The following is a 57,323-nucleotide window of genomic DNA, read 5'->3' as shown; positions in this document are numbered from 1 at the left end:
GCCCGAACGGCAGGTGCGCGAGCAGCGCGAAGACCACCCCCAGCCCGCCTAGGGCGACCAACCCGACGCCCCAACTCCGCACCAGGCGCGGAAAAGCGACCAACGCGACAGCCACGACAGCGACCGTCAACACCGGCACCAGCGGCAGCCCGCGACTGGCCGGCACCACGTCGGCGTTCCAATACCCGCCCAACCCCAGCACGGAAACGACAACCCCGGCCCAGTTCTCACCCTTGGCGGCGAACAACTCCACCGCCTGGGGCGCGGACAGCACAGCGCCGGACCGGAGCACGGAAGGAACCAGCCAAGGCAGGTTCACGCCCACGGCGGCGGCGACCACCCACCCAGCCCGGCGCCGCCCACAAGCAGCCAACGCGGTCCCCGCCGCGAGCAACCCGCCCGTGGGCGTGAGCACGGCCGGAGCCATCCACAACACCAGCCGGGCCAAGGACTTCGGCTCACCAGCCCGCACCGCCAACCCGGCCGCCGCGATCCACGGCAGACACGCGTAAGCCAGCAAATACGGCCAGTGCCCCATGAACAACCGCTCGGCAACGTACGGAGTCCACCCGTAAGCGGTAGCCGCGACCAACCGCGTCCCAAGGGACTCCGTGGGCACCAAACGCCCAGAACCCCACGGCCCGAGGAACAAAGCCGCCGCCAACAACACCTTCTGCACCACATCGCCGGGCAACAGACCGGTGACGAGAGCAACCACGGCATCAGCGGGCACAGAACGCGCAGGCGTGCTCCCCGCGCCCACGCTCTCCGGCAACAACGACTGCGAAGGCGCGAACACCATGTCGTAGGACAGCACAAACCCGCGACCCAGCAAGGGAAACAGCACGACCAGCGCCAGCAGGCCGCACCAAGCGGGAAGAACCACCTTTCGTGTCAAGGGTTCTCACCACACCCGCGCCCGGCTACAGTGCGAACCACACCGTTCGCTGACCCCGGAGGTCCGCCGTGGCCGTCAGCTCGAAGAGTCCCACCCGGCAACCCGGCCAAGCGCTCGCGGTCACCGCCGGCGTGATGCTCGCCAACGTCTCCGGTTACGTGCTGACGGTGGTCGCGGCACGGCTGTTGGCCCCGGCCGCGTTCGGCGAACTCGGTGCGTTGCTGGCGGTGCTCCTCGTCGGCGCGGTCCCGGCGATGGCCCTGCAAACGCACGTGGCGCTCAAGGTGGCCGCGGATCCCGACAAGTCGCGCCGCCCGGTGGTGGGCCTCGGGCTCGCGGTGGCCGCCACGATCACGGCGTTGGCCGCCCTCGCCGTCCCCGTCGCGGTCCCGTTGCTGCGCGTGGCCGACGTCGGCGCGGTCGTCTGGCTCGCGGTGTGCGTGGGTCCGCTCACCCTCAACGGGCTCTGGCACGGCCTGCTCCAAGGCGACCGCCGCTACGCGTTGTTCGGCGCGCTGGTCGCGCTGGAAGGCGGGGCGCGCGTGGGCGGCGCGCTGGTCGGCCTCGTCTGGACCGGGACCACCACGGGCACGCTCGCCGGCGCGGCCCTCGGCACCGCGGCCTCCACCGCGGTCGGCTGGCTCTCCTGTCGAAGGCCGCGCCCGGGGAGGTTCCGGCCGGCCGACGTGCGGGAGGTGCTGCACGCCGGTCAGGCCCTGCTCGCCGTGGTCGTCCTGGTCAACCTGGACCTGCTGCTGGCCCGCCACGTCCTCCCGGCCGCCGCGTCCGGCGAGTACGCCGTGGGCGCGGTCCTGACCAAGATCGCCTACTGGCTCCCGCACGCGATCGCCGTGATCCTGCTGCCCCGCCTGGCCCGTCCGGAGGGCAGCGGCCGGGCGCTGGCCTCGGCGCTCGCCGTCTGCGCGGCCCTGGACGGCGTGGTGGTGCTCGGCGCGGCGCTGTTCGGCCCCACCGCCACCAGGCTCATCGGCGGACCGTCCTACGCCGACACCGCGCTCCCGTTGTGGGCGTTCGCGCTCGTCGGCACGCTGCTCGCGCTCGCCCAGCTCCTGCTCTACGCCCGGATCGCCGGCCGCGACCGCAAGGCGACCCTGCTGGTGTGGCTGGCCGTCGCGGGCGAGACGGCGCTGGTCATGCTGTGGCTCAACGACTCCCCGGCGCAGACCGTCTCGGCCGCCGTCGTCGCCACCGGTCTCCTGGTGGCGTCCGGCGCGGTCGTGGAGGCACGCGCTAGGCGGCACGGTCGAACCACCTGATCCGCGCCGACACCACGGCCGCCAGCGCCACCAGCACCGCCGCCTGCGCGACCGTCCCGTACGCCCACTCCTGGCCGTGCCCGAGCACGCGCCCGGTCACGCTGACGGCCGTCGCCACCAGCATCCCGCCGAACGCCAACGCCATCGACACCGCGCGCCGGTAGTCCGGCACGAGGCTGCGCAGGAACAGGCACGACAGCAACGCCACCACGCCCGCCATGCCGCCCAGCAACGCCAGCAGCGCCACCAACGCCCACGGCACCCACCGGTCCCCGCCGGACGCCACGGTGGTCCTCGACCGCCGTCCCGGCAGGAAAGCCAGGAGCGCCAACAGGACCACGGCCACCGCGCCCACCAGCAACCGCGACCGGTAGGAGTTGTCCGGCACGAACTCCATCGTCACCGTGACCGGGCCACCGGCCGCGGGCAGCCGCCACGCTTGCTGCCACCCGTCCACCCGGGTCCGCTCCAACGGCGTGCCGTCCACCGCGGCCACCCAGCCGTCGTTGGCGTTCTCCGGCACGGCGAGCACGGCGGCGGGCCCGGCCTCGACCCGCACCTCGCGGTCGGCGGCCTCCCACGTCACCACCTCCACCGCGCGGTGCCGCGGCGCGGCGGCCGGGGTGGTCGGCTTGAGCCACACGTCCTGCACCACGAAGTCCGCCGACCGACCGCCGCGCAGCTCGTGGTCGCCGGCGCCCAACGCCAGCCCTTCGGCCAGGTCCGGGCACGTGGTCAGCCGCAGCGGCCGGTGCTCCACCAGGTCCGCCACCGTCCCGGACACGGACGTGTCGTACTCGACCCCGTCGACCCGCAACGGCGGGCCCTGCCCGCACGGCGCGACGACCGGCGCGTCCGGCGGCGAGGCGGGCAGCTCGACCCCGTCCAGCGTCAGCTCGGTGATCCCGGGCGGCCCGTCGAAGCTGTCCCGGCGCACCACGGCGACCTCCAGCCGGTCGGTCGTGGCGGAGAACTCGACCGATCCGCCGTCGGTCACCGGCCGCCGCACGGTCCCCGCCGGCGTGGTGACGTCCACCTCGATCGGGGCGCTCGCGCCGGAGGCGGAGTCCACGGAGATCTTCAGCCCGCGCACCTCGCGCGGCTCGTCGAAGGAGAACCGCAGCGTCGGCCGCTCGTCCGTGTGGTCGGCGATCCACGTGGTCGTCGGGTCGCCGTCGACCGCCGCCGAGGGCGCGGCGGCCGGGTCACCGGCGAGCTGCGTGGACCCCGACACCGCCACCCCGGGCAACCGCACCGGCGGCGTCGCGCCACCGGCGGGCAGCACGGTCCCGTCGACGGTGTAGGTGGCCTTGGCGTCGGTGCGGAACAACCGGTGGACGCCCGAGGGCTCCTCGCCGAACCGGGTCAGGCCCGCGTCGCACCGCACCACGCCGGCCACCCGCAGGCACGCGAACCTCGGCTGCGCGCCGCGGCTGAACGCGAACCCGGTCCGCCGCCCCTCCGCCGGCGGCACGTCGGAGGGCACCCGCAACGCCCGCTCGGGCTCGACCCCGGGCACCGACAGCTCCGCGATGCCCGCGTTGCCGGTCGTGCGCCCCGCCGCCAGGGCCAGCACCGTCACCCGCACCCGCCCGGTCAACCCCGCCGCGACGGCGAACCGCTGCTCACCGGACCCGCGCTCCACCTCGTGCTCGACCTCGCCCGCGTCGGTGGTGATCCGGATGCGGGTCACCGGCCAGCCCACGCGCCGGTCGTCCACCACGCGCAGCCCGACCTCGGTCAGCACCCGCGGCGTGTCCAGCGCGACCTCCAGCCACTGCCCGATCGCGCCGTCCACCGTGGAGGACTGCCAGGCCGTGTAGGGGTCGCCGTCCACGGCCGCGAACGGCATCGAGGACTGGTCCGAACCGCGCACCGAGTCGGCGAACCCGGCCGACGTCGAGGCCGTGATCCCGCGGATGCCCCGGTGCACGGCCACCGTCCGGTGCTCCAGCCCGTCGAACGGCAGCACGTCCAGCGCGGGCCGCACCTGCCGGGGCTCCTCCTCGACGGTCAGCGTCTGACCGAGGTTGTCCCGCATCCGGCCGACGTTGCGCTCGCGGTTGCGCAGACCGTCGGTGACCAGCCGGTCCGCGCCCTCCGGCGCGCCGCCGTCCCCGGCCAGCACGGTCGGCTGGTCGGGGGCGAGCAAGCCCGAGTCCAGCAGCGGCAGCAGCGATTCCGGGCCGCCGCTGACCGTGGCCACGTCCCGCGCCGCCACCGCGACCGCGCGCCGCACGTCCCGTTCGACCTCGTAGACCTCCAGCGCCGGCACGGCGGGCAGCGTCGCGTCCACCTTCACCGGTGACGGCGCGGCCTCGCCGAACCCGGCCACCCGCTTGATCCCCGGCGACCGCTCCAACGCCGTGCGCAGCACCGCGATCGGCGGCACGTCGGTCTCCGCGCGGGAGACGTCGTTGCGCAGCACCAGGAACCGGTGCCCGGACCGGGCCAGGAAGTCGGCCAGGCCGGGCGCGCCGCGACCGTCGGCCAGCGCGTCCTCCACGGCGTCCATCACCCGCGTGTTGCCCTCGGAGCCGAGCGGGATCTGGCTGCGCAGCGCCCACGGCGACCGCGCCAGCGCCTGCACCGGCTCGTCGATCGGCCGGCCCCAGGTGTACTCGGCGAACCCCGTGCCGGGCACGACCAGCGCCCGCGCGTCGGGGTCGGCCCGCTCCAGCCACGCGGTGGCGTCCTCCCAGTGGCCGGGGATCTCGTCCCAGCCGGGGCCGGGCCGCAGGGTGAGCAGCCACGCGGGCGCGGCGGCGACGACCACCACCAGCGCGCCCGCGACGACCCGCGCCCGCCGCGCCGGGACCGGGGACACCACCCGCCGCAGCAGCGGCAACCGGCCGGTCAGCGCGTGCGCCAGGGCCAGCGCCAGCGGCAGCCGCAGGCCGGGTTCGAGCTTGTGCACGTTGCGCAGCGGCGCGAGCGGGCCGTCCAGCAGGACCCGCACGGTCTCCGACAGCGGGCTGTCCAGCGCGCCGACGTACCCGATGGTGAGCAGGGTGGCCCCGGTGACCACGCCCAACGTCAGGAACAGGCGCTCGGGCAGGCTCGTGCGGGCCAGGCCGGCCAGCGCGAGGGCCGCGAGGACGCCGGTGGCGGCCATCAGGAACGGGTTGTCCACCAGCAGGAACCCGGCCGGCCACCACGGCGTGCCCTGCACGACGTAGGCCACCCACTGGTTCGTGCCGCGCAGCACCTGGAACAGCGAGGTCGGCGAGGTGGTGTTGGTCGCCGACTCGACGTAGTCCACGAACGGCAGGCTGTACTGGCCCAGCAGCACCAGCGGCAGGAACCACCACAGCACCGCCGCCGCCACCGAGCCGACCCACCACAGGACGAGCCGCACGTGCGGCCACGACCACTTCCGGGTCAGCAGCCACAACCCGGGCAGCACCAGCGCCATCACCACGACCGCGCCGTTGACCCCGCCCATGCCCAGCACGGCCAACCCGGACAGCCCCGCCGCCCGGCGGGGCCCCAGCCGGTCCGCCTTCACCAGCGGCAGCAGCACCCACGGCAGCATCACCGCCGCGAGCATCTCCGCGGTCAGCGGACCGATCTCGGTCAACATGCGCGGGGCCAGCGCGTACGCCAGCGCGCCGACGTGGCGGGCGGGTTCGCTGCCGATGCCCAACGCCCGCGCCAGCAGCAGCGCGCCCGCGTACGCCAGGCACAGCAGCAGCGCGCACCACAGGCGTTGCGTGATCCACGGCGGCAGCCCGGCGAGGTCGCCCAGCAGGAAGAACGGCCCCATCGGGAACAGGTAGCCGTACGCCTGGTTCTGCAGTTCGCCGCCGCTGGCCATGGGGTTCCACAGGTGCAGCGCGCGGCCGAGGAACGCGGCCGGGTCCACGACCAGGTCGAGCTTGGTGTCGAAGGTGGTGCGCCCCGGGAGTTGGAGGAACGACAGGAGCGTCAGTCCCGCCGGCACCCAGGGGGTTGCTCTCGTGCGGATGTCAGCGCCCCCCGCCGAGCTTGCGGATCACGTACCGGGTGGACACCCAGTGCGTCGCGGGTTCCGGCGTGGTCGCGGTGTCCACGACCTCGCCGCCGTGCGCGGCCACCACGGCCCGCACCCTCGCCTCGGGCAGCGCCGTCATGCGCATCGGCGCCGGGTAGCCGAGCACCGCCCGCTGCGCGAACCGGACCACCGGGTTGGGCGCGATCCGCCAGCCGATGCCCTTGAGCGTCCACAGTGGACGGGTCGTGCACTGGACCAGGGCCACCGCGCCCGGCCGCAGCACGCGCACGAACTCGGCGAGGTACTCGGTGATGACCCGCTTGGGCAGGTGTTGCAGCACCAGTTCGGAGAACACCAGGTCGAAGCTGCCGCTGGGGAACACGTGCAGGTCGGGCGACTCGTTGAGCACGAACCGGCAGCGCCCGCCGCTGCGGTCCAACGCCCGCGCGGTCTCCAGCATCGGCACCGACACGTCGACGCCGACGACCTCCTCGGCGTGCTCGGCCAGCGCCTGCGACAGCCGGCCCGCGCCGCAGCCGAAGTCGAGCACCCGGTTCCACCGCGCGGGCAGGCCCAGCCGGGTGAGCCACGCGCGGGCGCGGGCCACGTCCTCCCGGCCCTGGGCGAGGAACTCGTCGACGTCCCACCGGCCGCCGCGCTTGTCCGGCGCCACGCTCACCGCCCACAGCGGGTCCTGCGCGCCGAGCGTGGTCCAGTCCTGACGAACCTGGTCGAAGTCCACCCGATCTCTCCCGGGGAGCCGTGGGCTGGTGTCCGGAAGATAGCCATCGGGGCGTTGGTCCCGGCGACAGAGCATGTTGTGCGCAGGGACAACCGGTAACGGGAAGGGGTGGGTTAACGTGCGATGACGTCTGGTCGACGGGAGTGGACATGCGTGGCGCTCGGCGTGCTCCCGCCGTGGTGTTCGGGGTGCTGCTCCTGCTCGCGGTGGCCGCGTGGGTCGGCGTGCCGCACCTGCGCTTCGGGTCCGGCGACTGCGCCGGCGTGAGCGCGCTGTCGGTCAGCGTCGCGCCCGAGCTGGCGCCCGCCGTCGAGCGGGCCGCCGCGACGCTGACGTGCGCCGAGGTCTCGGTGTCCGCCCGTGACTCCGCGCTGGTGGCGGAGAACCCGTCGGGCGTGGACGTGTGGATCCCGTCCTCCACCACCTGGTTGCGCCGCGCGCAGGCCGGGAAGTCGTGGGACCTGCCGGTGCGCGGGACGTCCGTGGCGATGTCGCCGGTCGTCCTCGGCGTGACCGAGGAGGGCGCGGCCACCCTGGGCCTGCCGACGTCGTGGAACCGCGTGCTGGCCGACCTGGCCGTGGGCCTGCCGGACCCGGCGCGCGACCCCGTGGGGCTGGCCGCCGTGTGGGGTGCTCGGCAGCTCGCGGTCGACTCGGCGGAGCTGACCGCGTCGTTGCGCAGGCTGTCCGCCGGGGTGGGCGCGTCCGACGGCGCGGCGGTGGCGTTGTCGGAGCAGGCGTTGCTCAAGCACAACCGCGACGGGGCCGGGAAGCGGCTGGTGGCCGTGTACCCGGACGTCCCCGTGCCCGCGCTGGACTACCCGTTCGCGGTGCTGCCGCAGGCCCGCGACCGCGACGCCGCCCGGCGGTTGCTGTCGGCGTTGCTGGAGACCCCGTTGCCCGGCGACCTGCGTGCCCCGGACGGGCGCGCGTCGTGGGCGCCCGAGCGGGTCGAGCCGGTCCCGGTGCCCGAGGCCGACGCCGTGGACGAGGCGCTCAACCAGTGGGCGGTCATCAACCTCAGCGGGCGGCTGCACATCCTGCTCGACGTGTCCGGCTCGATGGCGCAGGCCGTGCCGGGGACGGGCAGGAACCGGATGGCGGTGACGGTCGCGGCCACCGAAGCCGGGTTCGGCATCGTCAAGTCGACCACGAAGGTCGGCGTGTGGCTGTTCTCGACCAACCTCGACGGCGAGCGCGACCACCGCGAGCTGCTGCCCGTCAAGACCGTGGCCGAGCACCTGGCGGCCGGGTCGCCCGAGCGGCTGCGCTCGGTGCGGGCCATCGAGGGCGGCGCGACCGGCCTCTACGACAGCGTCCTGGCCAGCTACCGGTCCGCGCGCGAGAACTGGGAGTCCGGGCGGCTCAACGTGGTCGTGGTGATGACCGACGGGCGCAACGAGGACCCGGCCGGGATCAGCCGGGAGGCGCTGCTGGCGGAGCTGGCCGCCCTCCAGGACCCGCGCCGGCCGCTGCCCGTGGTGGCCCTGGGCATCGGCGGCGACGCGGACCTGGAGGAGCTGACCCAGATCGCCGCGGCGACCGGCGGTCGGGCGTTCACCACGCCCGACCCGGCCGCGATCTCCGGCATCTTCCACACCGCGTTGAGCGGGATGCTGTGCCAGCCGCCGCAGTGCAAGCCCTAGACGTGCCGGGGCAGGCGCGGCCCGACCCTGGTGGCGTGGTCGCCGAACACGAACGCCGTCGGCTCGGCCTGGGCGATGAAGTCGCCCGGGAAGCCGTTCTTGAACCCGGACGCGGCATCCAGCCGTGCGACGGCCTCCGGCGGCAGCGCCAGGTCCAGCGCGCCGACGTTGTCCGCGAGTTGGGCGGCCTTGCTGACGCCGACCAACGGCAGCACCACCGGCGACTTGGCCCGGGTCCACGCCAGCGCCACCTGCGCGGGCGTGACCCCCAGCTCGTCGGCGACCGCGCGCACCGCCTCGACCACCGGCAGCTCGTGCGCCTCGGGCGTCACCCGCGACCCGCCGACCAGCTTGCCGGCGGCCAACGGCGCCCACGCGGCGACGCTGAGCCCGAACGCCTCCGCCAGGGGCAGCAACTCGCGCTCGACGTCCCGGTTGAGCAGGTTGTAGGGCACCTGGATGCCGGCGAACGGCGACCAGCCGCGGAACTGGGCGAGCGTGTTGGCGTGCGCGACCACCCAGGCGGGAGCGTCGGAGATGCCCACGTAGAGCACCTTGCCCGCGCGGACGGCGTCGTCCAGAGCGCGCATGGTCTCCTCGACGGGCGTGTGCCGGTCCCAGATGTGCACCCAGTAGACGTCCACGTGGTCGGTCCGCAGCCGCCGGAGGCTGCGCTCCAGGGACAGCCGGAGGTTCTTGCGGTGGTTGCCGGCGCCGTTGGGGTCGGCGGTGTCGCGGGCCAGCGTGTACTTGGTGGCCAGGACGAAGCGGTCGCGGTCGGTGAGGACCTCGCCGAGGATGCTCTCGCTGTCACCGTAGGCGGAGGCGGTGTCGATGACGTTGCCGCCGGCGTCGGCGTACGCGGCGACGATCCGGCGTGCTTCGTCGCGGTCCTGGAACACCATCGCGCCGAGCAGCAACTCGGAGACGCGCAAGCCGGTCTGGCCGAACAGTCGGTACTTCATGCCCCCGACCCTGCCTCCTGCCGGCGGCCGGAGGGAGGCCGTGTCAGGGACCCCCTGGGCGTCGCCCGCCTAGGATCGGGTCATGACCGACTCCGCGTTGGGCAGGTTCCTGCGTGCTCGGCGGGAGGCGACCGGTCCCGAGCGGGTGGGCCTGCCCGTGGGGGCGCGGCGGCGCACGCCGGGGCTCCGGCGCGGCGAGGTGGCGGAGCTGGCCGGGATCAGCGTCGAGTACCTCATCCGGCTGGAGCGGGGCAGCGACCGGCAGCCGTCGGCCGCGGTGCTGGGGGCGTTGGCCGACGTGTTCGGGCTGCTGCCCGAGGAACGGGCGCACCTGCACCGGCTGGTGAAGGTCGGGAGCAACTGCCCGCACGTGCCGGTGCCGAAGCCGGTTCGGCCCACCCTGTTGGCGTTGCTCGACCGGTTGGACTTCGCGTTCGTGGTGGACCCCGCCCTCGACGTGCTGGCGTGGTCCTCGGGGTTCCCGGCGCTCGCCGGGCCCCTGCTCGACGGTGACCCGCCCAACCTGGCGCGGTTCGTGTTCACCGATCCCCGGGCGAGAGCGATGTTCCCCGACTGGGAGTCGGTCGCCGACGACCGGGCCGCCGCGGTGCGGGCGGCGGCGGACCTGCTCGACCACGCCGCGGCCTCGTTGGTCGAGGAATTGACGATCGTGGCCGGGCGCGGGTTCACCGGGCGGGTCGGTGGGGCGCTGCCGCGGTGGACCGGGGTCGAGCGGTGGGTGCACCCCGAGGCGGGGGAGCTGCGGTTGGCGGTCGAGGGGCTGGTGGTGGCCGGTGGGGACGAGCACCGGCTGGTCGTGCTGCTGCCCGACGACGACGTGACGGCGAAGGCGCTTCTCACTCTTGAGAGGGAGGTCGAAGACCGCTCTCGCGGGTGATCAGCCGGACGCCCCGCGTCCGCAGGATGTGCTGCATGAACGCATACATCGCCGCACCGCTGCTGGTCCTCTTCTACGGCGTCGCCCGCGTCATCGACGGGTTCGACGGGGAGCGCGGGCCAGGACCCGCCTGGACGTGGGGACACATCGCTTTTCTGGCCGCCCTGCTGTTGTTCATCCGGATCTTCTGGGACATGGCCGCGCGGATCGGGCCGCGCGCCCGGGTGGTGGCCGCCGTCGCGACGGTCGGGGCGGTCGGGTTCATCGGGCAGTTCGGGGTGGACGTCGTGGTGGGGTTGCTGGCCGACGACCACGCGGGCATGGCGGCGATGTCCCGACAGGTCAAGGAAGTGCCGGGGGTGTCGCTGTTCTGCTACGACCTCGCGCCCTACGTGTTCTCGGTGGGGCAGCTCGCGCTCGTGGTGATGTTGGCCCTGCGCGGGGAAGTCCGGGTGTGGACGCCGGTGCTGGTGTTCGCCGACCTGGTGATGCCGATCGTGTCCAAGGACCTGATCCCCGTCGGGGCCGTGCTGCTGCTGGTGTCGTTCCTGCCGCTGGCACGGCGGCGTGCGCCGGCGCTTGTGTGAGGATGACCGGCGTGCTGATCCGCTGGGGGCTTCCCGTGCTGGTCGCCGCGGCCCAGCTGTGGCCGTTCGCGATCGGGGACGAGTCGTACGGGTGGCCGGGCTACGCCGTCGTGCTGGCCTCGGCGGTGCCGTTGTTCTGGCGGCGGCAGGCGCCCGTGGTGGTGCTGCTGGCGGTGCTGCTCGTCGCCGCGTCCTACGACCACGTCGGCGAGGTCCCCGGGCAGCCGGTCTGGTACGGCGCGATCGTGGCGATGCACGCGGTGGCCGCCCACTCGGCCCCGCCGGCCCGGATCGCCGCCCTGGTGCTGTCGATCGGGGGCACGGTGGTCGCGGTCGGGCCGGTGACGGCGTTGCGGACGATCGCGTTGCTGGTCGCCGCCTACGCCGTCGGGCGGGTGAACGCGGCGGCCGTGGAGCGGGCCGAGCGGTCGGAGCGGGAACGCGTGGTGGAGGCGGAGCGCGCGGCGGAGCGGGAACGGGCCCGAATCGCCCGGGACATGCACGACATCCTGTCCCACGCGGTCAGCGTGATGGTCGTGCAGGCCGAGGCGGGACCGGTGGTGCTGCGCGCGGACCCGGCGCGGGCGGAGGCGGCGTTCGACGCGATCGCGTCGGCGGGGCGGGACGCGATGGCCCAGTTGCGGCGGATCCTGGCGGTGCTGGACGACGACGGCGGCCCGCGCGCGCCGCAGCCGACGCTGGACGACGTGCCGGGGCTGGCCGAGCGGGTGCGGCGGGCGGGGGTCGAGGTGGACTACGCGGTGACCGGGGTGCCGGTGCCGCTGCGGCCGGACGTGGAGGTCGCCGCGTACCGGATCACGCAGGAGGCGTTGACCAACGTGGTGCGGCACGCGGGGGCGGCGCGGGCGGACGTGCGACTGGAGTGGAAGGCCGGTGAGCTGGTGATCAGCGTGGTGGACGACGGGCGCGGCGCGGTCGCGACCGGCGGTGGCCGGGGGTTGATCGGCATCCGGGAGCGGGCCGCGGCGTGCGGCGGGTCGGCGGAGGCCGGTCCGCGCGGCGACGGGGCCGGGTTCCGCGTGTCGGCGCGGTTGCCGGCATGAGCATCCGGGTGGTGGTGGCCGACGACCAGGAGCTGGTGCGCGCCGGGTTCGCGATGATCCTCGACGCCCAGCCGGACGTCGAGGTCGTCGCCGAGGTGGGGGACGGTGCGGCGGCGGTCGCGGCGGTGCGGGAGCTGCGGCCGGACGTGGTGCTGCTGGACGTCCGGATGCCCGGCGTGGACGGCATCGAGGCGGCGCGGGCGGTCAGCGGGGCGGCGAAGGTGCTCATGCTGACGACGTTCGACGTGGACGAGTACGTGTTCGAGGCGTTGAAGGCGGGGGCGAGCGGGTTCCTGCTCAAGGACGTGCGGCGGGACGACCTGGTGCACGCGGTGCGCGTGGTGGCCGCCGGGGAGGCGCTGCTCGCGCCTTCGGTGACGCGCAAGCTGATCGCCCGCTTCACCGCGCCGTCGCCGACCGTGCGGCTGCCCGCGCTGACCGCGCGGGAGCAGGAGACGCTGGCGCTGATCGCGAAGGGGTTGACCAACGCGGAGATCGCGGCGGCGATGGTGGTCACCGAGCACACGGTCAAGACGCACGTGAGCAACGTGCTGGCGAAGCTCGGGCTGCGCGACCGGGTGCAGGCGGTGATCGCGGCCTACGAGTCGGGGCTGGCGGTGCCCGGGGTCAGCTCTTCGCCTTGACGGCCTCGGTGATGCGGCGTTCGGCGTCGTCGAGGTAGCGCAGGAGTTCGGCGCGGGCGGCGTCCGCGTCACCCGCGACGATCAGCTCGGCGAGGGTCCGGTTCCAGGCGAGGTAGGGCTCGTGCAGCGGCTGGGGGTCGCCGGTGAGCAGGAACGCCAGGCGCAGTTCGGCGAACAGCTGGGTGAACAGCCGGTCCAGGCGCTGGCTGCGGCACGGTTCGACCAGCGCCCGGTGCAGGTCGAGGTTCGCGGTGCCGACGCCGCGCCAGTCCCCGGCGCGGGCGGCGGCCTCGGCGGTGTCGGCGATCCGGAGGAGGCGGGCGGCGGCGGCCCGGTCCGCGACGAGGGCGTCGAGGCCGAGCGGTTCGAGGAGCTTGCGGGTGCGGAAGATGTCGGCGACGTCCTCGGCGGTGACGACGCGGACGAACACCCCGCGGTAGGGCTCGCGGACGATCAGCTCGTCCTGGATGAGGACGCGGAAGGCTTCGCGGATGGTGTTGCGGGAGATGCCGAGCGCGGCGGACAACTGCTCCTCGCGCAGCTGGCGACCGGGTTCGAGCAGCCCGTCGGTGATCCGCTTGCGCAGGACGGCGGCCACCTGGTCGGCGGTGTTCAGGCGGTGCGGCGGCACCTGGTCCGCGGGTTCGCCACCCGACACCGACATCGGCTCTCCGTTCTCGCGGCTCGAAACCCGCCCACTATAGCCGTCGGTGGGGTCTTGATCGGGCCGACGCGCACTGGCACCAACCGCGGCCTCCGGCCCCCGACACCATTCTCCCACCGAGGTACGACAAACCCGCCGCAGCCCGCCGCACTGCCGCCGCCCCGACGCCGCGCCGCGCCGGACCGCGCCGGACCGCCGCCGTCCCGACGCCGCGCCGTGCCGGACCGCCGCCGCCCCGACGCCGCGCCGTGCCGCTCGCCGCCACAACACCGTGCCGCCGCGCCGCCGCCTGTCCACCCGCGCGAGTCCGGGCCGCCTCCAACCCTCCGCCCTCCCCCCAGCCGATCCCTCAGGCGGCGGTGCGGAGGGACCTGAGTGCGGTCGTGTAGCGCGCCAGGGAGGTGATCAGGGCCGTGGCGGTGGTGTTCATGGTGTCGTCCGGAACCAGGCGTCCGTCGTCGTCCACGCGTTGGCGGAGCGGGATCGCGACGGTTTCCGCCACCGGCACCATGCCCAGCGCGCGAACGACCGGCGTCAGCATCTGGGTCGCGCGCAGGCCCGCCGAACTCATCCCGTACCCCACCAACCCGGCCGGCTTGTGCCGCCACTCCCGCGACAGGTAGTCCAGTGCGTTCTTCAAGGTGGCCGGGAAGCTGTGGTTGTACTCGGGCGTCACGAAGGCGTAGGCGTCCATCGAGTCGACCAGCGCGCTCCACCGCCGCGTGTGCTCGTGCGCGTAGACGCCCGACGACGGGTGCTCGGGTTCGTCCAGCAACGGCAGGTCCACCTCGGCCAAGTCCACCGGCACCACCTCGAACGCCGCCTCGGCCAACGCCCCGAACCACTGCCCGACCTGCGGACCGATGCGCCCCGGACGGGTGCTGGCGACGACGACCGCGAGGCGAGGTTTGTTTGACATGTCATCAACCTAGGCCGCATTCCGATGACATGTCAACAACCTCTGTTAGCCTCCCTCCCGTGGACGAACCGAGGTGGCTGACCCCGGCCGAAGACCGGGCGTGGCGCGGGTACCGCCGCATGCGCACCCTGCTGGACCTGGCCCTCGCCCGGGACCTCGCCGAGCGGACCGGTCTGTCCGAACCGGACTACGACGTGCTGTCCACGCTGTCCGAGTCCCCCGGCGGCCGGCTGCGCCTGCGCGACCTGGCCGGTCACCTGCTCTGGTCGCCCAGCCGCCTGTCCCACCACGTCACCCGGATGCAGGCCAGGGACCTGGTGCGCCGGGAGGACGTGGCCGACGACGGCCGCGGCTCCGAGGTCGTCCTCACCGACGGCGGCTGGGCGGCGATCCGGTCCGCCGCGCCCCACCACGTGGCCTCCGTGCGCGCGCACCTGGTCGACCTGCTCACCGACGAGGAGGTCGAGGTCCTGGCCGCCCTGTCCCGCCGGGTCGTGGACCACCTGGCCGAAACCGGCGCGGCGACCTCCCCGCCCCGCTAGGCCCGGACCGTTGGACCCGCGCGGCTAGGCCCGGACCGCGTAGTCGCCCAGCGTCGGTTCGAGCATGCCGAACGCGGTGTCCACGTGCTCGGCCAGCGCCGCCGCGATCCGGTCGTTCGGCTCGCCCGCCACCGTGCGGCGCAGGGTCTCGTCGAACAGCAACCGGTGCACGCCGCCCAGCAACGCGGCGGCCACGCGCGGGCGCAGGTCGTCCGGGCGCGCCGCGGTCTCCTCGGCCAACGCCTCCGCGAGGGCCGTCTCCCGGTCGTCGTGGAACTCGCGCAGGCGGGACACCAGCGCCGGGCTGTCGGCGATCATCCGGGCGAACTCCGGGCCGGAGAACCCGATGACCGGGTCGTGCCGGGCGACCGCGTCCGCGTAGGCGCGGTGCAGGGCGGCCAGGGCGGACTCGCCGGGGGCGCGCTCGCGGACGGTCCGGGCGAGCATGTCGACGAACACCCCGCCCAGGTCGAGGGCCAGGTCCTCCTTGCGTGGGAAGTAGTTGGTGACGGTCATCTTCGCGACGTCGGCGGCCTCGGCCACGTCGGCGATCGTCACCTTGTCGAACCCGCGTTCCAGGAACAGGCGGGTGGCCTGGTTGGAGATGTTCTCCCTGGTCTGCTGCTTCTTGCGGGCGCGCAGGCCCGTGGGCGGCGTGGTCATGCTCCGACTATACATATGTCGGTCACAAAAATCTTCTTGACATCTGTTTGGGTTCGACCTAAGTTTGTGTCGCGCAGGCACACCGACCGGAAGGAGCCGCGTGAGGGACTTCCTCAACCAGATCGGCCGCACTCCGCTTCTGACCGCGGAGCAGGAGGTCGCGCTCGGTGAACGCATCGAGGCGGGCGTCCTGGCGCGGGAACGGCTCGACAGCGCCGAAGGCCTGACCGCGGGCGAGCGGGCGGACCTGGAACGGCTGGTCGAGGACGGTCGCAGGGCCAAGGACCACATGGTCCGGGCGAACCTGCGGCTGGTCGTGTCGATCGCCAAGCGGTACGCCACGAGCGAAGGCATGCCGCTGGCCGACCTGGTGCAGGAGGGGACGATCGGCATGATGCACGCTGTGGACAAATTCGACCACCGACGCGGCCTCAAGTTCTCCACGTACGCGACGTGGTGGATCAAGCAGGCCGTCGGCCGCGCGCACGCGGACCAGAGCCGCACCATCCGCCTGCCCTCGCACATGGCGGACGTGCTGTACCGGGTCACGAAGGCTCAACGGGCGTTGGCGGACAGTGGTCGCCGGCCCACGCCCGAGGAGCTGGCCGTCGAGGCGGACGTGACCGTGGACAAGGTCGTGCTGGTGTTGCGGTACGCCCGGGAGCCGGTTTCCCTGCACGCCCGGCTCGGCGACGACGCCGAGTTCGGCGACCTGCTCCCGGACGACGCGCCCGACCCGGGCGCGGTGGTGGCGGAGGCGTCCGTGCGGCCGGCGCTGGACAAGGTGCTCAAGACGTTGACCGAACGCGAGGCGGAGGTGATCTCACTGCGGTACGGCTTGTCCGACGACACCCCGATGAGCCTGGAAGAGATCGGTCGCCGGTACGGCCTGACCCGCGAGCGGATCCGCCAGATCGAGGCCAAGGGCATGGGCAAGCTGCGCCAGGGCACCCGTACCCGCGTCCTCGCCGAACTCATCGCTTGACCGACTGGCTTTGACCGACGACGGGGAGCACCCTGCATGACTCACCTGACGATCGAAGAGCACGCCGTGCCCGGTGGCGGTCCCTACGCCATCACCGCCGGGCCCGACGGTGCGTTGTGGTACACGTTGGTCCACAGTGGACACATCGGTAGGTTGGAACCCGGTGGCGTGCCGGTGAACCACGCCCTGGAACCGGACTGCGGGCCGACCGTGATCACGGCCGGTCCGGACGGCGCGCTGTGGTTCACCGAGTACCGGGCGCACCGGATCGGGCGGATCACGGTGGAGGGGGCGGTGACGGAGTTCCCCCTGTCGGAGTGCGGGCCGTTCGGGATCGTGGCGGGTCCGGACGGGGCGCTGTGGTTCACCGAGACGACGGCGGACCGGATCGGGCGGATCTCGGTGGCGGGGGAGGTGACGGAGTTCGCGCTGCCGATCACGGGCGGGCTGCCGTCGGCGATCGCGGCCGGGAGCGACGGGGCGCTGTGGTTCACGCTCAACCAGGCGGACGCGATCGGGCGGATCACCGTGGCGGGCGAGGTGTCGGTGCACACGCTGCCGACCGACGCGGCCGGACCGGTGGGCTTGGCGGCCGGTCCGGACGGGCGGCTGTGGTTCGTCGAGATCACGGCCGGAAGGGTTGGGCGGATCGACGTGGACGGGGTGGTGGAGGAGTTCCCGCTACCGGACCCGTTGGGCAGACCGCACGCGATCACGGCCGGCCCGGACGGCGCGCTGTGGTTCACGGAGTGGGGCGGCAACCGCGTGGGCCGGCTCGCACCGGACGGGACGGTGCAACTGCACGACCTGCCAACCCCGCGCTCGGAACCACACGGCATCACACTCGGCCCGGACGGCGCTCTGTGGGTGGCCCTGGAAATCGGCACCCTGGCCAGGATCACCCCGGCAACCACCTGACGAGCTCGGCGGGTGGCGGCCCCAACCGCCACCCGCTCCCTTCCCGCCACTGCTCCGCTACTCACCACTCCCGCACCCCGAATTGTCGGTACCCACTGGGACAATGGAACCGGGGGCCGGAGGCCAAGCCGCGCCACAAAACTAGCCGCCAAACACCGAGCCGCCGCTGCCGCTGCCGCCGCCGAGCTGCCGCCGCCGAGCCGCCGAGCCGCCGCCGGCAAGCGCCCACCCACTGCCGCTCCTGCCACCCCCGCCCGGCCACGCCGCTACCACCGCCGGCGGAGGCCTTGTCGCACAGCCGCTCCGGGCGCACGGCGAGCACAAGGTTGTCGCAAGGTGCCACCGGCAGAGTTCGGCACGTAACACCGCAACACCACACTGCAAGGGGGAAAAGTGCAGGTCAACGTGTTGAACAAACTCGCCAAACTGGCCGTCGCACCGGTCGTCGCCGGTGCCCTGCTCTTCGGGTCGCTGGGGGTCGCGGCGGCGGACGACGTCGATCGGACCGGGTTGGTCGAGATCGCCGCCGACCAGGGGGTCGAGGACGCGCCGGACACCAGCGCCGAGGCCGCGGCTGCCGGGTACGGCGGCGCGATCACCCGCGCCGAGGTGCTCAAGCGGGCCAAGTACTGGTGGGACAAGAAGGTGCCCTACAGCATGAAGGGGTACTACCGGGACATCAACGGCGGCAAGAAGTACCGGACCGACTGCTCCGGCTTCGTCTCCATGGCCTGGAAGCTCACCAGCAGCCGCACCACCTACACCCTGCCCGAGGTCTCCAAGCCCATCTCCTGGGCGGCCCTCAAGCCCGGTGACATCGTCCTCAGCAAGGGCCACGTCAAGCTCTTCGAGAAGTGGGCCAACGCCGACAAGACCGTCATGTGGATCTACGAGCAGGGCAGCACCAAGACCGACATGGACCACGAGAAGGTCTCCGTCTCGACCCTGAAGAACGGCGGCTACAAGCCCCGCGCCTACAAGAAGATCAAGTAACGCCGACGAACACCGGGCCGGTCGTCCGATCACCAGGCGACCGGTCCGGCCGCGCGTTCTGTGAACGCATCGTCCATTCGAGCGGTGCTCGGCCGAGTCGGTTGCCGCCCGCTCCGCCCCGTCGCTATCCCTGGGAACCGGGGGAGCCAGGGGAGGGGCTGTGGCGGAATTCCGCCTGTTCGGAGAGGTCGGGTTCACCGTCGGGGGGCGACGGGTGGACGTGGGGCCGCCGCGGCGGCAGGGCGTGCTCGCGGTGCTGTTGGTGGACGTCAACCGGCTGGTGCCGGTGGACGCCCTGGTCGAGCGCGTCTGGCACGACCGCGCCCCGCGCAAGGCCAACGACGTCCTCTACAGCTACGTCTCGCGCCTGAGACAGGTCCTGGCGGCCGACCCGGACATCGGGATCACGCGCCGCTCCGGCGGGTACGTCATCGAGACCGACCCGCTGTCGATCGACCTGCACCGCTTCCGCCGGCTCGTCGCCGAGCAGGCCTTCGACGAGGCCCTCGACCTGTGGCGCGGCACCCCGCTGGACCGCCTCGACACGCCGTGGGCCGAGTCCGTCCGCGAGGCCCTCGCCGTCGAACGGCTCGCCGCCGAGGTCGAGCGCACCGAGCAGCGCCTGGCCCGCAACCTGCCCACGCCCGACCTGCCCGCGCTGGCCGCCGCGCACCCGCTGGACGAGCGCATCGCCCGCCTGCACATGCGGGCCCTCTACCGGGCCGGCCGCCAGGCCGACGCGCTGGACCACTACGAACTCCTCCGCCGCCGGCTCGCCGACGAACTGGGCGCGGACCCGAGCCCGCCGCTGCGCCGCGCCCACGAGGAGATCCTGCGCGGCACCGCCGACGCGCCGCCCCGCCCCGCCGGCCGCAACGACCTGCCCGCCGACGCCGCCGACTTCACCGGCCGCGACCACGAGGTCAAGAGCGTCCTGGCGGCCGTGGAGGACGAGAAGCGCAACGTCGTCGCCATCGACGGCATGGCGGGCGTCGGCAAGACGACCTTCGCCGTCCACGTCGCCCACCACCTGGCCGACCGCTACCCCGACGCCCGCCTGTTCCTCGACCTGCACGCCCACACCGCCGGGCGCGGCCCCACCCCGACCGCCGCCGCCCTCGAAGCGCTGCTGCGCGCGCTGGGCGTGCCCAAGCAGGACGTGCCCGACGGCGTGGACGAGCGGTCCGCGCTGCTGCGCGCCACCCTCGCCGGCCACCGCGTCCTGCTGGTGCTGGACAACGCCGAGAGCGCCGCCCAGGTCCGGCCGCTGCTGCCCGGCGCGGCGGGGTCGCTGGCCGTCGTGACCAGCCGAAGACGCCTGCTCGACCTGCCCGCGTGGTCGCTGTCGCTGGACGTGCTGCCCTTCCCGGACGCGGCGGCGCTGTTCGCCGGCGTCGTCGGGGACGGGCGGCCCGAGCGGCAGCCCGACGCCGCCGCCGAGGTCGTGCGGCTGTGCGAGAACCTGCCGCTGGCCATCCGGCTCGCCGCCGCCCGCCTGCGCAGCCGTCCACAGTGGACCGTCGAGCACCTGGCGGGGCGGCTGCGGGACAACCGGCGGCTGACCGAGCTGGCCGCGGGCGACCTCGGGGTGGCCTCGGCCTTCGAGCTGTCCTACGCCGCCCTGACCGAGGACCGCCGGCGCCTGTTCCGCCTGCTCGGCCTGCACCCCGGCCCGGACGTGGACGTCGAGGCCGCCGCCGCGCTCGCCGACGCCGACCCCGCCGACGTCGAGCCGCTGCTGGAGGACCTGGTGGACGTCCACCTCCTCCAGGAACCCGTGCCCGGCCGCTACCGCTTCCACGACCTGCTGCGCGACCACGCCCGCAAGACCGCCGCGGACACCGAACCCGACCTCGCCGCGCCGGTGTCCCGCCTGGTCGACCACCACCTGGCCGCCACCACCGCGGCCGACCGCGCGCTGACCCCCAAGGGCCGGCAACGCGACGAGCCGGTCGCCCGGCACTTCGCGTCGCGCGACGAAGCCCTCCGCTGGCTCACCGCCGAGCACGCCAACCTGGTCGCGGTGGTCGAGTGGTGCGGGCACGCCGACGAGCCCGACCGGTGCTGGCGGCTGGCCGCCGTCCTGTTCCGCTACCTGCACATCCGCGGCTACACGGCCGACCTGCGGCACGTCCACGAGATCGCGCTGGAGGCCGCCGACCGCGCCGGCGACCCCGACGGCCGGGCCGTGGTGCGCACCAACCTCGGCCTCGCCCTGTACCGGCAGGGCGACTTCACCGCCGCGCACACCCGGCTGCGCGAGGCCGTCGACCTCGACCGCCCGGGGTGCCGCAACCAGGCGCTGGCGGCGCTGGGCAACGCGGCCAAGAAGCTCGGCCGGTTCGAGGAGGCCCTGGCCTGCTTCCACCGCGACCTGGAGCTGTGCCGGGCGGCGGGCAACCGGCACGGCGAGGCGGTCGCGCTGGGCAACCTCGGCGCGTTCCACATCGACATCGCCCGGTACGAGGAGGGTGTGTCCTACCTGGTCCGGACGTTGGACGCGATGCGCGAGGCGGGCGACCGGGTCGGCGAGACGGTCACCCTGGGCAACCTCGGCCAGGTGTACCTGGAGACCGGCCGCCCGGACGACGCCCTGGACCACCTGGGCCGGGCGCTCGCGCTGTGCCAGGAGCTGGGCGACCGGCACGGCGAGGCGCGCACGTTGACCAGCCTGGGCGAGGCGCACGGGCGGCTGGGCCGGTCCGACGAGGCGCTCAAGCACCACCACAAGGCGGTGGAGCTGATCGGCGAGATCGGCAGCCACAGCCTGCGCACGGCCGCGTTCAACGGCCTGGGCGCCACCCTGCGGCACTGCGGCCGACCGGCCGAGGCGCTCACCCAGCACCGCGAGGCGCTGGCCATCGCCCGCCGGATCGGCGAGCCGCTGCAGGAGGCGAAGGCGCTGGACGGCATCGCCGCGTGCCAGTTCGAGGCGGGCCGGCACGTCGAGGCGGAGGCGTCCTGGCGCGCGGCCCTGGCCATCTTCACCGTGCTGCGCCACCTGCCGCAGGTCGCCCGCGTCGAGGCCCGCCTGGCCGGGCTGGAGCCGAGCTGAAGCCGACCCGGATCAGGCGGCACGGCGAAGAGCCCGGGGACGCCAACCCCCGGGCTCTTCCTCGTCTCACACCGAGACCGGCACCTCCTCCGCCGCCGGGGCCGCCGTCCCGGCCGCCGGCACGCGTCGCAACAGCGTCACCGCCAGCACGGCCGCCCCCGCCACCAGCACCGCCGCGACCACCGCGGCCGCGTTGAGCCCGCTGGTGAACGCCGCCCGAGCGTCGTCGACGAAGGTCCCGCCGGCCAGCGCGCCGGACAGCGAGTCGGCGGCCTCGGCGGGCGCGTGGCCCATGCCCGCCTGGTACACGGCGGTGCCGATGCTGCCCATCAGCGCGATGCCCAGCGACACGCCCAGGTCGCTCGCCGTCGTGTTCACCGCCGACGCCGCGCCGGCCTTCTCCGGCGGGGCCGCGCCGATCACCATGCCGGTGGTCAGGGCCATCGTCGGCGCGATGCCGGGGTACAGGACGTAGAACCCGGTGATCAGCACCGGCAGCCCGGCCACGCTCTCCACCTGCGTCAGCACCACGTACCCGACCAGCGACAGCAACGACCCGACGGCCACCACGTACGCGGGCCGCACCCGGCGGGCCAGCACCGGCGACAGCGTGGACACCGCCACCAGCGCCAGGGCCGCGGGCAGGATCCACAGCCCCGACTCCAGCGGCGACAGCCCGGCCACCAGCTGCAAGTACTGCGTGAACAGCAGGTACACGCCGCCGAGCGCGATCGCCGAGAGCAGGAACACGCCCAACGCCCCGCTGAACGTCCGGTTCGCGAACAGCCGCACGTCCAGCAGCGGCACGTCCAGGCGCAACTGCCGTCGCACGAACCACACGCCGAACGCCACCCCCGCCACCGCGGTCAGCACGGCGGTGGGCGTCAACCCGGACTTGGAGAACTCCTTCACCCCGTACACCAGCGGCAGCAGGGTGGCCATGGACAGCAGCACGGACAGCCCGTCCGGCAACCCCGTCCCGGGCGCCTTGTACTCCGGCACCAGCAGCGGCGCGGCGATCACGACCAGCGCCATCACCGGCACGCCGATCAGCAGGGCCGCGCCCCACCAGAACGACTCCAGCAGCAGCCCGCCGACCAGCGGGCCGACCGCCACGCCGACCGACACCGACGCCGCCCACATGCCGATCGCCGTGGCGCGCTGCCTGGCATCCGCGAACATGGCGCTGATCAGCGACAACGTGGACGGCATCACGGCCGCCGCGCCGATGCCCATCAGGGCGCGCGCCCCGATCAGCAGCGTGGCGTCGGGCGCGAACGCGGCGAGCACGGACGCCGCGCCGAACAGGGTCGCGCCGAACAGCAGCACCCTGCGGCGGCCTATCCGGTCGCCGACCGTGCCCATGGCCACCAGCAGGCCGGCCATCATGAAGCCGTAGACGTCGTTGACCCACAGCAGCTCGTTGCCGGTGGGGCGCAGGTCGGCGGCGATCTGCGGGGTGGCCAGGAACAGCACGGTCATGGCCAGGAACAACAGGGTCGTGGGGAGCAGGAGCACGAACAGGCCCAGCCATTCGCGGGGCCCGGCTTTGGCGGACATGGCTTCCTTCACAGGTGGTGGGTGAGGGTGGCGAGCACGCGGTCGGCGCGCCGGGGATCGGGGTGGACGGCGACCTCGCGGACGAGCACCGCGCGCACGGCCGCGAAGACGACGCGCAGGCCCGGCAGCGCGGCCGGTTCGGCGGTGTCGCAGGCGAACGCGACGGGCTTGCCCGACCACGGGTCCGGGCACCAGCCGACGGTGTGCGCGAGCGCCACCGGGAACCGGCGCGGCACCACGACGACGAACCCGGCGGCCACGGCCAGCCACGGCGCGAGGTCGTGCACGGCGGGCGGGGTGCGCTCGCACGCGACCTCGCAGGCGTCGACGAGGTGCAGCAGCGACAGGTCGAGCAGATCGACCTCCAGGTCACCCCGGCGGCGGGCGGCCTCGGCCAGCCACCGCGCGACGGCCCGGTCCGGTTCGCCCTCGACGATGATCGCGAGGTGGGGCAGCTCGTCCACCGGTCGGCTCCTCTCTCATGGGACCCACCGTGGTCCGGGGCGCTCCAGACGCCGTCCAGATCCACTTCGGACGTGCTTCGGGTAGGTTCTGCGCCGTGCGCTTCGGGGTGCTGGGGCCGTTGGCCGTGTGGACGTCGGACGCCCGTCCGGTGCGCATCCCCGAGCTGAAGGTCCGCGCGCTGCTCGCCGAGCTGGTGCTGGAGGCGGGCCGGGTGGTGCCCGCCGACCGGCTCGTGGACCACCTGTGGGGGCAGCGGCTGCCGGCCAACCCGCTGGGCGCGTTGCAGACCCGGGTGTCGCAGCTGCGCGGCGCGCTGGACAACGCCGAGCCCGGGTCACGCGCGCTGGTCGTGTCCCGCCCGCCCGGCTACCTGCTCGACGTGCCGGCCGACGACGTGGACGTGCGGCGGTTCGAGGCCCTGGTCGCGCAGGCCGCGGCGGTCGGGTCGGCGCGGGACCGGGTGGCGCTGCTGGGCGACGCGCTGGCGCTGTGGCGGGGTCCGGCGCTGGCCGACTTCGCCGACGAGGAGTTCGCGCGGGTGGCGGCGGCCCGGTTGGCCGAGCTGTGGCTGACGGCCGTGGAGCAGCGCGCCGAGGCCCGGCTGGAACTGGGCGAGCAGGGCGTGCTCGCCGACGAGCTGGGCGACCTGGTCGAGCGGCACCCGCTGCGGGAACGCCTGCGCGCCGCCCACCTGCGGGCGCTGTACCGGGCGGGGCGGCAGGGCGAGGCGCTGGCCGGCTACCGGGACTTCCGGTCGCGGCTGGCCGACGAGCTGGGGATGGAGCCGGGGCCGGAGCTGGCCGCGCTGCACCGGGCGATCCTGGCCCAGGACCCGGCGCTGGGCGGGACGCGGCCGGTGTCGGCGTCGAACCTGCCGCACGTGTTGGGCGAGCTGGTCGGCCGGGAGGACGCGGTCGGCGCGGTGCGGGCGCTGCCGGACCGGCTGGTCACGTTGACCGGTCCCGGCGGGGTGGGCAAGACCCGGTTGGCGCTGGCGGCGGCGTGGCGGGCGGTGGAGGACTTCCCGGACGGCGTGTGGCTGGTCGAACTGGCCGGCCTGCCCGCCGGGGCCGGGGCCGACGCCGTGGCGGAGCTGGTCGCGGCCGTGGTCGGGGTGCGCGACGAGACGTCGTCCGGGCTGCTCGGGCACCTGGCGGACGCGTTGCGCGGCAAGCGGTTGATGGTCGTGCTGGACAACTGCGAGCACGTCGCGCCGGCGGTGGCCGAGGTGGTCGGCGTGCTCCTGCGCACCGCGCCGGACGTGCGGGTCCTCGCGACCAGCCAACGGCCGTTGGGCGTCGCGGGCGAGGTGCTGTACGCGGTGCCGCCGCTGGCCGAGCCGAGCGCGGTGGACCTGTTCGTGGCCCGTGCCGCCGCGGGCAGCCCCGGGTTCGCGCTCACCCCCGACAACGCCGACGCCGTGGCCGCCATCTGCCGCCGCCTGGACGGCGTCCCGCTCGCCCTGGAGCTGGCCGCGACCCGAGTGCGGGCGCTGGGCGTGCACGAACTGCTGGCCCGCCTGGACGACCGGTTCCGCGTCCTGTCCGCCGGGCACGCCGACGCGCCGGCCCGCCAGCGGACGTTGCGCGCGGTCATCGACTGGAGCTGGGAGCTGCTCGGCGAGGCCGAACGGGCGGTGCTGCGGCGGTTGTCCGTGCACGCCGACGGGTGGACGCTCGCCGCCGCCGAAGCCGTGTGCGGGGACGACCTGGACGTCCTGGACCTGTTGGCCCGCCTGGTGGACCGCTCGCTGGTGACGGTGTCCACTGTGGACGGTTACCGGTACCGGCTGCTGGAGTCGGTGGCCGAGTACAGCGCGGCGAAGCTGACCGAGTCGGGCGAGCGGGCCGAGGTCGAGCGGCGGCACCGCGAGTACTACACGGGTCTGGCGCTGCGCGCGGACGCGCGGCTGCGCGGGCCGGAGCAGCGGGAGTGGTTGCGCCACTTGGACGTGGAGGCCGCGAACCTGCGTGCCGCGCTGGACGGCGCGGTGCGGGAGGGGACCGCGCTGCCGCTGGTGAACGCCCTCGCCTGGTACTGGGTCCTGCGCGGGCGGCTGGGCGAGGGCCGGCGGGCCCTGGCCGCGGCGCTGGCCGCCGGCGGGGCCGAGGACGACGCGGCGACCGCCCGGGTCTGGCTGGCCGCGTTCCTGCTGCGCATGGGCGAGAACCCGGACGCGGACGGCACGGCGGCTCCCCGGCCGCACGACGTGGACGCCTTGGCCGCGCGGGCGCGGGCCGAGGTGTTCCTGGCGATCGCGGGCGTCGGGATCGGCGAGGTGCGCACCGGCGAGGACCAGCTGGCGTCGGCGCTGGAGGTCTTCCAGGGGCTGGGCGACCAGTGGGGCGTCGCGGCCTCACTGGTCGTGCGGTCGCGGCACGCGTTGCTGCGCAGCGACCTGGCGACGCTGACCGAGGCGGGCACCCGGGCGATGGAGCTGTTCACCGCCCTGGGCGATCGGTGGGGCCGCCTGCACGCCACCTACGCGTTGGGCTGGCACGCGGAGATCGTCGGCGACTACGACCGGGCCGCGCACGTGCACCGGTCCGGGCTGCGGATGGCCGAGGACCTCGGGCTGTGGACCGACGTGTCGGACAAGCTCGGCGCGCTGGGCCGGATCGCCCTGCTGACCGGCGACCTGGACCGCGCGGACGACCTGCACGAGCGGGCCCGGCGGGTCGCCGTCGAGCAGGGGTACCCGGTGGGCGAGGAGTTCGCGGAACTGGGCCTGGCGCTCAGCGCGCGGCGGCGGGGCCGGTTCGACGAGGCCGAGGCGAGCCTGCGCAAGTGGCTGGCCTGGGACCGGTCGCTGGGGTCGGACATCGCCCAGGCGATCATCCTGGCCGAGCTGGGGTTCACGGCCGAGCAGCGCGGTGACGCGGAGGCCGCGCGCGCCCTGCACCTGGACGGGCTGGCCGCCGCGCGCCGGGCCGCCGACCCGCGCGCGGTGGCGCTGGCGTTCGAGGGGTTGGCCGGGGTGGCGGAACCGGTCGAGGCGGCGCGGTTGCTGGGCCGGGCGGCGGCCCTGCGGGAGTCGGTGGGCGCGCCGCTGGCCGAGGGCGAGCGGGGCGACGTCACCCGCATCACCGACCGCGCCCGCGCCGCACTCGGGGCCGAGACCTTCGCGGCCGAGTTCGCCCGCGGGCGCGAGACGCCCGAACCCGCCGGGAGCGGCGAACCCGGTTAGCTGCCCGGTCGGCTCTCCTCGGGCGGCTCGGAGTCCGGGAACGGGTCCGGCGTGGTCTTGCGGAGGTCGGCGGCGGTCGACTTGGCGTCGTCGATCAGCTTCTGGTTCTCGGCGAGCTGCCGGTCCTCGCGCGGGGTCCGGACCTCGGGCACTTCCTTCTCCATGCGGCCAGGGTTGCCCGTGGCCGGGTGGGCAAACTCTCAGCGGCCGGGGGCGCGGTGTGGCCCACCATGATCGGTGTGGACGCTGCGACGGAGCACGCCTGGACCCTGCTCGGCGGGGACGCCGAGGCCGCGGCCGCGGTCGGGTACGAGCACGTGGACGGGGTGCTGCCGGCCCGGTTGCCGGTGCGTGAGCTGGCCCGGGCCACGGTCGGGGTGTGCTCGCTGGCCGCCGCCGAACTGCTGGCCCGGCGGGACGGACGGCCCCGGCCCGCGGTCCGGGTGCACGAAGGCGCGGTGGCGGCGGCGTTCGTCAGCGAGCGGCTGGTCCGGATCGACGGGCGGGAGCCGACGGTGTTCGCGCCCCTGTCGCGGTTCTGGCGGGTGGCCGACGGGTGGGTGCGCACGCACGCCAACTACCCGCACCACCGGGAGCGGCTGCTGCGCGTGCTCGGGGTGGGCGACGGGCCCGACGTCGTGTCCCGCGTCGAGGACGTGCTGGCCGGGCTCCCCGCGGTAGCCGTGCAGGAGGACGTGTACGCGGCGGGCGGGTTGGCGGTCGCGGTGACCGAGCGGCCGGTGGAGCGGTCGCCACTGGTCGAGGTGCGGGACACCGGGGCTCGTGGGCGTCGGCTGGGCGCCGCCGGGTTGCCCGCCGAAGGGGTCCGGGTGCTCGACCTGACCCGGGTCATCGCCGGACCGGTGGCGACGCGGACATTGGGGCTGCTCGGGGCGGACGTGCTGCGCGTCGATTCGCCCGGACTGCCCGAGGACGACCTGTGGGACACCGGGTTCGGCAAGCGGTCGGCGCTGCGGGACCTGCGGGTCCAGGGCCTGGACGACCTGCTGGAACGGGCGGACGTCGTGGTCACCGGGTACCGGCCCGGGGCGCTGGACCGCTTCGGGTTGGGGGCCGACGCCCTGCTTCAGCGGCGGCCCGGGTTGGTGGTGGCCCAGCTGAACGCGTGGGGCTGGTCCGGGCCGTGGGCGGGGCGGCGCGGGTTCGACAGCCTGGTGCAGGCCGGCAGCGGGATCGCCGCGGTCGAGTCGGACGGCGAGCGGCCCGGGGTGCTGCCCGCGCAGGCCCTGGACCACGGCACCGGGTACCTGGTCGCCGCCGCCGTGCTGCGGGCGTTGGCGGACGGCGGCGGGCGGCACGTCCGGCTGTCGCTGGCGGGCACGGCGTCGTGGCTGCTGCACGACCTGCGGCCGGCTGAGGTCGGAGGTCGGGCCGGCCACGACGCGGGGGACTGGGTGGAAACGATCGACTCGCCCTACGGTGAACTGCGTCACGTCCGGCCGCCCGTGCACTACGAAGGCGCGCCGCGCACGTGGGCCGGACCGCCCACCCGATGGGGTGACGCTCGCGCAGAGTGGAACAGAGAGTGACAAATCGGGCGAAATGAGACACCCGAGACTGGGCCGATCGAGCGAACGCTTACGGCATCACGGTGACCGTCGGTGTGCGAGGCGGGCCCGGCGGTCGCAGCTCCTGCGCCTGTTCACCCGGTCTTGCGACCGGCAAGCGCCCCCCTGCTGCGACCGCCATCGTCAGGGGTTCACGCCGCGAAAAATCCGACCTCCACAAGCCCCCTGGTCGGATCTTTCCGGGTGGCGGCGTGCCTCCTGGCGACGTCTGGCCCGGCCTTTCGAAGTCCTCTCGGACTTCTCGCTGTTCCAGCTTCGCACCAGGCGCTTACAAGCGGCTGACAAGCCGCCGCGCCGCCGTGGGGTGCGTGGACGCCCCCGCGCGGCCCGGCCGGGGCGGCCGTGCGCCGGCCCGGTCGGCGGCGGCCCGGTACGCCTCCGGCGGGAATTCACGCATTCTTTCTTGTGAATGCGGCGGAACCGGCTCCGGGCGACTCGTGGAATATTCCAGGAAACCGGTCGGTATTGCGTTCGGCGGAACACCCCGGAGCCGTGCTCGACCACCCGGTAGGCGGTGTTCTCGGGCTCGCCACCCTTTCGGCCGTATTGCGCGGTAACCGCGCCGGCTACACTCGGCGACGCAAACAGGGACGGACCGGTGCGACCACCATGGGGGGCGCGGGTTGCGTGTGAACCATGGGCGTAGCCGTCCCGGGTGGACAATTTCCGCCGAGGCCGAGGTGCGATACGACGTCGTGGTCGTGGACGACGTCTTCGACCGCGCGAACACCGCGCTGGCCGAGGTGTCCGCCGCCGCCTACCCCGCCACGAGCCGCCGGTTCGTCGTGCTCGACGCGAACGTGGACCGCCTGCACGGCACGCGCATCCGGGACTACCTGGACCACCACGGCATCACCGACGAGCCGATGGTGCTGCCGGTGTCGGAGGAGCTGAAGACGATGGCGACCGTCGGGGTCGTCGCGGACGCGCTCGGCGCCTTCGGAATCGATCGCCACCAGCCGATCATCGCCGTCGGCGGCGGCGTGCTGCTCGACGTGGTGGGCGTGGTCGCGAGCCTGTACCGGCGCGGCACGCCCCACATCCGGGTGCCCACGACGCTGGTCGGCCTCGTGGACGCCGGCGTCGGCGCGAAGACCGGCGTCAACCACGGCGACCACAAGAACCTGTTCGGCGCGTACCACCCGCCGCTGGCCGCGCTGCTGGACCGCACGCTGCTGGCCACCCTCGACGAGCGGCACGTCGTCAACGGCCTCGCCGAGGTGCTGAAGATCGCGCTGGTGCGCGACCGGGAACTGTTCGAGCTGATTGCACAACACGGCCCCGGGCTCGTCCGCGATCGGTTCCGCACCGGTGGCGCGGAGGTGCTCGACCGCGCGGTGGACGGAATGTTGAGCGAGTTGGCGGACAATCTGTGGGAGCACCGCCTGGACCGGCTCGTGGATTTCGGCCACTCGATCAGCCCGGTGCTGGAGATGAAAGCCCTCCCGGAATTGCTGCACGGCGAGGCGGTGGCCGTGGACATGGCATTGTTCACGGTCGTGGCGGCCCGGCGCGGGCTGCTCGAACCGGCGGACCGCGACCGAATACTGGACGTCCTGCGCGCCACCGGTCTACCCGTCTCGCATGAACTCCTCGGGCCCGCACTGTTGCGGGAAGGTCTCGCGGCGACGACGCGGCACCGCGGTGGCCGCCAGCGCCTGCCGCTGCCGACCGGCATCGGGTCCGCGGTGTTCTGCGACGACGTGACGGAAGGGGAGCTGGCCGTGGCCGCCAAGGAACTCGGGGAGCTGCGGTGACCGGTGAGCTGGTCGTCGGCGACACGTCGTCGGCGTCTGCCGTGCGGGACGTGCACGGCGCGGCCGGGGCGTCGGAGTGGAAGTGCTTCGCGCGGCGGACGTGGCTGCGCGGCGACTGGGAGGCCGTGGAGTGGGCGCGCATCCCGCCGGGCGGGGTGAGCGGCGAGCACGTGCACACCCGGACGGAGGAGGTCTACTTCATCCTGTCCGGGCGCGGCGAGATCCTGCTCGACGGCGTGGCCACCGAGGTCGGTCCCGGGGACGTCGTGCTGACCGGGCTGGGGACCAGGCACGGCCTGCGCGCGCTGGGCGACGAGGGCGTGACGTGGCTGGTGGTCGAGGTGCTCGGGCCGCGGACGGCGGCGGTGCTGCGCGGGGAGGCGTCGTGAACGCGGGCGTGTTCCACCTGGGTTCGCCGGGCGAGATCGACCCCCGGACCGTGTTGACCGGTCCGTTGAGCGCGATCCGGCGGGTGCGGGTCGCGGCGGGCGGCTCGGTCGAGCTGGCGGCGGACGGGGTCGAGTTCAGCTTCTTCGTCCTGGCGGGCGGGGGGACGGCCGTGACGGCGGCGACCTCGGTGGACCTGCGCGCCGGGGTGTCGGTGACCGCGCCGCTGGGGACGGTCGTGACCCTGGCGGCCGGCGCGGAGGGTCTGGAGTACTTCCTGGTGCAGCTCGACGTGCCGGGCGGGGGCGGGTCGTGATCGTGACCCCGCCGGCCGCGCCGTCCCGGACGTTCGGTGGCGGCGGGTCGGTGACGTGGCGGTGCCTGGTGCGGCGCGGGATGCTGCACTCGGAGACCGAGTCGGTGGACGTCGTGCGACTGCCGGCCGGCGGTGTGTTCGCCCCGCCGGGTACCGAGGGCATCGAGTCGGCCTGGCTCCTCCTCGACGGTTCCGCGACACTCACCCCCCACCCCACCCCTCCCGCCGCCAATCCGGTAACCGCCGCAGGCTCCACCGCGGTCGCGGCGGGGGATGTCGTGCTCGTCCCGGTCGGCGGCGCGCGGCTCACCGCCGGTCCCGAGGGTGTCGAGTTCCTGTGGGTCGCCGTGTTGCCCGCCGCGGTCTCGCGTGCCCTGCCGCCGCGGTCACCGGTGGCCCCGTGAGCGCGCCCCAGCACACGCGCCGGCTGGTCGGCGCCTGGCCGACCGGGACCATGCCCGCCGCGCTGATCACCGGGCGCGAGCGGGTCGAGGTGGGCACCGTCCCCATCCCCGAGCGGCGCGCCGGGCACGTCCTGGTCCGCACCCACTACCTCGGCCTGTGCGGCACCGACCTGGAGCTGTACCACGGCACCGCCTCCTACCTGCGCGACGGCCGCGCCCGCCACCCCCACGTCTTCGGCCACGAGTGGTGGGGCGAGGTCGTCGCCGCGGACGACGCGCCCGGCTTCACCCCCGGCGACCCCGTCGTCGGCCACACCATGATCACGTGCGGCCGGTGCGCCCGCTGCCGCCGAGGCGCTCGGCAGCAGTGCGCGCGCATGACCGAGGTCGGCCTGTACGGGCAGCAGGGCGCGGCGGCGAAGTTCGTCAGGATGCCCGCGCACGCCCTCACCGTGCTGCCCGACTCGCTGGCCGTGCCGTGGGCGGTGTTCGTGGAACCCGCCGTGACGGTGGTGGAGGCGTTCCGCCGGGCGCGGGTCCGGCCGGACGACCGGGTCGCCGTCGTCGGCACCGGCACGATCGGCCTGCTGTCGGTGCAACTCGCGTCCAGGTGGTCCGAACAGGTGATCGCGGTCGGCATCGACCCGGCCGGGCTGGCGCTCGCCGGCTGCCCGGCGCACCTGGTCCCCGACGCGCCGCCCGGCGAGCACTCGCTGGTGGTGGAGGCGTCCGGCGGGTCGGGGGCGCTGGCCACGGCGCTGCGGCTGGTCGAGCGGGGTGGCCGGATCGCGCTGGTCGGGGTGTCGAACGAGCCCGAGGAGGGCTTGGTGCCCGGCGACGTCGCGTTGCGCGGGGTGGACGTGCTCGGCGTCCAGCACGGCGTCGACCACTACGCGGAGACGGTCCGGATGTTCGCCGACGGCGTCCTCGACGGCGCGCGCCTGGTCGCCGCCGTCGTGCCGGCCCGCACCCCGGAACGGGCGTTTGAACTGCTGGCCCGCGGCCGATCCGGACCGCCCAAGGTGATCATCGGAGCGGACTGGTGACGACGCTGGTGCGAACGTCCGAAGTGGACGGTGTGGTGGTCGGGACGGACCTCGGCACGATCGCCCTGCGCACCGGCGACTTCGCGGTGGGGGGTGACGCCGAGACGGCCGTCCTGGTGATCGCCGGACAGGCGCACCTGCGGGAGGCGGCCGAGGGTGACCCGAGCGGTGGCGCGGGTGTCGGGCGGGGTGGCGCGGAGGGCCTCGGTGTCGGGGACGGCCTCGGTGTCGGGGACGGTCTCGGTGTCGGGGACGGCGTGTGCGGCCCCGCGCGGCTCGGCGGCGGGGCGCGGCTGCTGGTGCTGACCTCCCGCCACCCCGCCCCGTCGCGCGCCCGCACCTGGCGCTTCGCCCCCGCCGGCCAGGCCGCCGAGCACGCCACGGCCGCGGACCACCTGCTGGCGGACGGGGGCGGGTTCACCGACATGGGGGTGCGGTGGCTCGCCACCGCCGACACCCTCGGCACCGCCGGCCTCGTCGTCGCGACCTCCACCTTCGCCCCCGGCGGCCACCACGAGCCGCACCGCCACCCGCACGCCGACGAGTTCTTCCTCGTCCTGCGCGGCGGCGGGCACCACCACGCGTCGGACGGGCCGATCCGGCTCGACCCCGGCGACCTCGTCCACGTGCCCGCCGGCGAGCCGCACGGCTTCCGCACCGACCCGGGCACCGTCACCACCGCGCTCTACGGCTACCTCGGCGCGGGCAGTCTCGACCAGGCCGGTTACGAAGTCGAAGGCGGTGCGCGCTGATGGCCAGACGCAGGGCGGTGGTGACCGGGGCCAGCTCCGGGATCGGCAAGGCCGCGGCCGTCCTCTTGGCGCGCGACGACCACGACGTCGCCATCGGCTACCGGTCCGATGTGGACGGCGCCAACCGGGTCAAGGACCTGGTGGAGGCGGAAGGCGGCAAGGCCGTCACCTTCCGCCTCGACCACGCCGAACCCGAGCGGGCCGCCCGCGCCGTGGACCGGGCCGTCGACGACCTCGGCGGTGTGGACGTGTTCGTCAACAACGCGGGCGTCAACCACCGCGGCAGGTTCCTCGACGAGTCCCTCGCCGACTGGCAGCGCCTGCTCGCCGTCGACCTCACCGGCCCGTTCGCCTGCGCCCAGGCGGTCGCCCGGCGGATGGTCGAGCAGGGCGCCGGCGGCCGGATCGTCAACGTCACCTCCGTGCACGAGCTGATCCCCATCGACGGCGGCTCCGCCTACTGCGCCGCCAAGGGCGGTCTGCTGATGCTCACCCGGGTGATGGCCCTCGAACTCGCCGAGCACGGCATCACCGTCAACGCGGTGGCCCCCGGCGAGACCGCCACCCCCATGAACGGCGTCCCCGACCACGTGGACGCGGCCGACATCGACCGGCCGATGATCCCGGTCGGCCGCCCCGGCCGCGCCGAGGAGGTGGCCGCGCTGATCGCCCACCTGGCGAGCGACGCGGCGGCCTACATCACCGGCTCGACGCTGCACATCGACGGCGGGCTGGCGCTGATGGGCGCGATTCCCAACCAGGCTTACGCGGGGAGGATCTGATGGCGATTCCGGGCGCGCGGGCCGTGCACCACGTCGCGTACACGGTGCCGGACCTCGACCAGGCGGTGCGGTTCTTCGTCGACGTCGTCGGCGCGGAACTGGTCTACCGGCTCGGGCCGGTGGAGGACCCCGACGGCGACTGGATGACGCGCAAGCTCGGCGTCGATCCCCAGGCGTCCACGAACATCGCGATGCTGCGGCTGGGGCCGGTGACCAACCTCGAACTGTTCGAGTACACCGCGCCCGACCAGCGCCGCGAGCTGCCGCGCAACAGCGACTGGGGCGGCCACCACCTCGCCATCCACGTGGACGACGTGGACGCGGCCGTGGCGTACCTGCGCGACCAGCCCGGCGTCACGGTCCTGGGCGAGCCGGAGACCATCGAGGACGGCCCCATCGCCGGCGACCGCTGGGTGTACTTCACCACGCCGTGGGGCATGCAGCTGGAGCTGATCAACCTGCCGCCGGGCGCGCCCTTCGAGCTGGAGACCGAGGCGCGGCTCTACACACCGGGCGTGCCCTGGCGGAACCGGTAGCCGGCCGTGGGTGGGCGATTCGCCGCGTTCATCCGGCTGAGCAGGCTGCGGTTCCTCGTCGAGAGCCAGCTGACGGTGACGCTCGGCGTCGCCGTCTCCGTCTACAGCGGACACCCGTTCGCGCTGGGCACGTGGCTGCTGATCCAGTCCACGGTCGTGCTCACGCACCTGATGACCCACTACTGCAACGAGTACTTCGACCTGGCCGCCGACAGCGCGCACACCGCGCCCAACCGGTGGACCGGCGGCAGCCAGGTGCTGGTGAAGGGCGCGCTGCGGCCCGAGGTCAGCCTGGCGGCGGCGTTCGTGCTGCTGTTCGTGGTGCTCGCGCTGACCGTGCTGATGCCCGACCCGGTGCAGCGGCTGATCTCGCTGGCCGCGATCGCCCTGGCCTGGTTCTACACCGCGCCGCCGGTGCGGCTGAACTACCGGGCGGTCGGCGAGGTCACCACGGCCGCGTCGCTCACCCTGTTCTGCCCGTTCCTGATGGTGTACTCGCTGACCGGCGGGTTCCCGGCGGAACTGGTCGCGGTGTGCGTGCCGCTGCTGCTGGTGATGACCGCGCGGATGATGGTGATGAACTTCGTGGACCGCGACTCGGACCTGCTGGTGGGCAAGCGCACCCTGCCGAACACGCTGGGCGCGCGACGGGCCGCCCTGGTGTTCGCGGGACTCCAGGGCGCGGCCTACGCGATCGTGCTGGCGACCACGCTGGCCCGCGTGCTGCCCCTGGCGGTGGGCGTCGGGCTGCTGCTGACCGTGCCGGGCGCGGTCCTGTTGAGCCGCAGGCTGGTGCGCGAACCGCCGTCGCCTGACGCGCCCGAGCAGGCCACGTCCACCGCGCACCTGGCCACGGCGCACGCCGCCGCGACCGGTGTCGTCTCCGTGGTGGGCTTCACCGTGGCCACGGCGATCGACGACGGCGTGACCGCGTCGGTGGTGGCGTGCGCGGTGCTGTTCGCGCTGTACGTGACGCCGGCTGTCGGCGTGCAGGTGCTGGACGCGTTCAAACGCGGGCGTGCCGGGGCGGTGGGCGCCGCATGACACCGCCCGTCCTCGACCACCAGGCGTCCGTGCCGGAGGCCGTGCCCGGCATCGCGTTCGCGGTGGTCGGCGTGTGCACGTTCGCGATCTACCTGCTGGCGATCCGGCGCGGGTTCCTGGACAAGCGGACCACGCTGCCCGTGTTCGCCGCCTGCGCCAACGTGTCGTGGGAGTTCACCTACGCGTTCATCTACCCGGTGTACCCGGAGATGCGGATCATCCTGTACTTCTGGCTGCCGCTGAACATCGTGCTGCTGTGGCAGGCGTTGCGGTGGGGCCGGCAGGACTTCCCGGGCATGTCCCGCGCCGGGTTCGCGTGGATGGTGGCCGGGTGGTCCCTGTTCTCGCTGTCGTTCATGGTGTTGGCGACGCGCGAGTTCGACGACCGGGTCGGCGCGTACACCACGGTGTTCGTGGTGGTGCTGATGGAAGCGCTGTTCATCCAGATGCTCCGGGTGCGCGGGTCCACGGTCGGGCAGACCATGTACATCGCGCTGTTGAAGACGGTGATCGACGTGTCCGGCGCGGTCGGGCTCATCGCGTGGTACCCGAACCGGTGGCTGTTGCACCAGATGATCGTCGCGGAGGTCGTGCTGGACGTCGTGTACGCCGTGCTGCTGTACCGGCGGTTCAAGGCCGAGGGTGTGAGTCCGTGGCGGAAGTTCTGACGCGGGGGTTGGTCCTCGGCGGCGGGGTCGCCGGGTTCCTCGCCGCCGCCGCCTTGAAGGGGCACGTCGAGCGGGTGACCGTGGTGGAGCGCGACCGGTACGACGGGGCCCGGCCCCGGCGGGGCGTCCCGCAGGGCCGGCACGCGCACCTGCTGCTGGCCCGGGGCGTGCGGGCGATGGAGAGCCTGGTGCCCGGGTTCGAGGCCGCCCTGGGCGCGGCCGGCGCGCGGCGGGTGCGGATGCCGCAGGACCTGTTGACCTACACGCCGTTCGGGTGGACGCCCCGGTTCCCGCACGGGCAGTTCCTGATGAGCTGCCGGCGGCCGTTGCTGGAGTCGGTGCTGCGGGGCCTGGTGGACGTCGAGGTCGTCGAGGACGCGGAGGCGGTCGGCCTGGTGGGCTCCGGCGGCCGGGTGACCGGCGCGGTGGTGCGGTCCCGGGAGGACGGGGTGGCCCGCGAGGTCGCCGCCGACCTGGTGGTGGACGCCACCGGCGCTTCCTCCAAAGCCGACCGGTGGCTGCGCGAACTGGGCAGGTCCGTGCGGGACGTCGTGGTGGACCCCGGCATCCGGTACGCGACCGCCCTGTTCCGGCCCGCCGAGCGGCTCGCGGGGTTCCCGGCCGTGTGCGTCCAACCCGGTCCGCCGGACGACGGGCACGGCGGAGTGCTACTCCCGGTCGAGGAGGGCTGGTGGATCGTCAGCCTGGCCGGGCTGCGCGGGACCGTGCCGCCGACCGACGCGGCCGGGTTCCTGGCCTACGCGGGGGGTTTGCGGCACCCGTTGCTGGCGCAGCTGCTGGGGTCGGCCGAGCCGGTCGGGCCCATCCGGGCCTACGGCGCGCCGCCCGGGCGGCTGCGCGGCTTCCCCGATGTGGCGGGGTTCGTGGCGATCGGCGACGCGGTCGCCAACTACAACCCGTTGTACGGGCACGGGATGACAGTGGCCGCTGTGGACGCTCTCGCGCTGCGGGACGGGGTGGCCGAGCACGGGGTGGGCGGTGGTCTGGCGCGATCGGTGCGGAAAGCCGTAGTGCGCGCGACCGCCGACGCGTGGGCGTTGGCGGTCGGCCAGGACACGCGGTACGAGCGGACTTTCGCGCCGGCGCGGAAAGTGCCCGATCGGGTGGCCGGCTGGTACGCCGACCGGGTCGGCGCCGCGGCGGCCGTGGACACCGGGGTCGCCGCCGCCCTGCTGGACTCCTATACGTTGTCCGAGCCGTTGTCGCGGCTCACGCGGCCGGCGGTGGCCCGGAAGGTGTTGCGCAAGCTCGACCGGCCGAGCCCCGAACCCCCGCTCACCGCGGAGGAGCGCGCCCTCCTCACGCCCTGACCCGGCGGTCGTACCGCCGATCGGGTGATGAGGCCGGCGATCACTCCCCTTGGGACGGATAGGTTCGGAAGGCTTGGTGGGACCTCAACGGGGGAGACGATGACCGGAAGACGAGCCGTCCTGATCGCCGCGGTGGCCGTGGCCGCGGCCGGGTGCAGCACCAGCACCCCGGACACCACCGCGCCCCCGGCGCAGCCGAAGGCCGGCGGGACGCTGACGTTCGCCACCGACGCCGACCCCGGCTGCCTGGACCCGCACCAGTCGCCCACGGCCGCGTCCCAGCTGGTGACGCGCGGCGTGGTGGACTCGCTGGTCGCGCAGGACCCCAAGACGCTGGAGCTCAAGCCCTGGCTCGCCGAGTCGTGGACGGCCACGCCCGACGCCACCTCCTTCACCTTCACCCTGCGCACCGGCGTCACCTTCAGCGACGGCGCGCCGTTCGACGCGGCGGCGGTGAAGGCGAACTTCGACCGGATCGTGAACCCGGCCACCAAGTCGCTGCTCGCGGCCAGCCTGCTCGCCGGGTACGACGGCACGACCGTGGACGACCCGCGCACCGTCACCGTCAAGTTCAAGGCCCCGAACGCGTCGTTCCCGCAGGCCGCCAGCACCGCGTTCCTGGGCATGCAGTCGCCGAAGGCGTTCGAGGCCGGGCCCGAGGCCGTGTGCCGCAAGCCGGTGGGCAGCGGCCCGTTCGTCGCCGCCGAGCGGCAGCCGCAGGCCAGCATCACCCTGTCCAAGCGCGCCGACTACACCTGGGGCCCGGAGACCGCCACGCACCGCGGCGCGCCCCACCTGGACCTGGTGACCATCAACATCGTCCCGGAGAACGGCGTGCGCATGGGCAGCCTGCGCACCAACCAGGTGGACGCCATCGCCAACGTCCCGCCCAAGGAGGTCGACGGGCTGAAGGGCGCCGGTTTCGAGGTGCTCGCCAAGGCCCAGCCCGGCATCGCCTACACGCTCAACCTCAACGCCGCCCGCGAGCCGCTGACCGACGTGAAGGTGCGGCAGGCGATCGCCAAGGGCATCGACACCGAGGCCCTGGTCAACAACCTCTACCAGGGCAAGTACCCGCGGGCGACCAGCGTGCTGACCGGCGCGACCCCCGGCTACGCCTCGATCCTGGGCACCAGCCAGTTCGACGCCGCCGCCGCCGAGCGGCTGCTCGACGAGGCCGGGTGGAAGAAGCAGGACGACGGCACGCGGGCCCGGAACGGCAAGCCGTTGAGCGTCGAGTGGACGTTCATCTCGCCCACCCGCGAGCAGCGGGACCTGTTGGCGCAGATCGTGCAGCAGCAGCTCAAGGCGATCGGCGTGGACGTCAAGCTGGTGCCGCTGGCGATGGGCGAGGCGATCGCCAAGACCGCGCGCGGTGAACTCCAGATGGGCGACATCAGCTTCGTGCGGGCGGACGGCGACGTGCTGCGGACCGTGCTGACCGCGCCGCGCGGCGGGACGCCCGCGGTGGTCGCGCCCGAGGTGCCCGGGTTGCTGTCCGCCGCCGCGGCGACCGTGGACGACGCGGTGCGCGACGAGAACTACGCCAAGGTGCAGCGGTCGCTGATCGAGAACGCCACCGCCATCCCCGTCTACGACCCGACCTACCTGTTGGGCGTCGGCAAGGCCGCGCACGGCATCGTGTTCGACCCGCAGGGCCTGCCGTCGTTCCACGAGGCCTGGGTGTCGCGCTGACCGTGCGCCGCGCCGGGTTCGTGCTCCGCCGGCTCGCCTCGGCGGTGCCGGTGCTGGTGGCGGTGCTGACGCTGTCGTTCGTGATGATGCAGCTCGTGCCGGGCGACCCCGTGCAGACGATGCTGTCCGGCGCGGGGCCCGTGCCCACGCCCGAGCAGGAGCAGGCGCTGCGCGCCCAGCTCGGGCTGGACCGGCCGCTGCACGAGCAGTACCTCGGGTTCCTCGCGGACGCGGTGCGCGGCGACTTCGGCCGGTCGGTGCAGACCGGCGAACCGGTCGTGTCGGCGATCTCGGCGGTGGCCCCGGCCAGCGCGGAGCTGGCGTTGTTCGCGCTGGTGCTGTCGCTGGTGTTCGGCGTGGGCATCGCGGTGCTGGGGCGGGTGGCGACGGGCCCGGTGCGGTCGTTGTGCAACGGCGTGCCGGTGGTGTTCATGTCCACGCCGGGGTACTGGGTGGCGTTGCTGCTGATCGAGGTGTTCTCGTTCCGGCTCACGCTGTTCCCCGCGACCGGCGACGACGGCTTCGCGGCGCTGGTCCTGCCCGCGGTGACCCTGGCGCTGCCCGCCGTCGGCGTGATCGCGCAGGTGCTGGGGACGTCGCTGGCGGCGGTGGACGCGGAGGCGTACGTGGTGACGGCCCGCGCCAAGGGGGCCGGGCGGTGGCGGGTGCTGCTGCGGCACGCGCTGCGCAACGCGTCCATCCCGACCATCACGCTGGTGGGCACGACGGTCGGCAACCTGCTGGCGGCGGCGGTGATCGCGGAGACCGTGTTCGCGCGGCCCGGCCTGGGGCGGTTGACGTTGCAGGCCATCACCAACCACGACATCCCCGTGTTGCAGGGGGTGGTCGCGCTGCTGGGCGTGCTGTACGTGGTGGTGAACCTGCTGGTGGACCTCTGTTACGTGCTGGTGGACCCCCGGGTCACCGCCGACCGGATCAGGGACTGACCGTGAAACGCCCGGGTGTCGTGCTGTCGTTGCTGGTGCTGGCGTTCGTCGTGGCGTGCGTGGCGGCGCCGGGCCTGCTCGCGCCGACCGCGCCGGACCGCATCGACCCGCTCGCGATGCTGGAACCGCCGAGCTTCGCCCACCCGTTCGGCACCGACCAGCTGGGCCGCGACCTGTTCAGCCGGGTCGTGCACGGCTCACGGGTGTCGGTGCTGGTCGCGTTGGCGGCGGCGACGGCGTCGCTGGTGGTGGGCGCGCTGGTCGGGCTGGTGTCGGGCATGCTCGGCGGCTGGCTGGACGCCCTGCTGATGCGGGCGGTGGACGTGCTGCTGGCGTTCCCGGCGCTGTTGTCGGCGTTGGCGGTGATCGGCATCCTGGGCAGTTCGGTCGTGAACGTGGCGGTGGCGGTCGCGGCGGCCGGGATCGCCCCGTTCTGCCGGGTGGTGCGGGCGCAGGTGCTGCACGTGCGGACGCGGCCGTACGTGGCGGCGGCGACGGTGAGCGGCGTGCGGCCGGCCGCCGTGCTGGTGCGGCACATCATCCCCAACGCCGCCGGGCCCGTGCTGACGTTGGCGCTGATGAGCCTCGGCGTCGCGCTGCTGGCGTCGTCCTCGCTGAGCTTCCTGGGCTTCGGGCCGCGACCACCGGACGCCGACTGGGGCTCCCTGGCGTCCTCCGGGCGCGACTACGTGGGAACGGCGTGGTGGCTCACGGCGTTCCCCGGAGCGATGGTGGTGTGCACGACCCTGGCCGTGACCGCGTTGCACCGGGCGGTGGGACGGCGGTGAGCCTGCTCGCGGTGCGGGGGTTGCGCGTGTCCTACGGCGGGACGCCGGCGCTGGCCGGCGTCGACCTGACCGTGGCGCACGGCCAGACGGTGGCGGTCGTCGGCGAGTCCGGGTCGGGCAAGACGACGGTGGCACGCGCGCTCCTGGGCCTGCTGCCGCCGTCGGCGCGGGTGCTGGGCGGGACGGTCGAGTTCGACGGGCGGAACCTGCTGGAGCTGGGCGAACGCGGCATGCGGGCGGTGCGCGGGCGGTCGATCTCACTGGTTCCGCAGGACCCGACGGCCGCGCTGAACCCGGTCGTGCCGGTGGGGGCCCAGGTCGCCGAGGTGCTGCGGGTGCACGGGCTGGCCTCGCGCCGGGACGCCCGCCGGCGCGCGGTGGAGCTGCTGGAGGTGGCCGGGTTCCCGGACGCGGCGGCGCGGGCGCGGCAGTACCCGCACGAGCTGTCCGGCGGGATGCGGCAGCGGGTCCTCATCGCGGCGGCCCTGGCGGGCGAGCCGGACCTGATCGTGGCCGACGAGCCGACGTCCGCGCTGGACCCGACCGTGCAGCGGCAGGTGCTCGACCACCTCACCGCGCTGACCCGGTCCTCCGGCACCGCGCTGGTCCTGATCACGCACGACCTGGGCATCGCGGCCGAACGCGCCGAGCACGTCGTCGTGATGGCCGACGGCGAGGTGGTGGAGGAGGGCCCGCCGGCGAGGGTCCTCGACGCCCCCGACCACCCGCGCACCCGGCAACTCGTGGCCGACGCCCCCAGCCTGAACTCGGCCCGCCTGCGACCGTCGTCGGCGACCGACGAGACCCTGCTGGACGTCCGGGGCCTGACCAAGGTGTTCACCGGGTCCCGGTTCGGCGCCGGCCGCAAGCGGACCACCGCCGTGGACGACGTGACGTTCACCGTCGCGCGCGGCGAGACGCTGGCGCTGGTCGGGGAGTCCGGGGCGGGGAAGTCGACCGTGGCCCGGCTGCTGGTGCGGCTGGAGGACGCCACCGCGGGCCGCGTCCTGTTCGACGGCGCGGACCTGGCGGCGCTGCGCGGCGCGGAGCTGCGCCGGTTCCGGCGGCGCGTCCAGCTGGTCTTCCAGGACCCGTTCACCTGCCTGGACCCCCGCTACACCGCGTTCGACCTGATCGCGGAACCGTTGCGCGCCTTCGGCCTGGATGCCTCCCCGGCCCGGGTCCACGAGCTGGCCGAGCAGGTGGCCCTGCCGGTCGGGCTGCTGGCGCGGCGGCCGGGCGAGCTGTCCGGCGGCCAGTGCCAGCGGGTGGCCATCGCGCGGGCCGTCGCACCGGGCCCCGACCTGCTGGTGTGCGACGAGCCGGCGTCGTCGCTGGACATCTCGGTGCAGGCGCAGGTGCTGCGGCTGCTGGTGGACCTGCAGGCCGCGCTGGGCCTGGGCGTGGTGTTCATCTCGCACGACCTGGCCGTGGTGCGCCAGGTCGCCGACCGCGTGGCGGTGCTGAAGGCCGGTCGGGTGGTGGAGACCGGCCCCGTGGACGAGGTCTTCACCGACCCGCGGCACCCGCACACCCGGGCGCTGATCTCCGCTGTCCCCCACACACCCAGAAGGGAACCGGCATGACCACGCCACCCAAGGCCGCGAGCCCGGTGGACTTCGCGACCTACGGTCCCTACGCCCCCAAACCGAAACCGGGCGCGTCGGCCCGCCCCGGACCCGCTTTCCCGAACCGCATCACCGCCGACGGCTCCAGCGGCCACCGGGCCGAACCCGGCCGGTACCACCTCTACGTCGCCCAGTCCTGCCCGTTCTGCCAACGGGTGACCATCACCCGGAAGCTGAAGGGCCTGGAGCACGTGATCTCGGTGTCCGCGGTGGACCCGATGCGCGACGGCCGGGGCTGGGCCTTCCGCGAGGGCGACGGCCACGACCTGGACCACCTGAACGGTTTCTCGTTGCTGAGCGAGGCCTACACGGCCACCGACCCCGACCACGACGGCCACGTGTCCGTGCCGGTGCTGTGGGACAAGGTGGAGAAGCGCATAGCCAGCAACGACTTCCGCCACTTGAGCATCGACGTGGCGACGGCGTTCGACGAGTGGGCGGCGAACGACGTGGACCTGTACCCGGAACCGTTGCGGGCGGAGATCGACGACCTGAACGAGTTCCTGTACGAGAGGGTCCACAACGGACCGTACCGGTGCGGGTTCGCCAAGACGCAAGAGGACTACGAACGCGAGGTCCTGTCGCTGTTCGACGCGCTGGACCGGTTGGAAGAGCGCCTGGCGACCCGGAGGTACCTGTTCGGCGACCGGTTGACGGACTCGGACGTGCGCCTGTTCGTGACGCTGGCGAGGTTCGACTCGGTGTACGTCACGCACTTCAAGGCGAACCTGAGGCGGCTGGTCGACTACCCGAACCTGTGGGCATACGCCCGCGACCTCTACAGCCTGGACGCGTTCAGCTCGACGACCGACTTCGAGCAAACGAAACGCCACTACTTCCTGACCCACACGTGGATCAACCCCTCAGGCCTGGTCCCCTTGGGCCCGGAAGCAAACTGGACGGCCCCCACCACCCGCCACAACCTCTAACCACGCGCGCAGCGCGGTCCTTCGCCGCGCAGCGGCGGCTGAGCTACCAGCCACAAGGGGCCTTCGTGTTCCCCACCGTATGACCTGCCCGAAGGGCTACCACACTTTTCGGGGGTCGGGCCAAAAAGTTTGCGAGGAACGAGCAAAGTTTTTCGACCGACCCCCGAAAAGTGTGGTTGGCTCCGCCAGGTCATGCGGTGGGGAACACGCAGGCCCTTCCCCCCCCACTGGAGGCCTCCCCAGCCGCTTTTGATCTTTTGATCTTTTGATCTTTTGGGCTTTTGGGCTTTTGGGCTTGAGAGCGCGCCAGCGCGTCCGCTTGAACCCGCGCCGGCAGGCGGCCCCCCGGAGCCTCCGGCGAACCGCCCACCACCACCCTCAAAACCCGATCGGCTCCCGAACCAGGACCAGCGTGGCCCGCCCCGGGAAGATCTCACGCTCGATGATCAGGATCTTCGACAGGACGCTGGGCTGCCCGTAAGCAGCCAGGCAGCGCTCGTTCTCCTTGGGCAGCGAATAGGTCCGGATGCGGGTCAACGCGGTTTCCAGGTCCGGCACGACCTTCTGCGCCCCGACCACCCAAATGGTCTGGCCGGCACCGAAGGCGTAAGGGACGAACTGGCTCCCGGTGGCCGACGCCGCCACCAGGTGGCCCTGCTCGGTCACCGCGTGGACGCTGCCCACGACCACATCCGGTGTGGCCGTGCGGAGCCGGACCTGGTTCGGGTCGCGGTCCACTCCATCCAGTTCCAGCTGGGCTCGGACCGACGTGAACCGGCCCGACCTGTCGATGTCCTCCGCGATCCCCGACAGGCGCAGGGTCTCGCTCGCGGAGGTGAAGATCGTCTTGTCGGTGGGGAGCTGGTCGGTGACCAGCTTCCTGGCTTCGGCGACGGTGTCCACGACCTCGACGGTGAGGCCGTTGGCTCGGGCGGCTTCCGCCGCGCGGGTCAACCGCTCGGGCTCGGCGGCGCTCGCGAACCGCTCGTCCGGCGTGGTCACTGCTCCTCCTTCGGTTGGGGGACGACGGGAAGGGCGTCGAGGCCGTGGAACAGGACGCTGTCCTTCCACCGCAGGGTCTCCGGCGCCACGGCCAGGGCCAGGTCCGGGAACCGGTCGAACAGCCCGCCCAGCGCGATCCGCCCCTCCAGCCTGGCCAGCGGCGCACCGAGGCACCGGTGGACGCCGTGGCCGAACGCCAGGTGCCGCTGGTCGGTCCGCGTGATGTCGAACCGGTCCGGGTCGGGGAACTGGTCCGGGTCGCGGTTCACGACCCCCACCAGCACGACCACGAACTCGCCGGCCGGGATCTCCACGCCGCCCAGCGCCAGCGGGGCCGTGGTGAACCGCAGGGTGGTCATGCTGCCCGGACCCTCGTACCGCAGCAGCTCCTCGACCGCGCCGACGACGTGCGAGGGGTCGGACTTGAACAGCGCCAACTGGTCCGGGTGGGCGAGCAGGGTCAGCACGCCGTTGCCGATGAACTGCGCGGTGGACTCGTAGCCCGCCGTCAGCATCAGGAACGCCGACGCCACCAGCTCGTCCTCGTCCAACCGGTCGTCCAGGTCGCGGGCGCGGATCAGGTCGGCCAGCAGGTCGTCGTCGGCGCTGTCGCGCTTGCGGGCCACCAGGTCGGCCAGGTAGTCGGCCATCCCGGCGGACGCCGCGCCCATCTCCTCGGGCGTGCGGCCGAACGCGATGCCGTCGGACAGGGCGCGGAACGAGTCCCGCTCGTCGGCCGGCACGCCGAACAGCTCGCCGATGACGGTCACGGTCAGGGGGAAGGCGAACTCGCCCAGCAGGTCCACTTCGGCGCGGCCCGCGAGGCCGTCGAGCAGGCGGTCGGTGACCTCCTCCACGCGGGTGCGCAGCAGTTCGACGCGGCGCTGGGTGAACGCGCTGGTCACCAGCTTGCGGAGCCGGGTGTGGTCGGGCGGGTCGAGGTTGAGCATGTGGGACTGGAGGATCTTGGCCAGCCGGGTGACCTGGACGCCGCGCTCCTCCTGCTCGTCGTGCAGCGGCGCGGCGCGCTGGGAGTCCTTGCTGAGCAGCGGGCTGGCCAGCGCCTCGCGGGCGTCGGCGTGCCGGGTCACCAGCCACACCGGCAGACCGTTGGGCAAGGTGGCCCGGCGGACCGGGCCGTCCTCCCGTAACCGCTGGTAGAAGTTGTGCCGTCGCTGGATGAAGTCGTCGTCCAGCGCGATCGGCGACGCGTCAGGCGCGCTCATGATCCCCGATCTTCTCGTCGATGAGTCGACTTGTCGTGTCAGTGCTCCGACGACCGGTTGGCCGCCGGCACGTGGACGCGGTCCAGCAGCGCCCGCGCGCGTTCCTCCCAGGCCGGTCGCGTCGTCTCCCGCGCCGAGGACAGCGCTTCCTCGGCGTGCCGGGCGGCGGCGACGGGGTCGCCCGCCGCGAGTTCGACCCGGGCCGCCGCGAGGTGCGCGGCGGGCTCGTGCAGTCGGAAACCGCTCTCCCGGACGCGGGTCAGGGCGTTGTCCGCGTGCCGCCGCGCCGCGCGCAGGTCGCCCAGCGCGGTGGTCGTCGACGCCAGCCCGATCTCCGCCTCCAGGAGCCCGAACAGGTACGGCCCCATCGTGCCGGCGATCGCCCGCGCCTCCGCGTGGCGGGTCCGCGCCCGGTCGGGCTGCCCCTGGACGGCGTGCACCGCGCCCAGGGCGTTCAACGCGTCCACCTCGGTCCGCCGGTGCTTGACCTGCCGGCTCAGGTCCAGGCCGCGCTGCGCGGCGACCAGGGCCTCGGCGGCGCGCCCGCGCCACGCGTGGATGCCCGCCAGCGCCACCAGGCACCGGCTGGTGCCGAACGCGTTGCCCATCCGCTCGTAGGCGGCCAGCGTCGCCTTCAGCTGGTGCACGGCCTCGTCGAACCGGCCCAGGTCGCGGTAGGTCAGCCCGAGGCTGAACCGCCACGACACCTGCACGTACGACTCGTCCGGCGCGGGTTCCGGCGTCACCGAGGTGAGCAGTTGCTCCAGCGCCTCGGGCAGCAGCCCCTGGTACCGGTAGGCCACGCCCAGGCCGTGCACCGCGCCCGCGCGGTAGTAGCCGACGTCCACCGTCTCGGTCAGCTCGATCGTCCGCTTGAAGTGCGCGCACGCCTCGGCCAGCCGCCCGGTCCACATCAGCGACATGCCCAGCGTGTGGTGGCACGGCAACTGGTACACCGGCCGGTCGAGTTCGACGTAGAGGTCCAGCGCCCGTTCCAGGGTGTCGATCGCGTCCGCCATGCGGCCGGTCGTGTTGTACGCGTGGCCCAGGCTGACCAGCGTGATCGCCTCACCGGCCTGGTCGCCCGCCGCGGTGGCGGCGCGCAGCGCGGTCCGGGTGACCGTCACCCACTCGCCGAACCGGGGCGCGAGCGCCAGCGGCGAGGACATCGCGTCCGCCAGGTGCCACGCGTACCGGTGCGGGCCGTGCTCGGCGGTGTGGTCGACGGCGGCGTGCAGGTTCGGGTACTCCTGCTCGAACCACGCCGTCGCGGTCGCCCGGTCCTTCAGCTCCGGCACGACCGTGTCGCGCAGGCCGGGCGGCTCCTCCGGGGGCTTGCGGATCGGCTCGATCAGCCCGGACGCGGTGCGCGTGGCGCGGAAGTAGTGCGACAGCAGGCGTTCGAACGCCGCGGTGCGGGTCGGCTCGTCGTCCTCGGCCAGGCCGCGCTGGCGCGCGTAGTCGCGGACCAGGTCGTGCAGTTGGAACCGGTCCGGCCCGGCCTCCTGCACCAGGGCGGCGGTCGCGAGCACGCCCAGCAGCTCCCGCGCCCGGCCCGGGTCGGTGCCCACCAGCGCCGCCGCCGCGTGCGGCGTGAAGTCCGGGCCCGGCACCAGGGCCGTCATCCGGAACAGGCGCGCCGCCGCCGGCCGCAGCGACTCGTAGGACAGGTCGAACGCGGCCCGCACGCCGGTCTGCTCGTCGTTCTCCACGGCCAGCGCGGCCAGCCGGTTGCCGTCGCGCAGCCGGTCCACGTACTCGCGCACCGACGTGCTCGGCACGCGGGCGGTCAGGTTCGCGGCGGCGATGCGCAGCGCCAGCGGCAGGTACCCGCACAGCGCGGCCAGCTCGTCCAGCGCCTCCGGGTCGGCGGCCAGGCCCGGGCCGAGCAGGGACACCAGCAGCGCGTAGGCGTCCGGCGGGGACAGCACGTCCAGGTCGAACCGGATCGCGCCCTCCCGCACCGCCAGTCCCGCCAGCGGGTCGCGGCTGGTCACCAGCACCGCGCAGCCCGGGTCGGCGGGCAGCAGCGGCCGGACCTGCTCGGCGGCGTTGGCGTTGTCCAGCACCACCAGGACCTGCTTGTCGGCCAGCAGCGACCGGTAGACCGCGGCCTGCTCGTCCACGTCCAGCGGCACGAGGTCGGGGGACAGGCCCAGCGAGCGCAGGAACCGCGCCAGCACGCGGGCCGGCGCCACCGGCTCGGTCTGGGCGTAGCCGCGCAGGTTCATGTAGAGCTGGCCGTCGGGGAAGCGCTTGCGCAGGCGGTGCGCGATGTGCGTGGCCAGCGCGGTCTTGCCCACGCCGGGCAGGCCGGACAGCACCGCGATCGGCAGCGCGTCGTGGCCCGAGCCGAGGACGTCGGCCACCTCGTCGGCGACGCGGTCCCGGCCCACCAGGCCGACGATGTCCGCGGGCAGCTGCATGGGCGGCGGCATCGTGCGCGGCGGCGGCGCGGACGCGGGCTCGTTCAGCGCCGGCTCGTTGGACAGGATCGCCTGGTGCAGTTGCTGGAGTTCCGGGCCGGGGTCGATGCCGAGCTGGTCGATCCGCAGCGTGCGGACCTCCTGGTAGGTCTGGAGGGCCTCGGCCTGGCGGCCGTCGCGGTAGAGCGCGAGCATGAGCTGGCCCCAGAACTGCTCGCGCAGCGGGTGCTCCACGGTCAACGCCCGCAGCTCGCCGACCAGGTCCGCGTGGCGGCCCAGTTCGAGGTCGGCGTCGATGCGCCGGCCCAGCGCGCCCAGCCGCTCCTCGGTCAGCCGCGGCACCTCGGTGCGGTGCAACAGGTCGGAGAGGACGTCCACGAAGGCCGGTCCGCGCCAGAGCTTGAGCCCCGCGTTGAGTTCGGCGGAGGCTTCGGCGAACCGACCCGCGGCGGCGGCCTCCCGGCCCCGCGCGACGTGACCGCGGAACAGTTCGAGGTCGAGTTCGTGCGGTGCGAGCCGCAGCAGGTACCCGGTGGGCCGGGTGACGATGCGCGCGCCACCGTCCGGTTCGACCGCGTCGAAGGCCCGGCGCAGCCGGGAGACGTACGTGTGGACGGCCGCGGTCACCCCGGCCGGGGGCGCGTCCGCCCACGTGGACTCGACGAGGTGGTCCACCGTGGTCAGGCGGTTGGCCTGGGCGGTGAGCGTGGCGAGCAGCGCGGTCTGTTTGGCCCCACCCAGCCGCGCCCTGCCGGTCGTGCCGTGCACCTCGAAAGGCCCGAGAATCCGAAACTCCACCCTGGCTCCTGGCATTCCGGGTCCGCCCGCCCGCGGGCCCGCTCGCTTGCCTCGGGCGCACGGTCATTTCCAAAACTACACGGAGTCGGTGAGGAGTCGTCATGGTTCGGCACATCTCGAACGGGGTTGTGCTGGGCGGACGGGCCGCCTTCCGCTCATCGGGTGATCTTTTCGCCGGTGTGTCGGGGGAGGTCGGCGACGAGTCGGTTCGGGGTGCCGGTTGAGACGGTCCGGGCGGCGGTCGGCTCGGCGGGGTCGGCTCGGCGGTCGGGTCGCGGGAGCGGTGCGTCGGGTCCGGTTCGTGGGTTCGGTGGCGGTGAGCAGCCCCGCCCACCCACCCCCGCCGCCGACCCCGCACAAGCCACGGCTGCGCCGCCCGCCGGCTGCGCCGACGGAAGCGGCTGCGCCGCAAGAGCCCGGCTGCGCCGGGCGAGCCGTCCGCGCGCACCGTCGGCCCGCCCGTCTCGGTTGTCCATCACCCCGCCGAGCCGCAAAGCCGGACGGGCCCCTCACCGGAGCGAAGGACCCGTCCGACCGAACTACCGACCGCTGCGGTACGCGGTCCAGGCCTGTTGCATGCGGGTGTTCTGGCCCGGCGTGAACTGGTTGTAGCAACTGTCGTACGAGTAGTCCATGTAGTTGTGGATCGGGTCCAGGCCCGGCAGGTTGCACGAGTCCCGGCCGTCCGGGCAGCCCGACGTCGAGCTGGACTGCGCCGGCGTGTCGGCGACCTCGTCGTTGGTCGTCGTGCAGCCGCCCTGGAAGGTGTGCCACAGGCCCATCCAGTGGCCGACCTCGTGGGTGAGGGTCTTGCCCAGGTCGAAGTTGGTCGCGCTGCCGCCCGGCACGCTCGTCCAGTCGATCACGACGCCGTCGAGCTGCGGGCTGCGCTCGTACCAGCTCGGGAACGTCGCGTAGCCCAGGCCGTCGATGTCCACCGACCACACGTTGAGCGTGGCCGCGCCGCCGACGCGGGTCGCGGACTTCATCTGCTTCTCCACCCGCGACCGGTCCGCGCCGGTGAACCACGTGTTGTTCGACCAGCGCTTGGTCTCCTGGAGCACGAACGTGAAGCCGGTGTTCGCCGCGACGCCCGGGGCCTCGGCGCCCGCGAAGCCCGCGTTCAGCACCTTCATCTGCTCGGTGATCGTGGCGTCGGAGACGTTGCCGACGCCGCCGGTCCCGGTCACCACGTGGAACACGACGGGGATGGTGCCGCCGGCCGCCGCGGTCAGGTCGCCGGACGCCCGCGCCACGCGCTCGCGCAGGTCGCGGTTCATGCGCTCGGCCTCGGCCTGGCTGATCTCGTTGCGGTCCTGGCCGGTGCTGCCCGGCTTGCCGCGCGCGGCCGAGTGGGTCTCGACGGCGCAGTCGGCGGAGCGCTCGGCGACGGCGGTGCTGCCGTCGGCGGACGGCCCGAGGACGGTCAGCGCGCCCAGGGCGAGCGCGCCGGTGAGCAGGGCGCCGCGGCTGCGCCCCGCCTTGTCGTTGTGGAACATGCGGAGTCCTCCGTGCAGGGAAGGGGACAAGGCCCGCGCCATGATGACCCAAGCGGCGCCCCGAGGGACCCCGTCGATCGTCGCTTGACCTTCAGCCGGCGGCTTGTTCCCGCCGCAGAGTGGCAACAAGGCCGCCGCGGCTGCGCACGTCCAGCTTGGCGAACACCGACTTGAGGTGGTCCTGCACGGTGTGCGCGGAGATCGCGAGCCGGTCCGCGATGTCCACAGTGGACAGACCGGCGACCACCTGGTCGCACACCTCGCGCTCCCGCGCGGTCAACCCGTAGGCCGCGCACCGCAACGCCATCAGGTCCGCACCGGTCGCCCGCGCGACGGTCACCGCCACGTCGTCGTCCTCCGCGCCACCCACCAGCCGGTCACCGCACAGCCGCACCCAGCCGCCCGCCGCGTCCCGCACCCGCGCCCGGAACGTCCCCGCCGTCGACGCCCGCGCCCCCGTCGCCGCCGCCCGCACCAGCACCGCGAACCGGCCGGGCGCGATCCGGTCCAGCTCCCGCTCCCAGGCCCGCGCCGCACCGGTCGCCGCGCGCACCACCCCGTCCGGCCCCACCACGACGATCCCCGGCGGTTCCTCGCCGCCCGCGCCGCCGAACCGCGCCGCCAGCCGGGTCGCCGCCGCGAGCGCCGGCGCGACCGACTCGACGAACTCGACCTCCCGGTCGCTGAACTCGCCGCGCCGCACCAGGCCCGCCGCGCCCCAGCACGCACCGTCCACCCGGAACACGACCCGCAGCTCGTGCGCGAGCCCCAACGGCCGCCACACCTCGTTGAGCCGGCCGCAGCGCGCCCGGTCGCGGTCGGGCAGCTCGGACAGCCGCGCCACCGCCGCCGGCCGCCGGGCCAGCTCGGCGAACGTGAGCGGCTCGCCCCCGCCGTACTCGAAGGTCGCCAGCAACGGCTCGAAGCGCGGCGGGATGCGGGTCGCGCCGCTGGTCATGCTGCTGATCGCGACGGTGTCCGGGTCCAGCGACGCCCAACAGGTCAGGTCGGTGGGCACCACCCGCTCGACCAGCTCGATGGCGGCGGCGTGCAGCTCGGCGACCCCGAGGCCCGCCGAGGCGAGGGCGGCGACGTCGCGCCGCGCGGAGCGTGCCCGGCCTTCCCACACGCCTCGGAGTATGCGCCCGGGAACGGCGGTGCGGGCATCCCACTTTTCCGGGATGGAGGGCGCGCGGACCGGTGCCCACCCTGGGCGCATGACGACTGTGCTGAACGCCGCCGGCGAAGGCGTCGAACTCGTCTCGCCGGACGCGACCTTCACCGTGAAAGCCCACGAGGGGCAGACCGGCGGCTTCGACCTGTTCGAGGTGGACATCCCGCGCGGACCCACCGTGCCGCCGCACGCCACCCCGTGGGGCGTGACCTTCTACGTCCTGCACGGCCGCACGGCCGTCCTGGTCGACGGGGAGGTCCACGACCTCGGCCCCGGCAGCACCCTCACCATCCCGCCGGGCGCCCACCACACCCTCACCGTCCACACCCCGACCGTGAAGCTGCTCGCCATCAGCCCCACCGACCGGATGCGCCGCTTCTTCGTCGACGTGGACGCCGCCGTCCCACCGGGCACCCCGTTCGCCGAGGCCGCGGGCGCTCTCGGCGAGATCGCCGCCCGGCACGGCGTCACGGTCGGGGACTGGCCGTCGTGAACGCCGTCGCGCAGGTCGCGGCCGGCCTGGCCGCGCTGATCCACGTGGTGGTGTGGGTGTTCGAGTCGTTCCTGATGGACCGGCCCGCGGTCCACCGGGGCGTCTTCAAGCTCGCCGCGAAGGACCTGCCGGCGATCCGGCTGTGGTCGTTCAACGTCGGCTTCTACAACCTGTTCCTGGGCGGCGGCACGATCCTCGGCCTGGTCCTGCTCAACACCGGGGCCGAGACCGCCGGCCGCACCCTCGTGCTCTACACGTGCGGGTTCATGGCGCTGGCCGGCATCGTGCTGGCGGTGTCCGACGCCCTCGCCCTGGGCCGGCCGCGCGGCACCGGTTGGACCGGTGCGGTGAGCCAGTTCCTGCCCCCGGCGGTCACGCTCGTGGCGGCCCTCCTGTGAACACCTCCGACCCGACCCGCCGCCGGAACGGCTCCAGGCGCCGCCGCTGCCGTTCCGCGCGGGCGGCCAGCTCGTCGAAGTCCACGTCCGGCAGGCGGGTGCGCAGGTCGGCGAGGTCGCCCAGGGTGTGCCAGAGCTGCTTCTTGCGGTCGATGCCCATGGTCAGGGCCTCCAGCTCCACGAACCGGCTCAGCGGCGAGTAGCCGACCAGCCGGCCGTTGCGCTTGAACCGCCCGAGCCGCTCACCGGCGGTCGCGAGCGCGGTCCGCACCGGGTCGGTCCGCACGCCCAGCCGCCCCATGATCGACCGGAACACCTCGACGTCCTGGGCGATCTCCTCCGCGACCTCCGCCAGCGCCTCGCCCAGCGGCGTGCCCCGGTTGTTGCGCCGCGCCCGCCGGGCCAGCTCCCGCCACCCGACGCCGAGCGCGAGCTGGTCCCTGAGGTAGATGCCGAGGAATCCGTCCACACCGGGGAACTACCCGGTGCGGACGGATCCAACCCGGCTCAGCCGTTGGCGCTGATCCAACCGGTGGGGGCGCTCACGCTGAGCAGGGTGTCGCCCTCCATGTTGCGGGAGTCGTACTTGATGGCCGTGTTCTCCGGCATGTCGAAGTCCACGTCCAGGCAGGTGCCGTTGCCCTCGTAGTTGTGCCGGTAGCCGCCGTAGGTGTCGTAGGTGCCCTTGAACCAGGCGGCGGCGTGGTGGCCGTCGGCCTTGATGTCGCAGACGTACATGTGCTCGCCGGTCGGGTTGAAGCAGGTCATCGCGCCACCGTCGGGTGACCAGACCTTGTTCCAGCACGTCGGCGGGTAGGCGACGACGCCGAGCGCGCCGAACCCGGCCTCGGCGGGAGCGGCCTGGGCCGCCTGGGGCGCGGCCATCAGCAGCAGGCCGCTCAGTGCCGCGAGCAGCGGGAGCAGCAGGCGCTGCCGGAGCTTCGTCATGGTTCCTCCTCACGATCCCGGGGCGGTTCCCCCTGGGGTGCCGCAATGCTCGGGAACGCCGCTTTCCTGCCGCTTTCCCCGCGATGTGTCCGCCATCCGGACGCTTCCACCCCCGTTTCCACCGTCCGCCGGGCGCGGCACGGCCAGACTGGCCGGCGGGGGTGGTCGGGTGGAGTTCGCGGTCCTCGGCCCGCTGGAGGTGCGTCCCGGAGGCGCGCCCGCGGGGCGGCTGCAACGGGTCCTGCTCGCGGTGCTGCTCGCGCGGGCCAACCACGAGGTGCCGGTGGACGCGCTGGCCGACGCGCTGTGGGCCGGCCGCCGCGACCCGCGCGCACCGCAGAAGCTCCACCTGCACGTCCACAAGCTGCGGCGGGCGCTGGGCGAACCGGACCGGCTGGTGTTCGGCGGCGGCGGCTACCGGCTGGTCGTGGGGCCCGGCGAGCTGGACGCCGAGCGGTTCGAGGCGCTGGTCGCGCGGGCGCAGGGGGCGGCGGGCGACCCGGAGCGCGCCGCCGGCCTGGCGCGGGCGGCGCTGGACCTGTGGCGGGGCGAGCCCTACGACGGGTTGGACGCGCCCGCCGCCGAGGCGCGCCGGCTGCACGACCGCCGGCTGACCGCGGTGGAAGTGCTGTGCGAGGCGGAACTGGCCCGCGGCCGGAACGCGGCGGTGGTCACCGAGCTGACCGGCGTCGTGGCCGAACACCCGTTGCGTGAACGGCTGCACGTGCTGCTGATGACCGCTTTGCACCGGGCCGGGCGGCGGGCGGAAGCCCTGTCGGCCTACCGCGCCGCGCGGCGGGTGCTGGTGGACGAGCTGGGCCTGGAACCGGGGGTGGAGCTGCGCCGACTGGAACAACGCGTGCTCGCCGCGGAGCCCGCGGAGGTGCCGTCCCAGTTGCCGCTGGACGTGCGGGGGTTCACCGGCCGGGCCGCCGAACTGTCCGAACTGGACGGTTCCGCGCCGGTGACCGCGATCGTCGGCACGGCGGGCGTGGGGAAGACGGCGTTGGCCGTGCGGTGGGCGCACGCGGCGCGCGACCGGTTCCCCGACGGGCGGCTCTACCTCGACCTGCGCGGGTTCGGTCCCGAGCCGCCGCTGCCGGCGGAGGAGGCGTTGGCCGTGCTGCTGCGGGCGTTCGGCGTGCGGTCCGACGGCATCCCGCTGGACCCGGTGGTCCGCGCCGCGCGGCTGCGCAGCGTCGTGGACGGCCGGCGGGTGCTGTTCGTGCTGGACAACGCCCGCGACGCGGCCCATGTCCGGCCGTTGCTGCCGGGGTCGCCGACCTGCCGCGTGCTGGTGACCAGCCGGGACTCGCTGGCCGGCCTGGTGGCGCGGGAGGGCGCGCACCGCGTGGACGTGGATCGCCTGCCCCCGGCCGACGCGGTCGAACTGCTGCGCGCGACCCTCGGCGACCGGGTGGACGCGGACCCGGCCGCCACGGCGGCCCTGGTGGAGCGGTGCGCCCGGCTGCCGCTGGCGCTGCGGGTGGCCGCCGAGTCGGTCCGGTCCCGGCGCGGCGGGACGGTGGCCGGGCTGGTGGCGGACCTGGGACCGGCTCCGGGTCGGGATGCGCGGGCCGCCGACCCGGGGCGGGCTGCCGGCCTGGACGCGTTGGACGCGGGCGGTGACCCGGTGACGTCCGTGCGGGCGGTGTTCTCGTGGTCCTACCGGCGGTTGCCCGCGGCGGCGGCCCGGGTGTTCCGGCTGGTCGGCCGGCCGCCGGGGCCCGACGTGGACGCGCGGGCCGTGGCGGCGCTGGGCGGGCTGTCGGAGCGCGAGACCCGGCGGCTGCTGGACGTCCTGGTCCGCGCGCACCTGGTGGAGGACTCCGCCGCCGGCCGCTACCGGCTGCACGACCTGCTCCGCGCCTACGCCGCCGAACTGGCCGAACCCGCGCCCTTGACACCCCTGCGCGCCTGGTACCTGCACACCGCCGCCCGCGCGATGGACGTGCTGGCGCCGTTCGAGGACGCCCGGCGGCCGGAGGTGGCCGCGGCGCCCGGTCCGGTGGTCGACTTCCCCGACCGGGCCGCCGCGCACGCGTGGCTGGACGCCGAACGCGCCGGCATCCTCGCCGCCACCGTGGACGACCCGGCCTTCGCGGTGTCGGTCGCGGGTGTCCTGTGGCGGTACCTGGACGACGGCGGCCACCGCGAGGACGCCCTCGCCCTGCACCAGCGCGCCCTGGCCGCCGGCGAGGGCGTCGAGGTGCTGAACCGGGTCGGCACGGCCCTGTTCCGCCTGTGGCGCAACGAATCCGCGCTCGACCACCTGACCCGCGCCCGCGCGCTGTGCCCGCCCGACCACCCGGCCCTGCCGGCCGTGCTGAACAACCTCGCGCTGCTGCACTCCCACAGCGGCCGGTTCGCCGAGGCGGTGGACCTGCTGGAGCGGTCGGCGGGCCGGACGCGGTCGCACCACGTGCTGGCCAACCTCGGTGAGGCGTGCCGGCGGGTGGGGGACTTCGCGCGGGCGGAGGAGGTGCTGGAGGAGGCGCTGCGGTCGGCGCGGGAGTCGGGTGACGGGGTCGCGGCGTCGTTCATCGCCTGCCACCGGGCCGCGCTGCTCAGCGACCTCGGGCGGCAGGGGGCGGCGTTGGCGGAGCTGGAGCGGGCGTTGGCGTTGGCGCGGTCGTCGCGGAGCCCGATGGTCACCGCCGAGGTCCGCTACCACCAGGGGGTGGTGAGCCTGCGGATGGGCCGGGTGCGGGACGCGTTCCTGTTCCACCGCAAGGCGTGTGAGCGGGCCGAACTGGCCGGTGACCGGCGGTTGGTGGCGCAGGCGCACAACGGGCTGGGGGAGGCGTGGTCGGCGACGGGCGACCGGGACGGCGCGGTCCGCCACTTCACGCTGGCCCTGCACGTGGCCGCCGAGATCGGCGAGCAGCACGAGCGGCGTCGCGCCCACGCCGGGCTGGCGGCGGTGAGCGCGGGGTGAGCCGGGCCTGGCCTCCCGCCCCCGGTCCCATCGTCGCACGGGGGACCGACAGCGGGCGGTGGGTCAGGCGGTGAAGTCGCGGGACGGGATGCCGTCCGGGAAGCGGGCCAGGGCCGGGGCCGCGGCCGTGGCGAGGGCCTGGAGGGCGGCCACCTCGGCCTCGGTCGCGGCGTGCGGGGTGGCCCAGTACGCGCCGAGCGCGCCGATCGGCTCCGGGTCCAGGATCGGGGTGACCAGGAGGCTGCGCACGAACGTCGGCCGGTAGGCCTCCTGCGGCACGCGTGGGTCGAGGGTGATGTCGCGGATGGCCACGGTCTCCCGGTGGTGCATCGCCCACCCGCTGATGCACGTGGCCGCCGGGAACCGCTGGCCCTTCCACAGGGGGCTCATGGAGTCCTCGTCGGCGTAGTAGCAGCGGTCGCCGTCGAGGAGGACGAAGGTCGCGCCGTCCGCGCGGGTGAGTCTTCGCGCCGCGGTGCGGAGGACCCGGTGCACGTCCTCCAGCGTTTCGGCGCGCTGCAGGTCCAGCGCAGGGTCCGTCATGGGGCAACGGTAGTCCCGCGCGGGCGTTGTGACCACCGCCTCCGTGGCTTTGTTGCAAGTGATTGGCAGGATGGGTCGGGTGGACGCGGGATGGGCGCCGGCCGTGCTGGCCGTGGTGGTGGTCGTGGGGCAACTCGTCTACGTGCTCGCCTGCGCGGTGTCGGCGGCCGAGCCGCGGACCGCCGCCGACACCCGGCGCCGCGCCCGGGCGCTGCGGTGGACGCCCTGGCTGGTCGCGGTGTCGGCGGCGGTCGTGGCGGTCACCCTCCTGCTGCGATGGTGACGATCTCCGCCCAGGCCCCGAACAGGCTCACCGGCCGCCGGTCCACGACGGGCACCCCGCGCAGGTCGGCGTCGTGCACGAGCAGCACGGCCCGCCCACCGGGCACGAGCACCCGCCGGACCTCCCGCCAGAACCGGTCAGCCGACCCCCGCACCGCCACCTGCCGCCCCCAGGGCGGGTTCCCGACGACCAACTCGACCGACCCACCGGCCACCGGCAACCGCCCGGCATCCCCGACGACCCACCCGACCCGAGCCGGCAGGCCGGCCGCCGACGTGGCGGTGGGCGGCATCAAGTCGGCCTGGAACTCCGGCGACACGGCGGTCAACACGTTGAGCGGCACGTCGATGG

51 protein-coding genes and 1 pseudogene (1 of these 52 running past the window's edge) are annotated in these 57,323 nt (G+C 74.2%); 33 read left to right on the top strand and 19 right to left on the bottom strand.

Annotated elements, in window-relative coordinates:
- Positions 1-898, bottom strand: partial view of a hypothetical protein gene (locus tag AB0A74_RS18065; RefSeq protein WP_358250724.1) — the 5' portion only. It extends 737 nt beyond the left edge of the window; 898 of the gene's 1,635 nt are visible here — the first part of the coding sequence; its start codon is at positions 896-898; its stop codon lies off the left edge, out of view.
- A 68-nt stretch (positions 899-966) separates the two neighbouring features.
- Between AB0A74_RS18065 and AB0A74_RS18060 the strand changes: the two genes are divergently transcribed.
- Entirely contained in the window at positions 967-2,175 is a 1,209-nt protein-coding gene (locus AB0A74_RS18060; RefSeq protein ID WP_358250722.1) for a polysaccharide biosynthesis protein, read from the top strand.
- Here the strand turns inward: AB0A74_RS18060 and AB0A74_RS18055 are convergent.
- On the bottom strand, positions 2,150-6,118 hold the full coding sequence (locus tag AB0A74_RS18055; RefSeq protein ID WP_358250720.1) for an alpha-(1->3)-arabinofuranosyltransferase family protein: 3,969 nt from the start codon (positions 6,116-6,118) through the stop codon (positions 2,150-2,152). The genes AB0A74_RS18060 and AB0A74_RS18055 overlap by 26 nt on opposite strands.
- A gap of 25 nt (positions 6,119-6,143) precedes the next feature.
- A complete protein-coding gene (locus AB0A74_RS18050; protein ID WP_358250718.1) occupies positions 6,144-6,890 on the bottom strand; it encodes a class I SAM-dependent methyltransferase in 747 nt (248 codons plus the stop codon).
- Positions 6,891-7,039: 149 nt separating this feature from the next.
- On the opposite strand from AB0A74_RS18050, the gene AB0A74_RS18045 reads away from it, so the two are divergent.
- The gene (locus tag AB0A74_RS18045; RefSeq protein WP_358250716.1) at positions 7,040-8,536 is read left to right on the top strand and encodes a substrate-binding and VWA domain-containing protein; all 1,497 of its coding nucleotides are present in this window, start codon (positions 7,040-7,042) and stop codon (positions 8,534-8,536) included.
- On the opposite strand, the gene AB0A74_RS18040 is transcribed toward AB0A74_RS18045, so the two are convergent.
- Positions 8,533-9,501 (bottom strand): aldo/keto reductase, encoded by a 969-nt coding sequence (locus AB0A74_RS18040; protein ID WP_358250714.1) that lies wholly within the window; start codon positions 9,499-9,501, stop codon positions 8,533-8,535. The genes AB0A74_RS18045 and AB0A74_RS18040 overlap by 4 nt on opposite strands.
- An 82-nt stretch (positions 9,502-9,583) precedes the next feature.
- Here AB0A74_RS18040 and AB0A74_RS18035 point away from each other — a divergent pair, with 82 nt between their 5' ends.
- Genes AB0A74_RS18035 through AB0A74_RS18020 form a run of 4 tightly spaced genes read left to right on the top strand, consistent with a single transcriptional unit; the run spans position 9,584 to position 12,694 of the window.
- Positions 9,584-10,399: a helix-turn-helix transcriptional regulator gene (locus tag AB0A74_RS18035; protein ID WP_358250712.1), complete on the top strand. Its 816-nt coding sequence runs from the start codon at positions 9,584-9,586 to the stop codon at positions 10,397-10,399.
- A gap of 35 nt (positions 10,400-10,434) precedes the next feature.
- Positions 10,435-10,986 carry a hypothetical protein gene (locus AB0A74_RS18030; RefSeq protein ID WP_358250710.1) on the top strand — a complete coding sequence of 184 codons (552 nt, stop codon included), beginning with the start codon at positions 10,435-10,437 and terminating at the stop codon, positions 10,984-10,986.
- 11 nt (positions 10,987-10,997) lie between these two features.
- Entirely contained in the window at positions 10,998-12,050 is a 1,053-nt protein-coding gene (locus AB0A74_RS18025) for a histidine kinase (RefSeq protein ID WP_358250708.1), read from the top strand.
- Entirely contained in the window at positions 12,047-12,694 is a 648-nt protein-coding gene (locus tag AB0A74_RS18020) for a response regulator transcription factor (protein WP_343933082.1), read from the top strand. The genes AB0A74_RS18025 and AB0A74_RS18020 overlap by 4 nt, the downstream gene beginning before the upstream one ends.
- On the opposite strand, the gene AB0A74_RS18015 is transcribed toward AB0A74_RS18020, so the two are convergent.
- A complete protein-coding gene (locus AB0A74_RS18015; protein WP_358250706.1) occupies positions 12,678-13,358 on the bottom strand; it encodes a GntR family transcriptional regulator in 681 nt (226 codons plus the stop codon). The genes AB0A74_RS18020 and AB0A74_RS18015 overlap by 17 nt on opposite strands.
- A gap of 349 nt (positions 13,359-13,707) precedes the next feature.
- The gene (locus AB0A74_RS18010) at positions 13,708-14,277 is read right to left on the bottom strand and encodes an NAD(P)H-dependent oxidoreductase (protein ID WP_358250704.1); all 570 of its coding nucleotides are present in this window, start codon (positions 14,275-14,277) and stop codon (positions 13,708-13,710) included.
- A 59-nt stretch (positions 14,278-14,336) separates the two neighbouring features.
- Between AB0A74_RS18010 and AB0A74_RS18005 the strand changes: the two genes are divergently transcribed.
- Positions 14,337-14,819, top strand: coding sequence for a MarR family winged helix-turn-helix transcriptional regulator (locus AB0A74_RS18005; protein ID WP_358250702.1), 483 nt, complete (start codon positions 14,337-14,339; stop codon positions 14,817-14,819).
- 24 nt (positions 14,820-14,843) lie between these two features.
- On the opposite strand, the gene AB0A74_RS18000 is transcribed toward AB0A74_RS18005, so the two are convergent.
- Entirely contained in the window at positions 14,844-15,482 is a 639-nt protein-coding gene (locus AB0A74_RS18000; RefSeq protein ID WP_358250700.1) for a TetR/AcrR family transcriptional regulator, read from the bottom strand.
- A 100-nt stretch (positions 15,483-15,582) separates the two neighbouring features.
- On the opposite strand from AB0A74_RS18000, the gene AB0A74_RS17995 reads away from it, so the two are divergent.
- From AB0A74_RS17995 to AB0A74_RS17980, 4 genes are all read left to right on the top strand, one after another.
- Positions 15,583-16,467 (top strand): sigma-70 family RNA polymerase sigma factor, encoded by an 885-nt coding sequence (locus AB0A74_RS17995; RefSeq protein ID WP_358250698.1) that lies wholly within the window; start codon positions 15,583-15,585, stop codon positions 16,465-16,467.
- 36 nt (positions 16,468-16,503) lie between these two features.
- Complete coding sequence (locus AB0A74_RS17990) at positions 16,504-17,385, top strand: SMP-30/gluconolactonase/LRE family protein (RefSeq protein ID WP_358250696.1); 882 nt, start codon at positions 16,504-16,506, stop codon at positions 17,383-17,385.
- Between the two features lie 393 nt (positions 17,386-17,778).
- Positions 17,779-18,378 (top strand): hypothetical protein, encoded by a 600-nt coding sequence (locus AB0A74_RS17985; protein ID WP_358250694.1) that lies wholly within the window; start codon positions 17,779-17,781, stop codon positions 18,376-18,378.
- A 160-nt stretch (positions 18,379-18,538) separates the two neighbouring features.
- A complete protein-coding gene (locus AB0A74_RS17980; protein ID WP_358250692.1) occupies positions 18,539-21,433 on the top strand; it encodes a tetratricopeptide repeat protein in 2,895 nt (964 codons plus the stop codon).
- A gap of 66 nt (positions 21,434-21,499) precedes the next feature.
- Here the strand turns inward: AB0A74_RS17980 and AB0A74_RS17975 are convergent, their stop codons facing one another.
- Positions 21,500-22,993 (bottom strand): MFS transporter, encoded by a 1,494-nt coding sequence (locus AB0A74_RS17975; RefSeq protein WP_358250690.1) that lies wholly within the window; start codon positions 22,991-22,993, stop codon positions 21,500-21,502.
- 8 nt (positions 22,994-23,001) lie between these two features.
- Positions 23,002-23,457: an NAD(P)H-dependent oxidoreductase gene (locus AB0A74_RS17970; RefSeq protein ID WP_358250688.1), complete on the bottom strand. Its 456-nt coding sequence runs from the start codon at positions 23,455-23,457 to the stop codon at positions 23,002-23,004.
- Between the two features lie 95 nt (positions 23,458-23,552).
- On the opposite strand from AB0A74_RS17970, the gene AB0A74_RS17965 reads away from it, so the two are divergent.
- Positions 23,553-26,645 (top strand): BTAD domain-containing putative transcriptional regulator, encoded by a 3,093-nt coding sequence (locus AB0A74_RS17965; RefSeq protein WP_358250686.1) that lies wholly within the window; start codon positions 23,553-23,555, stop codon positions 26,643-26,645.
- Here AB0A74_RS17965 and AB0A74_RS17960 read toward each other — a convergent pair.
- Complete coding sequence (locus AB0A74_RS17960; RefSeq protein WP_343933094.1) at positions 26,642-26,809, bottom strand: hypothetical protein; 168 nt, start codon at positions 26,807-26,809, stop codon at positions 26,642-26,644. The genes AB0A74_RS17965 and AB0A74_RS17960 overlap by 4 nt on opposite strands.
- A 66-nt stretch (positions 26,810-26,875) precedes the next feature.
- Between AB0A74_RS17960 and AB0A74_RS17955 the strand changes: the two genes are divergently transcribed.
- The 17 genes from AB0A74_RS17955 to AB0A74_RS17875 all read left to right on the top strand — a co-directional run bounded on the left by AB0A74_RS17955 (position 26,876) and on the right by AB0A74_RS17875 (position 43,244).
- Positions 26,876-28,195, top strand: a complete 1,320-nt coding sequence (locus tag AB0A74_RS17955) for a CoA transferase (RefSeq protein WP_358250684.1) — start codon at positions 26,876-26,878, stop codon at positions 28,193-28,195.
- Between the two features lie 719 nt (positions 28,196-28,914).
- A complete protein-coding gene (locus AB0A74_RS17950; protein ID WP_358250682.1) occupies positions 28,915-29,991 on the top strand; it encodes a sedoheptulose 7-phosphate cyclase in 1,077 nt (358 codons plus the stop codon).
- Positions 29,988-30,380, top strand: coding sequence for a cupin domain-containing protein (locus AB0A74_RS17945; RefSeq protein ID WP_358250680.1), 393 nt, complete (start codon positions 29,988-29,990; stop codon positions 30,378-30,380). The genes AB0A74_RS17950 and AB0A74_RS17945 overlap by 4 nt, the downstream gene beginning before the upstream one ends.
- Positions 30,377-30,694, top strand: coding sequence for a hypothetical protein (locus AB0A74_RS17940; protein WP_358250678.1), 318 nt, complete (start codon positions 30,377-30,379; stop codon positions 30,692-30,694). Before AB0A74_RS17945 ends, AB0A74_RS17940 begins: the two co-directional genes overlap by 4 nt.
- Positions 30,691-31,098 carry a cupin domain-containing protein gene (locus AB0A74_RS17935; protein ID WP_358250676.1) on the top strand — a complete coding sequence of 136 codons (408 nt, stop codon included), beginning with the start codon at positions 30,691-30,693 and terminating at the stop codon, positions 31,096-31,098. Before AB0A74_RS17940 ends, AB0A74_RS17935 begins: the two co-directional genes overlap by 4 nt.
- The gene (locus AB0A74_RS17930; RefSeq protein ID WP_358250675.1) at positions 31,095-32,144 is read left to right on the top strand and encodes an alcohol dehydrogenase catalytic domain-containing protein; all 1,050 of its coding nucleotides are present in this window, start codon (positions 31,095-31,097) and stop codon (positions 32,142-32,144) included. Before AB0A74_RS17935 ends, AB0A74_RS17930 begins: the two co-directional genes overlap by 4 nt.
- Complete coding sequence (locus AB0A74_RS17925) at positions 32,141-32,896, top strand: cupin domain-containing protein (RefSeq protein WP_358250673.1); 756 nt, start codon at positions 32,141-32,143, stop codon at positions 32,894-32,896. The genes AB0A74_RS17930 and AB0A74_RS17925 overlap by 4 nt, the downstream gene beginning before the upstream one ends.
- Positions 32,896-33,678, top strand: coding sequence for an SDR family oxidoreductase (locus tag AB0A74_RS17920; protein ID WP_358250671.1), 783 nt, complete (start codon positions 32,896-32,898; stop codon positions 33,676-33,678). The genes AB0A74_RS17925 and AB0A74_RS17920 overlap by 1 nt, the downstream gene beginning before the upstream one ends.
- Complete coding sequence (locus tag AB0A74_RS17915) at positions 33,678-34,214, top strand: VOC family protein (RefSeq protein WP_358250669.1); 537 nt, start codon at positions 33,678-33,680, stop codon at positions 34,212-34,214. The genes AB0A74_RS17920 and AB0A74_RS17915 overlap by 1 nt, the downstream gene beginning before the upstream one ends.
- Before the next feature lie 6 nt (positions 34,215-34,220).
- On the top strand, positions 34,221-35,258 hold the full coding sequence (locus tag AB0A74_RS17910; RefSeq protein WP_358250667.1) for a prenyltransferase: 1,038 nt from the start codon (positions 34,221-34,223) through the stop codon (positions 35,256-35,258).
- Entirely contained in the window at positions 35,255-35,926 is a 672-nt protein-coding gene (locus AB0A74_RS17905; RefSeq protein ID WP_358250665.1) for a hypothetical protein, read from the top strand. Before AB0A74_RS17910 ends, AB0A74_RS17905 begins: the two co-directional genes overlap by 4 nt.
- A complete protein-coding gene (locus AB0A74_RS17900) occupies positions 35,911-37,257 on the top strand; it encodes an FAD-binding protein (RefSeq protein ID WP_358250663.1) in 1,347 nt (448 codons plus the stop codon). The genes AB0A74_RS17905 and AB0A74_RS17900 overlap by 16 nt, the downstream gene beginning before the upstream one ends.
- 99 nt (positions 37,258-37,356) lie before the next feature.
- Complete coding sequence (locus AB0A74_RS17895) at positions 37,357-38,952, top strand: ABC transporter substrate-binding protein (RefSeq protein ID WP_358250661.1); 1,596 nt, start codon at positions 37,357-37,359, stop codon at positions 38,950-38,952.
- A 2-nt stretch (positions 38,953-38,954) separates the two neighbouring features.
- A complete protein-coding gene (locus AB0A74_RS17890; RefSeq protein ID WP_358250659.1) occupies positions 38,955-39,899 on the top strand; it encodes an ABC transporter permease in 945 nt (314 codons plus the stop codon).
- Positions 39,900-39,901: 2 nt separating this feature from the next.
- On the top strand, positions 39,902-40,687 hold the full coding sequence (locus AB0A74_RS17885; protein WP_343933108.1) for an ABC transporter permease: 786 nt from the start codon (positions 39,902-39,904) through the stop codon (positions 40,685-40,687).
- Complete coding sequence (locus AB0A74_RS17880) at positions 40,684-42,273, top strand: ABC transporter ATP-binding protein (protein WP_358250657.1); 1,590 nt, start codon at positions 40,684-40,686, stop codon at positions 42,271-42,273. Before AB0A74_RS17885 ends, AB0A74_RS17880 begins: the two co-directional genes overlap by 4 nt.
- Positions 42,270-43,244, top strand: a complete 975-nt coding sequence (locus AB0A74_RS17875; RefSeq protein ID WP_358250655.1) for a glutathione S-transferase C-terminal domain-containing protein — start codon at positions 42,270-42,272, stop codon at positions 43,242-43,244. The genes AB0A74_RS17880 and AB0A74_RS17875 overlap by 4 nt, the downstream gene beginning before the upstream one ends.
- A 378-nt stretch (positions 43,245-43,622) precedes the next feature.
- Here the strand turns inward: AB0A74_RS17875 and AB0A74_RS17870 are convergent, their stop codons facing one another.
- The 5 genes from AB0A74_RS17870 to AB0A74_RS17850 form a co-directional block, all read right to left on the bottom strand.
- Positions 43,623-44,246: an LUD domain-containing protein gene (locus tag AB0A74_RS17870; protein WP_358250653.1), complete on the bottom strand. Its 624-nt coding sequence runs from the start codon at positions 44,244-44,246 to the stop codon at positions 43,623-43,625.
- Positions 44,243-45,472 carry a cytochrome P450 gene (locus AB0A74_RS17865; RefSeq protein WP_358250651.1) on the bottom strand — a complete coding sequence of 410 codons (1,230 nt, stop codon included), beginning with the start codon at positions 45,470-45,472 and terminating at the stop codon, positions 44,243-44,245. The genes AB0A74_RS17870 and AB0A74_RS17865 overlap by 4 nt, the downstream gene beginning before the upstream one ends.
- A 38-nt stretch (positions 45,473-45,510) precedes the next feature.
- On the bottom strand, positions 45,511-48,696 hold the full coding sequence (locus AB0A74_RS17860) for a BTAD domain-containing putative transcriptional regulator (protein WP_358250649.1): 3,186 nt from the start codon (positions 48,694-48,696) through the stop codon (positions 45,511-45,513).
- Positions 48,697-49,235: 539 nt separating this feature from the next.
- A complete protein-coding gene (locus tag AB0A74_RS17855; protein ID WP_358250647.1) occupies positions 49,236-50,195 on the bottom strand; it encodes a zinc metalloprotease in 960 nt (319 codons plus the stop codon).
- Positions 50,196-50,286: 91 nt separating this feature from the next.
- On the bottom strand, positions 50,287-51,324 hold the full coding sequence (locus tag AB0A74_RS17850; RefSeq protein ID WP_358250645.1) for a helix-turn-helix transcriptional regulator: 1,038 nt from the start codon (positions 51,322-51,324) through the stop codon (positions 50,287-50,289).
- Positions 51,325-51,412: 88 nt separating this feature from the next.
- Here AB0A74_RS17850 and AB0A74_RS17845 point away from each other — a divergent pair, with 88 nt between their 5' ends.
- Both AB0A74_RS17845 and AB0A74_RS17840 read left to right on the top strand, forming a co-directional pair.
- Complete coding sequence (locus AB0A74_RS17845; RefSeq protein WP_358250643.1) at positions 51,413-51,862, top strand: cupin domain-containing protein; 450 nt, start codon at positions 51,413-51,415, stop codon at positions 51,860-51,862.
- Complete coding sequence (locus tag AB0A74_RS17840) at positions 51,859-52,260, top strand: DUF1304 domain-containing protein (protein ID WP_358250641.1); 402 nt, start codon at positions 51,859-51,861, stop codon at positions 52,258-52,260. The genes AB0A74_RS17845 and AB0A74_RS17840 overlap by 4 nt, the downstream gene beginning before the upstream one ends.
- Here AB0A74_RS17840 and AB0A74_RS17835 read toward each other — a convergent pair.
- Entirely contained in the window at positions 52,235-52,729 is a 495-nt protein-coding gene (locus AB0A74_RS17835; RefSeq protein WP_358250639.1) for a hypothetical protein, read from the bottom strand. The two genes, AB0A74_RS17840 and AB0A74_RS17835, sit on opposite strands and share 26 nt — an antisense overlap.
- A 38-nt stretch (positions 52,730-52,767) precedes the next feature.
- Positions 52,768-53,208, bottom strand: coding sequence for a hypothetical protein (locus AB0A74_RS17830; protein WP_358250637.1), 441 nt, complete (start codon positions 53,206-53,208; stop codon positions 52,768-52,770).
- A 169-nt stretch (positions 53,209-53,377) separates the two neighbouring features.
- Here AB0A74_RS17830 and AB0A74_RS17825 point away from each other — a divergent pair, with 169 nt between their 5' ends.
- Positions 53,378-56,146: a BTAD domain-containing putative transcriptional regulator gene (locus AB0A74_RS17825; RefSeq protein ID WP_358250635.1), complete on the top strand. Its 2,769-nt coding sequence runs from the start codon at positions 53,378-53,380 to the stop codon at positions 56,144-56,146.
- A gap of 63 nt (positions 56,147-56,209) precedes the next feature.
- On the opposite strand, the gene AB0A74_RS17820 is transcribed toward AB0A74_RS17825, so the two are convergent.
- Positions 56,210-56,689, bottom strand: a complete 480-nt coding sequence (locus tag AB0A74_RS17820) for a GAF domain-containing protein (protein ID WP_358250633.1) — start codon at positions 56,687-56,689, stop codon at positions 56,210-56,212.
- 79 nt (positions 56,690-56,768) lie between these two features.
- Between AB0A74_RS17820 and AB0A74_RS17815 the strand changes: the two genes are divergently transcribed.
- Entirely contained in the window at positions 56,769-56,972 is a 204-nt protein-coding gene (locus AB0A74_RS17815) for a hypothetical protein (RefSeq protein ID WP_358250631.1), read from the top strand.
- On the opposite strand, the pseudogene AB0A74_RS17810 reads toward AB0A74_RS17815, so the two are convergent.
- Positions 56,950-57,323, bottom strand: a pseudogene (locus AB0A74_RS17810) (hypothetical protein); the annotation flags it as partial. The gene AB0A74_RS17815 and the pseudogene AB0A74_RS17810 sit on opposite strands and share 23 nt — an antisense overlap.

Source organism: Saccharothrix sp. NPDC042600 (assembly GCF_040647305.1).
Taxonomy (GTDB): Bacteria; Actinomycetota; Actinomycetes; order Mycobacteriales; family Pseudonocardiaceae; genus Actinosynnema; species Actinosynnema mutabilis.
Note: the sequence above shows the minus strand (reverse complement) of the source record. Positions and strands in the feature narration are given on the sequence as shown.

Excerpts from the sequence above, each read along its gene's own strand:
- AB0A74_RS17895 (WP_358250661.1), top strand. The coding sequence starts at position 37,357 with ATGACCGGAAGACGAGCCGTCCTGATCGCCGCGGTGGCCGTGGCCGCG.
- AB0A74_RS17920 (WP_358250671.1), top strand. The coding sequence starts at position 32,896 with ATGGCCAGACGCAGGGCGGTGGTGACCGGGGCCAGCTCCGGGATCGGC.
- AB0A74_RS17975 (WP_358250690.1), bottom strand. The coding sequence starts at position 22,993 with ATGTCCGCCAAAGCCGGGCCCCGCGAATGGCTGGGCCTGTTCGTGCTC.
- AB0A74_RS17990 (WP_358250696.1), top strand. The coding sequence starts at position 16,504 with ATGACTCACCTGACGATCGAAGAGCACGCCGTGCCCGGTGGCGGTCCC.
- AB0A74_RS18000 (WP_358250700.1), bottom strand. The coding sequence starts at position 15,482 with ATGACCACGCCGCCCACGGGCCTGCGCGCCCGCAAGAAGCAGCAGACC.
- AB0A74_RS17915 (WP_358250669.1), top strand. The coding sequence starts at position 33,678 with ATGGCGATTCCGGGCGCGCGGGCCGTGCACCACGTCGCGTACACGGTG.
- AB0A74_RS17905 (WP_358250665.1), top strand. The coding sequence starts at position 35,255 with ATGACACCGCCCGTCCTCGACCACCAGGCGTCCGTGCCGGAGGCCGTG.
- AB0A74_RS18020 (WP_343933082.1), top strand. The coding sequence starts at position 12,047 with ATGAGCATCCGGGTGGTGGTGGCCGACGACCAGGAGCTGGTGCGCGCC.
- AB0A74_RS17855 (WP_358250647.1), bottom strand. The coding sequence starts at position 50,195 with ATGTTCCACAACGACAAGGCGGGGCGCAGCCGCGGCGCCCTGCTCACC.
- AB0A74_RS17865 (WP_358250651.1), bottom strand. The coding sequence starts at position 45,472 with ATGAGCGCGCCTGACGCGTCGCCGATCGCGCTGGACGACGACTTCATC.
- AB0A74_RS17845 (WP_358250643.1), top strand. The coding sequence starts at position 51,413 with ATGACGACTGTGCTGAACGCCGCCGGCGAAGGCGTCGAACTCGTCTCG.
- AB0A74_RS18030 (WP_358250710.1), top strand. The coding sequence starts at position 10,435 with ATGAACGCATACATCGCCGCACCGCTGCTGGTCCTCTTCTACGGCGTC.
- AB0A74_RS17875 (WP_358250655.1), top strand. The coding sequence starts at position 42,270 with ATGACCACGCCACCCAAGGCCGCGAGCCCGGTGGACTTCGCGACCTAC.
- AB0A74_RS17955 (WP_358250684.1), top strand. The coding sequence starts at position 26,876 with ATGATCGGTGTGGACGCTGCGACGGAGCACGCCTGGACCCTGCTCGGC.
- AB0A74_RS17830 (WP_358250637.1), bottom strand. The coding sequence starts at position 53,208 with ATGACGAAGCTCCGGCAGCGCCTGCTGCTCCCGCTGCTCGCGGCACTG.
- AB0A74_RS18015 (WP_358250706.1), bottom strand. The coding sequence starts at position 13,358 with ATGTCGGTGTCGGGTGGCGAACCCGCGGACCAGGTGCCGCCGCACCGC.
- AB0A74_RS18010 (WP_358250704.1), bottom strand. The coding sequence starts at position 14,277 with ATGTCAAACAAACCTCGCCTCGCGGTCGTCGTCGCCAGCACCCGTCCG.
- AB0A74_RS17960 (WP_343933094.1), bottom strand. The coding sequence starts at position 26,809 with ATGGAGAAGGAAGTGCCCGAGGTCCGGACCCCGCGCGAGGACCGGCAG.
- AB0A74_RS18035 (WP_358250712.1), top strand. The coding sequence starts at position 9,584 with ATGACCGACTCCGCGTTGGGCAGGTTCCTGCGTGCTCGGCGGGAGGCG.
- AB0A74_RS18040 (WP_358250714.1), bottom strand. The coding sequence starts at position 9,501 with ATGAAGTACCGACTGTTCGGCCAGACCGGCTTGCGCGTCTCCGAGTTG.
- AB0A74_RS18045 (WP_358250716.1), top strand. The coding sequence starts at position 7,040 with ATGCGTGGCGCTCGGCGTGCTCCCGCCGTGGTGTTCGGGGTGCTGCTC.
- AB0A74_RS17820 (WP_358250633.1), bottom strand. The coding sequence starts at position 56,689 with ATGACGGACCCTGCGCTGGACCTGCAGCGCGCCGAAACGCTGGAGGAC.